41 protein-coding genes, 1 pseudogene and 1 riboswitch are annotated in these 42,421 nt (G+C 69.5%); of the genes and pseudogenes, 22 read left to right on the forward strand and 20 right to left on the reverse strand.

The genetic code is table 11. The features are described from left to right. Both QZX79_RS07435 and QZX79_RS07440 read right to left on the reverse strand, forming a co-directional pair. On the reverse strand, nt 1–301 hold a 301-nt coding region (locus tag QZX79_RS07435; protein ID WP_366484787.1), incomplete at its 3' end, for a spore photoproduct lyase family protein. A gap of 119 nt (nt 302–420) precedes the next feature. Beyond that, nucleotides 421–1,065 (reverse strand): uracil-DNA glycosylase, encoded by a 645-nt coding sequence (locus QZX79_RS07440; RefSeq protein ID WP_294566871.1) that lies wholly within the window; start codon nt 1,063–1,065, stop codon nt 421–423. A 285-nt stretch (nt 1,066–1,350) separates the two neighbouring features. Here QZX79_RS07440 and QZX79_RS07445 point away from each other — a divergent pair, with 285 nt between their 5' ends. After that, nucleotides 1,351–1,962: an ABATE domain-containing protein gene (locus QZX79_RS07445; protein WP_294566874.1), complete on the forward strand. Its 612-nt coding sequence runs from the start codon at nt 1,351–1,353 to the stop codon at nt 1,960–1,962. A gap of 70 nt (nt 1,963–2,032) precedes the next feature. On the opposite strand, the gene QZX79_RS07450 is transcribed toward QZX79_RS07445, so the two are convergent. Then, a complete protein-coding gene (locus QZX79_RS07450) occupies nt 2,033–3,454 on the reverse strand; it encodes an NAD(P)/FAD-dependent oxidoreductase (protein ID WP_294566877.1) in 1,422 nt (473 codons plus the stop codon). Nucleotides 3,455–3,750: 296 nt separating this feature from the next. On the opposite strand from QZX79_RS07450, the gene QZX79_RS07455 reads away from it, so the two are divergent. Further along, nucleotides 3,751–4,209 (forward strand): MarR family winged helix-turn-helix transcriptional regulator, encoded by a 459-nt coding sequence (locus QZX79_RS07455; RefSeq protein WP_294566880.1) that lies wholly within the window; start codon nt 3,751–3,753, stop codon nt 4,207–4,209. A gap of 34 nt (nt 4,210–4,243) precedes the next feature. Here the strand turns inward: QZX79_RS07455 and QZX79_RS07460 are convergent, their stop codons facing one another. From QZX79_RS07460 to QZX79_RS07485, 6 genes are read right to left on the reverse strand one after another with little or no spacing between them, the layout of a single operon-like run. Then, nucleotides 4,244–5,221: a sugar kinase gene (locus QZX79_RS07460; protein WP_294566884.1), complete on the reverse strand. Its 978-nt coding sequence runs from the start codon at nt 5,219–5,221 to the stop codon at nt 4,244–4,246. Next, nucleotides 5,218–5,904 carry a bifunctional 4-hydroxy-2-oxoglutarate aldolase/2-dehydro-3-deoxy-phosphogluconate aldolase gene (locus QZX79_RS07465; RefSeq protein WP_294566887.1) on the reverse strand — a complete coding sequence of 229 codons (687 nt, stop codon included), beginning with the start codon at nt 5,902–5,904 and terminating at the stop codon, nt 5,218–5,220. The genes QZX79_RS07460 and QZX79_RS07465 overlap by 4 nt, the downstream gene beginning before the upstream one ends. Further along, complete coding sequence (locus QZX79_RS07470) at nt 5,901–6,656, reverse strand: SDR family oxidoreductase (protein WP_294566890.1); 756 nt, start codon at nt 6,654–6,656, stop codon at nt 5,901–5,903. Before QZX79_RS07470 ends, QZX79_RS07465 begins: the two co-directional genes overlap by 4 nt. After that, on the reverse strand, nt 6,649–7,701 hold the full coding sequence (locus QZX79_RS07475) for a zinc-binding dehydrogenase (RefSeq protein ID WP_294566893.1): 1,053 nt from the start codon (nt 7,699–7,701) through the stop codon (nt 6,649–6,651). Before QZX79_RS07475 ends, QZX79_RS07470 begins: the two co-directional genes overlap by 8 nt. Next, the gene (locus QZX79_RS07480; RefSeq protein ID WP_294566896.1) at nt 7,698–8,672 is read right to left on the reverse strand and encodes a C-terminal binding protein; all 975 of its coding nucleotides are present in this window, start codon (nt 8,670–8,672) and stop codon (nt 7,698–7,700) included. Before QZX79_RS07480 ends, QZX79_RS07475 begins: the two co-directional genes overlap by 4 nt. A 60-nt stretch (nt 8,673–8,732) precedes the next feature. Then, the gene (locus tag QZX79_RS07485; protein WP_294566899.1) at nt 8,733–9,821 is read right to left on the reverse strand and encodes a mandelate racemase/muconate lactonizing enzyme family protein; all 1,089 of its coding nucleotides are present in this window, start codon (nt 9,819–9,821) and stop codon (nt 8,733–8,735) included. A gap of 177 nt (nt 9,822–9,998) precedes the next feature. On the opposite strand from QZX79_RS07485, the gene QZX79_RS07490 reads away from it, so the two are divergent. The 3 genes from QZX79_RS07490 to QZX79_RS07500 all read left to right on the forward strand — a co-directional run bounded on the left by QZX79_RS07490 (nt 9,999) and on the right by QZX79_RS07500 (nt 13,237). After that, entirely contained in the window at nt 9,999–11,069 is a 1,071-nt protein-coding gene (locus tag QZX79_RS07490) for a LacI family DNA-binding transcriptional regulator (protein WP_294566902.1), read from the forward strand. 81 nt (nt 11,070–11,150) lie between these two features. Beyond that, a complete protein-coding gene (locus QZX79_RS07495) occupies nt 11,151–11,723 on the forward strand; it encodes a dihydrofolate reductase family protein (protein WP_294566904.1) in 573 nt (190 codons plus the stop codon). 138 nt (nt 11,724–11,861) lie between these two features. Further along, a riboswitch (cyclic di-GMP riboswitch) is annotated at nt 11,862–11,935 on the forward strand. Between the two features lie 15 nt (nt 11,936–11,950). Continuing rightward, a complete protein-coding gene (locus QZX79_RS07500) occupies nt 11,951–13,237 on the forward strand; it encodes a glycoside hydrolase family 26 protein (RefSeq protein WP_294566907.1) in 1,287 nt (428 codons plus the stop codon). A 69-nt stretch (nt 13,238–13,306) separates the two neighbouring features. Here the strand turns inward: QZX79_RS07500 and QZX79_RS07505 are convergent, their stop codons facing one another. Beyond that, nucleotides 13,307–14,065 carry a response regulator transcription factor gene (locus QZX79_RS07505; RefSeq protein WP_294566910.1) on the reverse strand — a complete coding sequence of 253 codons (759 nt, stop codon included), beginning with the start codon at nt 14,063–14,065 and terminating at the stop codon, nt 13,307–13,309. Nucleotides 14,066–14,246: 181 nt separating this feature from the next. Here QZX79_RS07505 and QZX79_RS07510 point away from each other — a divergent pair, with 181 nt between their 5' ends. Both QZX79_RS07510 and QZX79_RS07515 read left to right on the forward strand, forming a co-directional pair. After that, entirely contained in the window at nt 14,247–15,977 is a 1,731-nt protein-coding gene (locus QZX79_RS07510; RefSeq protein WP_294566913.1) for a sensor histidine kinase, read from the forward strand. 139 nt (nt 15,978–16,116) lie between these two features. Beyond that, on the forward strand, nt 16,117–18,264 hold the full coding sequence (locus tag QZX79_RS07515) for an alpha-galactosidase (protein ID WP_294566916.1): 2,148 nt from the start codon (nt 16,117–16,119) through the stop codon (nt 18,262–18,264). A gap of 529 nt (nt 18,265–18,793) precedes the next feature. On the opposite strand, the gene QZX79_RS07520 is transcribed toward QZX79_RS07515, so the two are convergent. After that, a complete protein-coding gene (locus QZX79_RS07520; RefSeq protein ID WP_294566919.1) occupies nt 18,794–19,810 on the reverse strand; it encodes a LacI family DNA-binding transcriptional regulator in 1,017 nt (338 codons plus the stop codon). A 199-nt stretch (nt 19,811–20,009) separates the two neighbouring features. Here QZX79_RS07520 and QZX79_RS07525 point away from each other — a divergent pair, with 199 nt between their 5' ends. From QZX79_RS07525 to QZX79_RS07550, 6 genes are all read left to right on the forward strand, one after another. Continuing rightward, nucleotides 20,010–22,073, forward strand: coding sequence for a beta-galactosidase (locus QZX79_RS07525; protein WP_294566922.1), 2,064 nt, complete (start codon nt 20,010–20,012; stop codon nt 22,071–22,073). Beyond that, nucleotides 22,057–22,995 (forward strand): carbohydrate ABC transporter permease, encoded by a 939-nt coding sequence (locus QZX79_RS07530; protein ID WP_133403618.1) that lies wholly within the window; start codon nt 22,057–22,059, stop codon nt 22,993–22,995. The genes QZX79_RS07525 and QZX79_RS07530 overlap by 17 nt, the downstream gene beginning before the upstream one ends. Nucleotides 22,996–23,075: 80 nt before the next feature. Then, nucleotides 23,076–23,909: a carbohydrate ABC transporter permease gene (locus QZX79_RS07535; protein WP_120167494.1), complete on the forward strand. Its 834-nt coding sequence runs from the start codon at nt 23,076–23,078 to the stop codon at nt 23,907–23,909. A 75-nt stretch (nt 23,910–23,984) separates the two neighbouring features. Further along, a complete protein-coding gene (locus QZX79_RS07540) occupies nt 23,985–25,325 on the forward strand; it encodes an ABC transporter substrate-binding protein (protein ID WP_120167492.1) in 1,341 nt (446 codons plus the stop codon). Nucleotides 25,326–25,588: 263 nt separating this feature from the next. Then, nucleotides 25,589–26,281: an alpha/beta hydrolase gene (locus QZX79_RS07545; RefSeq protein WP_294566931.1), complete on the forward strand. Its 693-nt coding sequence runs from the start codon at nt 25,589–25,591 to the stop codon at nt 26,279–26,281. A 50-nt stretch (nt 26,282–26,331) separates the two neighbouring features. Then, nucleotides 26,332–26,610, forward strand: a complete 279-nt coding sequence (locus QZX79_RS07550; protein WP_120167488.1) for an acylphosphatase — start codon at nt 26,332–26,334, stop codon at nt 26,608–26,610. Nucleotides 26,611–26,628: 18 nt separating this feature from the next. Here the strand turns inward: QZX79_RS07550 and QZX79_RS07555 are convergent, their stop codons facing one another. Beyond that, nucleotides 26,629–27,543 (reverse strand): NAD(P)/FAD-dependent oxidoreductase, encoded by a 915-nt coding sequence (locus tag QZX79_RS07555; RefSeq protein WP_294566936.1) that lies wholly within the window; start codon nt 27,541–27,543, stop codon nt 26,629–26,631. A gap of 40 nt (nt 27,544–27,583) precedes the next feature. Continuing rightward, complete coding sequence (gene malQ, locus QZX79_RS07560; RefSeq protein WP_294566996.1) at nt 27,584–29,764, reverse strand: 4-alpha-glucanotransferase; 2,181 nt, start codon at nt 29,762–29,764, stop codon at nt 27,584–27,586. An 89-nt stretch (nt 29,765–29,853) separates the two neighbouring features. Here malQ and QZX79_RS07565 point away from each other — a divergent pair, with 89 nt between their 5' ends. Together QZX79_RS07565 and QZX79_RS07570 are read left to right on the forward strand one after the other, a co-directional pair. Then, a complete protein-coding gene (locus tag QZX79_RS07565; RefSeq protein WP_294566999.1) occupies nt 29,854–31,176 on the forward strand; it encodes an APC family permease in 1,323 nt (440 codons plus the stop codon). Between the two features lie 257 nt (nt 31,177–31,433). Then, nucleotides 31,434–33,071, forward strand: coding sequence for a hypothetical protein (locus tag QZX79_RS07570; RefSeq protein WP_294567002.1), 1,638 nt, complete (start codon nt 31,434–31,436; stop codon nt 33,069–33,071). 199 nt (nt 33,072–33,270) lie between these two features. On the opposite strand, the gene QZX79_RS07575 is transcribed toward QZX79_RS07570, so the two are convergent. Together QZX79_RS07575 and QZX79_RS07580 are read right to left on the reverse strand one after the other, a co-directional pair. Next, a complete protein-coding gene (locus tag QZX79_RS07575; RefSeq protein ID WP_294567005.1) occupies nt 33,271–33,819 on the reverse strand; it encodes an acyl-CoA thioesterase in 549 nt (182 codons plus the stop codon). Nucleotides 33,820–33,958: 139 nt separating this feature from the next. Then, nucleotides 33,959–34,621 carry a pyridoxal 5'-phosphate synthase gene (locus QZX79_RS07580; RefSeq protein ID WP_294567014.1) on the reverse strand — a complete coding sequence of 221 codons (663 nt, stop codon included), beginning with the start codon at nt 34,619–34,621 and terminating at the stop codon, nt 33,959–33,961. Between the two features lie 96 nt (nt 34,622–34,717). On the opposite strand from QZX79_RS07580, the gene QZX79_RS07585 reads away from it, so the two are divergent. Then, entirely contained in the window at nt 34,718–35,506 is a 789-nt protein-coding gene (locus tag QZX79_RS07585) for a phosphatase PAP2 family protein (protein ID WP_294567020.1), read from the forward strand. Then, nucleotides 35,503–36,171 (forward strand): alpha-ketoglutarate-dependent dioxygenase AlkB, encoded by a 669-nt coding sequence (locus tag QZX79_RS07590; protein ID WP_294567023.1) that lies wholly within the window; start codon nt 35,503–35,505, stop codon nt 36,169–36,171. The genes QZX79_RS07585 and QZX79_RS07590 overlap by 4 nt, the downstream gene beginning before the upstream one ends. Nucleotides 36,172–36,237: 66 nt before the next feature. Here the strand turns inward: QZX79_RS07590 and QZX79_RS07595 are convergent, their stop codons facing one another. Further along, the gene (locus QZX79_RS07595; RefSeq protein WP_294567029.1) at nt 36,238–36,885 is read right to left on the reverse strand and encodes a GNAT family N-acetyltransferase; all 648 of its coding nucleotides are present in this window, start codon (nt 36,883–36,885) and stop codon (nt 36,238–36,240) included. A 226-nt stretch (nt 36,886–37,111) separates the two neighbouring features. On the opposite strand from QZX79_RS07595, the gene QZX79_RS07600 reads away from it, so the two are divergent. Then, entirely contained in the window at nt 37,112–38,410 is a 1,299-nt protein-coding gene (locus QZX79_RS07600) for an alpha-hydroxy acid oxidase (protein ID WP_294567032.1), read from the forward strand. Nucleotides 38,411–38,466: 56 nt separating this feature from the next. After that, on the forward strand, nt 38,467–38,790 hold the full coding sequence (locus QZX79_RS07605; protein ID WP_294567037.1) for a hypothetical protein: 324 nt from the start codon (nt 38,467–38,469) through the stop codon (nt 38,788–38,790). A 27-nt stretch (nt 38,791–38,817) separates the two neighbouring features. Here QZX79_RS07605 and QZX79_RS07610 read toward each other — a convergent pair whose 3' ends face one another. Next, entirely contained in the window at nt 38,818–39,120 is a 303-nt protein-coding gene (locus QZX79_RS07610) for a DUF4193 domain-containing protein (RefSeq protein ID WP_133403603.1), read from the reverse strand. A gap of 407 nt (nt 39,121–39,527) precedes the next feature. Here QZX79_RS07610 and QZX79_RS07615 point away from each other — a divergent pair, with 407 nt between their 5' ends. Beyond that, entirely contained in the window at nt 39,528–39,938 is a 411-nt protein-coding gene (locus QZX79_RS07615) for a MarR family transcriptional regulator (RefSeq protein WP_366484793.1), read from the forward strand. A gap of 149 nt (nt 39,939–40,087) precedes the next feature. After that, nucleotides 40,088–40,354 carry a hypothetical protein gene (locus tag QZX79_RS07620; RefSeq protein WP_294567054.1) on the forward strand — a complete coding sequence of 89 codons (267 nt, stop codon included), beginning with the start codon at nt 40,088–40,090 and terminating at the stop codon, nt 40,352–40,354. Between the two features lie 54 nt (nt 40,355–40,408). Here QZX79_RS07620 and QZX79_RS07625 read toward each other — a convergent pair whose 3' ends face one another. The 3 genes from QZX79_RS07625 to QZX79_RS07635 form a co-directional block, all read right to left on the reverse strand. After that, nucleotides 40,409–40,636 carry a helix-turn-helix transcriptional regulator gene (locus tag QZX79_RS07625; protein ID WP_294567058.1) on the reverse strand — a complete coding sequence of 76 codons (228 nt, stop codon included), beginning with the start codon at nt 40,634–40,636 and terminating at the stop codon, nt 40,409–40,411. Then, a complete protein-coding gene (locus tag QZX79_RS07630; protein ID WP_294567060.1) occupies nt 40,636–41,283 on the reverse strand; it encodes a hypothetical protein in 648 nt (215 codons plus the stop codon). Before QZX79_RS07630 ends, QZX79_RS07625 begins: the two co-directional genes overlap by 1 nt. Nucleotides 41,284–41,385: 102 nt before the next feature. After that, on the reverse strand, nt 41,386–41,829 hold the full coding sequence (locus QZX79_RS07635; RefSeq protein ID WP_294567062.1) for an SRPBCC family protein: 444 nt from the start codon (nt 41,827–41,829) through the stop codon (nt 41,386–41,388). A gap of 219 nt (nt 41,830–42,048) precedes the next feature. Here QZX79_RS07635 and QZX79_RS07640 point away from each other — a divergent pair. Further along, nucleotides 42,049–42,421 (forward strand): annotated as a pseudogene (locus QZX79_RS07640) (Hsp70 family protein); the annotation flags it as partial.

A 42,421-nucleotide genomic window follows, 5' to 3' on the forward strand; every position in this document is an offset into this window, starting at 1 on the left:
AGTAGGCGCAGGCCACCGCGCAGCCGTTCGCCGTGGAGGGCGAGATGAAGTCGGCGGAGCGCCCGTTGGGCTTTGCCGCCAGCGACTTCTTGACGCCCAGGACGAGCGCCTCGGTCTTGATCCGCACCCAGCGCCGGACGTTCGCCTCGTCGCCGGCGAGCTCGGGGATGCGCCAGTGGCTCGCCACTTCGACCACTTCGGCCTCCGGCCAGCGTGCCAGCACCCGCTGGCCCCGGGGAAGCGCGGCCGCCTCCGGCTCGATGTAGATACGGCTGACCTGGAGGAGTTTGCTCGCCTCAATCATGAATGCCTGGCTCCGGTTCGTGGGGGGGGAATTCCACGCTACCGCAGCGCACCGACACTTCGGCGGTCGACCGGGTACGGCGGTCCGGGCGACGAACGGTCCCGGCCCGGCGCGGCCTAGATGGTCTGGCGCACCCGGATGCCGGCGCGGCCCATGGCGTCGGTGTAGGCCGCATGGATTTCCTTGAGCCAGATCTCCTGGTTCGCCGGCGTCCCCTTGAAGGCCCGCTCGCTGGTGGAGCGCACCTCATAAATCTTGAAGCCGCGCTTGTAGATGGCCCGGTTCTCGAGTTTCATGAGCCGGCGGGCCGCCTTATGGGCGTCGGCTCCGTGGGCGATCAGCGCCGACGCACGCGGAACCTGCTGGAGGAAGCTCAGGAGCGGTTTTACACCGTCGGCGATCTGGTCCATCGACAGCGCCCGCTCCTTGCCCTCCTCGAGGAACCACGGGTAGGCGTTCCACGGCATGACCTGCTCGGGGCGGAGGCCGGCGGACTCGTAGATCTCGGCGATCCGCACGGAGGCCGGATCGTCGTTCTCGAACGAAACGAAGCCCGAGGGCAGCGACGAGCCCGGACTCGAGAAAAGACTGACGATCTTGCAGCCATCGACGTCGTGCACCGGGTCGATGTACGGAACGGTTGACCCGGGCTTGAGCTCCCCGAGCGAATCGCACAGCCGGTTCACGTCTTCAATATTGGGGTCGTAGCGCCGCTCCCATTGCTGGGCCTGATAGGTGGGGTCCGCCATACGTTGTGCCAATTCAACCTCCTAGCGGACATCGCCTGGAGTGGCACAAACTTGTCCGCAGATCTCCAGTTTACGCCGCGGGGCGCCTCGGTCCGGCGCAGGGGCCATAATCCCCGCCCCTCCGCGCCACGGGAGCAGGACCGGGGCCGCCCTTCACCTGGAGGGCCGGCGGCGTGTCGCAGCGGACACGCCGTCGTCCCGGAACTCATTCGGAGAGACCCGGCCCGGGCGACATGCGATAGGGTGGAATGCGCTGTTCTCACGTTTATGGATTCCTGCTATCATGAGAAGATGCCCATGACATACGAGGGCGGAGCTCCGGTCATTCGGGACTCCCCGGCCCTGGATCTCGCGAACACCTACTTCGCGGTACGCGGGAAGCCCCGGGAGGGACTTTCGACGCCGGCCGATGTGGCAGCCTGGGTCCTCGAAGTGGCCCCGCAGCTCGACGGAATCGAGCTGCCCGCCGAGGAGCTCGCCGAGGCCCGGGAGGGCGACCTCGCGCTGTTCCTCGAACTGCGGAGCGCGGTGCGGACCCTCGCCTCGGACCTCACCAAGGGCCTCAGCCCGGCCGAGGGGCCCGTCGCGGTCCTGAACCGCGCCGCCGCGCTGGCGCCGGCAGCCCCGGTCCTGACCCTTACGCCGCAGGGTGCGTTGTCGAAGTCCGCCCGGGCCCGGAGCACCGCCCCCCGGGCGGCGTTGTCCGCCCTGGCCCGGGACGCCGCCGACCTGTTTTCCGGGGAGCGGCTGCAGCAGCTGCGCGACTGCCAGGCGCCGGGATGTTTCCTGTTCTTCCTCAAGGACCACCCCCGCAGGGAATGGTGCACCCCGGCCTGCGGAATGCGCGTCCGCGCCTCGCGCGCCTATTACAAGCGCACCCATGCCGACGAGGTGTCCCCGGGCTTCTAACCGCCCGGGAACACCGCACCCGGCATCAGGAGCCGTCGAGCTCCCGCACTGGGTCCGCGGCCGTACCGGCCTACAGCCCGTACTGCTCGAGGAGCCGCAGCCAGACCTCACTGACCGTCGGGAACGACGGGACTGCGTGCCAGAGCCGCTCCAGCGGCACCTCGCCGGCAATCGCGATCGTCGCCGCGTGGAGCATTTCAGCGACATCCGGCCCGGCCAGGGTCGCGCCGATGATGACCCTGCGGTCCTCGTCGACAATCATCTGCGCCCATCCGGTGTACCCCTCGGCGTGGAGGGCGGAACCGGCCACCGCGATCGGGAGTGAGACCTCCGACGCGTTGACGCCGTCCTTCGTCGCCTGCTCAAGCGTGCGTCCCACCATGGCGATCTCCGGATCCGTGAAGACCACCTGCGGCACCGCGTACGAGTTCGCCGTCGCGGCATACCTGCTCCACGGCTCGACGTCGTCACCGAGGGTACCGGCGGCCCGGGCGGCGATGGCATCGCCGGCGGCACGGGCCTCGTACTTGCCCTGATGGGTCAGCATCACCTTGTCGGCGGCATCACCCAGGACATAGAGCCAGTCACCCGCGCTGCGGACCCGCCCGGTGTCATCGGAGCGAAGGCCCGTGGAGCTCAGCCCGAGATCCTCGAGGCCGAGCCCGTCCAGCGCCGGCCGGCGGCCCGTGGCCACGAGCAGCCTCTCGGACTCGATGGTGTCGCCGCTGTCGAGGGTGACGGACACCGCGTTTTCACCGTTCTTGGCAACGGTCCGGATGCCGGTGTTGGTCAGGACCCGGATCCCTTCCTTCTCAAGGGCGTTCTTCACCAGATCGGCCGCCGGCGTCGGGAACCCCCGAAGGATTCCGCTGCGGGCAACAATCGTCACCTTCGCCCCAAGCCGGGAGAAGGCCTGGGCCAGCTCGGTGCCGGCCACGCCTGCGCCGATCACCGTGATCGACTCCGGAACGTCCTCGGCCGAGACAAGCTCGCGGGTGCCCCAGAACGGAGTCTCATCGAGCCCCTCGATGGCGGGGACCACCGGCACGGACCCGGTGGCGATCACGACAGCCTGGCGGGCCTGGATCGTGGTGACCGTCCCATCCTTGGCCGTGACCTGAACCTCGCGCTCCCCGGAGATGCGCCCCTGGCCGCGGACCAGGGTAATCCCCTGCTGCGCCACCCACTTCGCCTGCCCGGAGTCGTCCCAGTTAGCCGCCATCGCATCCCGGCGGGCGAACACCTGGGCGGCGTCGAGGCTGCCCGTGACCGCCTCGCGCGCTCCCGGCAGGGACAGTGCGGCGGAAAGGGCGGCGCCGGAACGGATGAGCGCCTTGGACGGCATGCAGGCCCAGTACGAGCACTCGCCGCCGACCAGTTCGGATTCGACCAGCACCGCCGTCAGCCCGCCCCGGACCGCCCGATCAGCCACATTCTCTCCAACCGGGCCGCCTCCGATGACGACGACGTCGGTTGTCTTTACTTCGGTCACAATTTTTACCTTCCACCACGTGGTGCCGCGAGCCGGCCCACCGGGCCCGGGAACCGGGTCCTGATCTTTGTGCTGCCGCCCGGGAGATCGACTCCCTGCCGCTTTGGTACAAGCGCGGATCCTCAGCGCCCCTGGAACGGCAGACCGCACAGAGCCTGCCCGTCAGGATGGAAAGGCCCGCCCCGAACAATCCCGGGTAGGGGTTCGTTCGACGGGAACTTCCGCATTCAGATCCTCTAACTGTTAGTACGCTAAGCTTTATTCCGCAGGACCATCTTCAACCCCAGGACGGAGCCATGGCTGCCCCCGACGACGACGATTTGCTGCTTGAGCGCCAGCTCTGCTTTGCGCTGTCCATCGCCTCCCGGACGGTGGTCAACGCCTACCGTCCGGTCCTTGAGAAACTGAAGCTCACCCACCCCCAGTACCTGGTGATGCTCATCCTGTGGGAGCAGGACAACCGGTCGCTGCGGGAGATCAGCGAGATCCTCATGATGGAGCCGGCCACCATTTCGCCGATGCTCAAACGGCTCGAATCCCTCGGCTACCTCACCCGGAACCGGGTGCCCGGGAATGAGAGGACGCTGTCGGTGCGCCTGACGGAGACGGGCACCGCCCTGAGGGCGGAGGCCGTCGGGGTGCCCGGGACCATGCTGGAGCGGCTCGGGCTGACCCGGGAGCAGGTGGAAACGCTCAACGATTCAATGCGCGGAATCATTGCGGCAGCCACCCGGGCCGGCTCCGCCGCCGGCTAGCAGCCGACACCGGACAGGGTCCCTCCAGCGGGTGTCAGCGCGACACCGGCTCCGTCGCCTCGAGCAGCCCGAGTTCGCTGCGCCGCGGCATCCCCTCCCAGTCTCCGGGCACCAGGCACGCGAAGGCTCCGGTGCGCACCGCCGTCAGCAGGCACTCGGCGGGCGCGAGCCCCCTCAGCCGTTCGGCGAGATACCCGGCGACGAAGGCATCACCGGCGCCCACGGTGTCCACGGGCTGGACGGGGACGGCGGCCTGTTCGAAGTACATCCCGTCCACCAGGGCCAGGCACCCCTGGGCGCCGCGCTTGACCACGACCTGCGAGGGCCCAAGCTCCGCGAGCGCGCCGGCGAGTTCCCTCGGACCCTCGGCCGGGCCCACCAGCAGGGCGGCTTCGTCGTCGCCGGCGAAGAGGATGTCGGCCCGGCCGGCGAGACGCCGGAGCACGGGCGAGGCGGCCTCGGGGCTCCACAGCGCCCCGCGGTAGTTGACGTCGAAGGAGACCGGGATGCCGGCTGTGCGCGCGGTCTGCACGGCGAGGTCGACGGCGTCGGCGGCCGACTCGGACAGCGCCGGGGTGATGCCCGTGACGTGCAGGAGCCCGGCGGCGGCGATCTCCTCCACCGGCACATCGGCGGGGCCGAGGCGGGAGCCGGCGCTGCCGGCCCGGTAGTACCAGACCTTCTGGTGGTGTTGCGTGCGCCGTTCCTTGATCATCAGCCCGGTGGGCGCGGCCGGGTCGCGGATCGCGCGCACCTCGAGGCCTTCGGCGCGCAGCTCGCGGACCACGAGGTCGCCAAGGCTGTCCGCACCCACCCGGCCGAACCACGACACCGGGGTGCCGAGCCGCGCCAGGGCGATGGCGACATTGGATTCGGCGCCGCCGATGCCCAGGCCGAGTTCGGAGGCATGGGCCAGCGGCCCCGGCGTCTGTGCCCTCATCAGGGCCATCGTTTCGCCGAAGGTGATGACCCCGGCGGACCCGGCGGGGCTGCCGCCGGACACCGCGGTCATTCCTCCGCTCCCCGCGGTGCGGGCACCGGACGTGACCGGGCCACCAGTTCGGAGACCTCGCGGGCCCGCTGGATCAGGCCCGCCGGGCTTCCACCGGCGAAGGCGTCCTGCAGGAGCGGCCCGCCGAGGCTGACGGCGAGCGCACCGGCCTCGATCCAGCCGGGCACGTCGGCGATGCCGATGCCGCCGCTGGGAATGACGGAAATGTCGGGGAAGGGCCCGCGCAGCTGGCCGATATACCCGGGCCCCACGGTGGAGGCGGGGAACAGCTTGACCGCCGTCGCCCCCGCGTTCCAGCCTGCCAGCAACTCGGTGGGGGTCAGGCCGCCGGGGTAGACCGGGATGCCCCGCTCGACGCACAGGCCCACGGTCGGAAGGTCCATCACGGGGGTGACGATGTAGGCGGCTCCGGCGTCGATGGCCTGGCGTGCCTGCTGGACCCCGGTGACCGTGCCCACGCCGATTTCGGCGTCGGGCCCGAACCGTTCGAGCAGCCGCGGCAGCTCCTCGAGTGCGCCGGGGGTGCTGAGGGTCAGTTCGATCGAGGTGACCCCTCCGGCGAGGAGCGCGTCGAGCACCGGGGCGTACTGCTCCGCGTGGCCCGCGCGGAGCACCGCGATCACCGGATTCCGGAGCAGGGCCTGGCCTGCGGCCGGACGCCGGAGGGAGGCGGGAGAAGTCATCGGCCCAGCCACCCTCCGTCGATCGGGAGGATGGTGCCGTGGATGTAGTCGGCGGCACGCGAGGAAAGGAACACGACTCCTCCTGTCAGGTCGTCCGGCTCCCCCCAGCGCCCCGCGGGGATGCGCTCGAGGATCTGCGCCGAGCGGTTCCCGTCGGCCAGGAGGGCCTCGTTCATGTCCGTGGCGAAGTAGCCGGGCGCGACGGCGTTGACGTTGACTCCCCGGCCCGCCCATTCGTTGCTCAGCGCCTTGGTCAGCTGCCCGACGGCGCCCTTGGACGCCGCGTACGCCGGCACCCGGAACCCGCCTTGGAAGGTGAGCATCGAGGCGAGGTTCACGATCTTCCCCTCGCCGCGCTCCAGCATGGGGGCACCGAAGCCCTGGCACAGCTGGAAGACGGCGCGGGTGTTGACCTGCATGACCGTGTCGAAGTCCGCCAGCGGGAACTCGACGGCGTCGTGCCGGATCTGCGTTCCGGCGTTATTGACGAGGATGTGCACCTCGGAGGCGGCCAGGGCGGCGGTGATCGCCCCCGCAATCGACTCCTCGCTGGTGAGGTCCACCGCGATGGTGTCGATCCGGCGGCCCAGCCGCGCGGCGGTCTCCTCGAGTTCAGCGGAGACCGAGCTGCGCTGCAGGGCGATCACGTCCGCTCCCGCCTTGAGCAGGGCCCGGGCGGTGGCCTGGCCGATGCCGCGGGATGCCCCGGTGATGGCGGCGGTGCGTCCGGTGAGGTCGAAGGGATTAGACATCGGCCGCCCCGCTCTCTTCGCCCGCGGACCCGACGAGGACCTTCAGGACCCCGCCGGCCGACATGGCCTTGGTGAAGGCCTCGGGCACCTCGCCCAGGCCGAAGACCTCGATGGGCAGCCGGCCCAGCTGCAGCACGTCGGCCTCGATCAGCCCGACGGCCCGTTCCATGTCCTGGCGCGTGTAGACCCGCACACCGAGGAGTGTCTGCTCGGAGAAGGTGATGCCCTGGAGGTCGAGCTTCGCAGGCTCCTTGTACACCCCGACAAGCACGATGGTTCCCTGCACGCGGGCCGCCCCCGACAGGGCGGCGGCGACGGAAGGGTGGGCCGCGGAGTCGAAGACGATATCGGCGCCTGCGCCTGCGGTCCTCGAGCGGACGGTGCCGGCGGGGTCCTCACCCGGCGCAAGGACGGAGAAACCGAACCGCCCGGCCGCCTCCCGGCGGTCCTCGCTCGGCTCGATAAGGAACACCTCCCCGGCGCCGGCCTCCCGGGCGACGAGGGCCGTGAGCAGCCCGATCGGGCCGGCCCCGAAGACGGCGACCCGCTCACCCCCCGACAGTCCGGACCGGGCGACGGCGTGCACCGCGACGGCCAGGGGCTCGGCGAGGGCGGCCTGCCGGGCGGGCACCTTCGGATCGACGGGCAGGAGCGCCCGCGCCGGAAGGGCGACGTACTCGGCCAGCGAACCCGGCGCGTCGATGCCGTAGAGGTTGAGGTTGGAGCACACGTGGGAATTTCCGCTGGTGCAGGGGCCGCAGGTACCGCAGGTGATCAGGGGCTCCACGACGACCCGCGTTCCCTCGGGGGGACCGTCGGGCGCGGCGACGGCGACCGTACCGGTGATTTCGTGGCCCAGGATCAGCGGCGGAGCGGCCCGCGGGTGGGTGCCGTGGTAGATGGAGAAGTCGGTGCCGCACAGGCCCGTGTACTCGACCCGGATCAGCGCCCAGCCGTCGGGCACCTCGGGCAGGGGAACCTGCTGCACCGCGACGGTCTCCGGCGCGGTGAGCACGGCGGCCTTCATTGAATCGGAGGGGGTCATGAGAGCACTTTCGGGTTGAGGATATTGCGCGGGACGGTTCCGGAGCAGACATCGAGCACGTTCTCGAGGGTCCGGCTCTTCAGTTCGCCGTAGGACTCCTCGCTGTACCAGGCGGCGTGGGGCGTCAGCACGGCGTTCCCGAGGCCCAGGAGGGGGTGGCCCTCCGGCAGCGGCTCCTGCTCGAAGACATCCAGGCCCGCCCCGGCGAGCTGCCCCGATTCCAGGGCGGCAACCACCGCCGCGGTGTCCACGACCCCACCGCGGCAGGTGTTCACCAGCACCGCGCCGGGTTTCATGGCCGCGAGGGTTCCGGCGTCGATGAGGTGGTGCGTGCCGGCGTTCAGCGGCACGTGGAGGGAGACGACGTCGGCGCGGGCAAGGAGTTCCTCGAAGGTGACGACCTCAACGCCGTCGGGAGTGACCGAGCCGGGGGTGAGGCGGGGTTCGTAGCCGATCACCGTGTACCCGATGCCGCGGGCCTTGCGGGCGGTGGCCGAGCCGATGAGCCCGAGCCCGACGATGCCGAAGACCCGGGTGGCGGTCCGGTGCAGCGGCCGCACCGGGGCCAGGCTGTGTTCGCCGGCGCGCATCCGCCGGTCGAGCTGGGTCACTCCGCGGGCCAGGGTCAGGGCCAGCGCGATTGCGTGGTCGCTGACGTCTTCGGTCCCGTAGTCGGGCACGTTGCACACCGCGACGCCGCGGGCCGTGGCGGCGTCGACGTCGACCGTGTCAACGCCCACCCCGTACCGCCCGATGGCCCGAAGCGCCGGAAGGGCGTCGAGCACCCGGGCCGTGATGGGCGCGTACTGCACCAGGATCCCGTCGGCTCCCGCGGCGGCGGCGATGACGTCGTCCTCGGTGCGGCAGGTGGCCAGGGTGAGGCCGGCGCCGCGGCTGCGGGCCAGGTCCTCCTCAATGGCGATGGAGTCGTGGTCGCAGTCGGTGATGACGATTTTCAGCTGATCGGACATCTCATCCCTCCACTGACTGGAATGCTAGTGCTTTTGCGCCGGACCGGACCTCCGCGGCCGTCATGCACGCACCGCTTCGAGGGACGCGAAGTCCAGCTCGACGCCGTGGCCGGGAAGTTCGGGGGCCACGGCGAAGCCGTCCTCGATGCGCAGCGGCGCCGCGAGGTAGGCGTCGAGCCCGAACCCATGGGCCTCCATGTAGGTGCGGTTGGGCGCCGCGGCCAGGGCGTGGACCGTGAGGTCGTGCACCCCGTGCGAGGTGACGGGGAGGTTGTGTGCCTCGGCCAAGGCGCTGACCTTCCGGAAGGTGGTGTAGCCGCCGCAGTTGCTGACGTCCGGTTCGGGGAAGGTGATGGCACCGGCGGTGATCGCCTGCTGGAATTCGTAGAGGGTGTGGAGGTTCTCACCCCCGGCGATCGGCTGGCGGCCCTCGCGGACAATGCGGGCGTAGCCGGCGAAATCGTCGGGGATGGTGGGCTCCTCGATCCAGACCAGGTTGAAGTCGGCGAGCGCATGGGCGGCGCGGATCGACTCGTCGACGCTCCACTTCATGTTCGCGTCAACCATCAGGGGGAAGTCCTCGCCGAGGTGCTCGCGCATCCGGGCCACCCGGGCCACGTCCTCGCGCAGCTGCGGCCGTCCGACCTTCATCTTGATGGCACGGAAGCCCTGCTCCTGGTAGCCGTCGGCCTGGGCGAGCAGGTCCTCGATCGGCAGCTGAAGGTCGATTCCACCGGCGTACACGGGCACCTTCGGGTCGAAGCCGCCGAAGAGGCGCCACAGTGGCTGCTGGGCCTTCTTGCCCTTGAGGTCCCACAGGGCGATGTCAATCGCGGAGATGGCCGAGGTGACATGTCCCCCGCGGCCCGCGTAGTGGAGGGCCCACCACATCTGCTGCCACAGCGATTCGATGCGGTCGGCGTCCTGGCCCTGCAGCAGGGGCGCGAGGTAGCGGTCGATCATCACAGCCACGGCCGCACCGCCGTGATTGACGGTGTAGGTGTAGCCCAGGCCTACGGCCCCGTCGCTGTCGGTCACCCGCACGGTGATGAGTTCAAAATCCAGCATCACCCCGTGCATGCTGTCGGTCAGCGTCTGCTGCAGCGGGATCCGGTAAAGGTCCGTCTGCATTGTTTCGACTTTGGCCATGGTCACTCCTTTGGACGTGGGTACCGAGGAGCCGGCTCTTCCCCGGAGGGCCGTCCGACGCCTAGAAAACCGGTTTTCCCCGGCGGCGTCCACCCTACGGCGATTCCCGGGTGAGGTCAACATCACACCTGCCGCTGTGGCAGAATCAGACTGCCGCATGCTTCGAAGGGAGGTTCAGTGCGCGACGCCGACGCTCCGCTCCACTCGAAACAGCGCTCCCGCCTCATTGACGTGGCCAACCATGCCGGTGTCACCAAATCGGTCGTTTCCCGGGTCCTGAACAACGACCGCACCCTCTCCATCCGGGAGGAGACCCGTACGCGCATCCTCGACGCGGTGCGGGACCTGGGCTACCAGCCGCACACCGGCGCCCGCGCCCTGGCCGGCGCCAGTACCCGCGCCCTTGCCCTGCTCATCCCGGACCTCACCAACCCGGTCTACTCCCGCATTACCCGCGGCGCCGTCCAGCAGGCGCGGGCCCGCGGCTTCGCCATGCTGCTGGCGGAGGACTCCGCCGATTTCGGCGTGGACCGGCAGTTCGCCGACCTCGTGGCGAGCCACCGCGTGGACGGGCTCCTGATCGCCTCGGCACGCCCCGACCACCCGCTGTTGGGCATGCTGCCCGACTCCCGGATTCCGCACGTGTTCGTGAACCGCGTCGTCGCGGGCTCCGGGCGGAACATCTCGCTGCAGATCGAGGCGGCCAGCCAGGCCGCCCTGGACCACCTGCTCGCGCTGGGGCACCGGCGGATCGGCCACGTCTCGGGCCCGGAGCAGCTCGCGCCGACCGTCAGCAGACGGGCCGGGCTGCTTGGCGCCGCGGCGGCGGCGGGCATTCCGGAACCCTCGATCGAGTCGGGGGAGTTCAACGAGCAGGGCGGCTATGCCGCGGCCACCCGGCTGCTGGCGGACCACCCCGACCTGACCGCGATCTACGCGAGCACCCTGAATCAGGCGATCGGCGTCCTCTCGGCCGTCCATGCCGCGGGGCTGCGCATTCCCGGGGACATCTCCGTCATCTCCTACGACGACCTCCCCCTCGCCGGGTTCCTCCACCCTCCCCTGACGGCCATCGCCATGCCGCTGATGGAGCTGGGGCAGGCGGCCGTCGACGCACTCTGCGCCCAGCTCGAAGGGGCACCCCCCAAGGATGTGCTGGTGCCGGGCGCCCCCGAGGTGGTGGTGCGCGGGTCAACCGGGCCGCCGCGTTCTGGACCGCCCGCCGGCACCGCAAAAGTGCCGTCTTAAAGCGGATCTCTCCTTCGGCGGCGGCCCTTCGGCGGCCCCCAGGCGCTAGTCTTAGCGCACCGGACCGAAGGGACCCGCACCATGACGAAAACGATCTACAGAGCCGCCTCCTCCCTCAACGGATTCCTCGCCGACGGGGAGGGTTCGATGGACTGGCTCTTCGCCGTGGACCAGCCCGAGCCCTACCACCAGGGGCACTTCCTGGACGGCATCACGGTGCTGGTCCAGGGGTCGAAGACCTATGAGTGGATGCTCGAGGCCGAGGGCGTCCTCGACCGCCCCGGACGGTGGCGGGAGTTCTACGGGAACCGCCCGGTGTTCGTCTTCACCAACCGGGACCTTCCCCGGCCGGACGGCGCCGATGTGCGGTTCGTCTGCGGCGAGCCCGGCGCCGTCTACCCGCAGCTCCTCGAGGCCGCGGGGGACAAGGACATCTGGCTGATGGGCGGTGGCGACCTCGCCGGCCAGTTCTTCGACGCCAACCTGCTCGATGAGGTGCAGGTGGCGATCGCCCCGGTCACCCTCGACGCCGGGGCGCCGCTGCTGCCGCGCTTCATCCAGTCGGACCGGCTCAGCCTGCGCAGCGCGGAGCAGCTCGCCCAGTTCGCCCACCTGACCTACGAAGTCACCCGCTGGCAGCCCCATCCTGCCTAACCACCCGCCCAGGGCCGGATGCCGCGCTTTTCCTGTGCCTTTCCTGCGGATAATCCTCTGGTGCCGCACCCCCGGTGGTTCGAGAATGGAGGGGAGGGCGGCAGCGAACCTGCCCTCCAGCGGCGGCTGCGGCCCCGCTTTCGACAAGGGCAAAACCGGTGCGAGCCGGTGACGCAAAGCCACGGGGCCTTACGGTCAGCCGGGCTGCCGAACAGCAAAGGTCTCCCATGCACGACACCTCCCCGGGTACCGCCCGGCCCATCCCCCGCCGGTTGGCGGCACACCTGCTGCGCACCGCGCTCACCCTCTGCCTTGCCGCCGTCGTTGCGGCGCTCGGACCAGGGGCACTCCAGCCGGTCCACGCCGCCACGGCGTCCATCTCCCTGAGCGCCTCCAGCGGATCCGCCGGGACCCTGGTCACCGTCTCCGGAACGGGGTTCCCCAAAAAGTCGAAGGGCACCCTCACCGCCGGTACGGCCTCCGTGCCCTTCACCGCCAACGCGTCCGGATCCTTTACCGCCGGCATTGTCATCCCCGACGCCGGCAGCCCGGTGCTCGTCGAGGCGCGGGCGGGCTCGAGCATCGCCTCGGCGCCCTTCACCCTGACCTACGCCCCGCCCGCCGGGCCCGCCCCCGTGCCGGGGATCCGCACGGCACCGCTGCGTTTCGGCGCCGGCACCCCCGGCGGACCGATGGCCGCCGGTGAGCTGGACGAGGTGGCCGTGCTCGCCGGCGAGGCACCGTCGGTCGTCCTGTCCTACAAGGACTTCGCCCAGGCCCCGCCGCTGGCCGAGCTCGACGCCGTCCGGTCCCGCGGCGCCGTGACCCTGCTGACCTGGGAGCCGTGGCTCTGGGGCGGCGGCACCGCCCAGCCCGCCTACTCGCTCGACCGCATCGCCGCCGGGGACTTCGACCCGTACCTGCGCCAGTGGGGCTCCGCCCTGACCCAGTGGGGCCATCCCGTGATGCTGCGCTTCGGCCACGAGATGAACGGCAACTGGTACCCGTGGGCGGAAGGGGTCAACGGCAACGAGGCCGGCGACTACGCCGCGGCATGGCGCCACGTGCACGACGTCGTGGCCTCCACCGGCGCCACCAATATCTCCTGGGTGTGGAATCCGAACGTCCCGTACTGGGGGTCGACGCCCCTGGACCAGCTCTACCCGGGAGCCCAGTACGTCGACGCCGTAGCGCTCGACGGCTACAACTGGGGCGCCTCCGCCTCGTGGAGTACCTGGGTGGAGCCCGATGCCCTGTTCGGGGAAGGACTTGCGGAGGTGCGCCGGCTCGCCCCGGGGAAGCAGATCCTGATCGCCGAGACCGCGTCGGCGGAGGCGGGCGGATCGAAGTCCGCCTGGAACACGTCCCTGGTGCGCTACCTCGCGGCCCAGCCCGACGTCACGGCCCTGGTCTGGTTCCACTTCGCCAAGGAAACCGACTGGCGGATCAACAGCAGCGCCGGCTCCGCGGCGGCGCTGGCACAGGCGCTCGCGGCCCGGCCGCCGGCGGGCTGAGCCGTCCCGGAGCGGACCCCTCGTCCGCTCCGGCGCCGGCGGCCCGGAGTTTCCGGAATCCGGGGACTTTCAGGTCTGGACCCGCTCCGGGGCCAGCCGGTATCCGACGCCCCGGACGGTCACCAGCCAAGCGGGCTGGCGGGGATCTTCCCGGAGCTTCTTTCGGAGATTCCCGATATGCACTTCGACGGCCCGTTCGTCCACATCGCTCACGTAAGCCGCGTCGCGGTACTGCTCGCCGCGCACCACCCGGACCAAATCGGCTTTAGTGCGGACCGAGCCGCCGCTGCGCATAAGGTCGTGAAGTAAATCGAACTCGCTCCGCGTTAAACTGATTTCGGCATCAAACAGTTTGGCAGTGCGGGTTTCCTGGTGGAGCACGAGGCCGTTGTGGCGCAGTACCGGCTGCTGCGGAACCGCCCCCGCCTCGGGGGATGCGCCGGCCGGCCCTCCGGCCTCCCGCGGCCGCCGGAGCATGGCAGCGACCCGGGCCCTCAGCTCGCGGGGCCGGAAGGGCTTGGTGAGGAAGTCGTCGGCGCCGGACTGGAGGGCCATGAGGGTGTCCAGTTCATCGGCGCGTGCGGTCAGCATAATGACGTAGCAGTCGCTGAACGCCCGGATGCGCCGGAGCACCTCGAAACCGTCGATATCGGGCAGTCCGACATCGAGGGTCACCACCGTGGGGCTGTTGCCGCGCACCGCGAGGACCCCCTCACGCCCGGTCGCCCCTGAGTGAACCTCGAACCCCGACTGCTGAAGGACAGCGCTCAAGAGATTGCGCACATCTTCGTCGTCTTCAATAACGACGGCAGTCCCCTGCTCACCCATATTTTTCCCTTACGCCGGAGGCCGGGAGACGTGAAACGTATTCACCCTCGCACACCTTGAGACCCGTGATTGTTTTACAGGCTACAAGGGAAGTTCGTGTTAAGTAAGTTACGCAAGATTGCCGCAGTTTCTTTACCGAATTTCTGCACCTCAATGCCCGTACGAGAGCAATAATAGAGAAATGTCCTCTCTTCATACGGAACCCGCGCCACCAGATTTTCTGTATGAGCCTCCGCCCGTCGAGTCGACCCCGACCACAAAGACGAACCTCTACTTCCGGCGGCTCGGTCCGCGGGTCCGGATCGGCCTGTGCCAGCTGCCCCTGACGGTCATCATCATCGGCATCGTGCTGGCCGCCCCCAGCGTCTGGCCTGGACTGCTCAGCCTCCACTGGTTCCAGCTCGGACTCGCCATCCACGCGGCGCTGTTCCTGGCCTGCTGGCTGATCCCCTGGGAGCGCCTGCCCCAGGCCGCCCCCCTGATCATCCCGGTCGGGGACATCCTGGCGATCGCCGTGACCCGCAACAGCGGGCTGGAAATCCTCCCCGGCCTCGGTGCGCTCGCCGTTTTCCCCGTCATCTGGCTGGCCGCCTCGGGCATCCTCGGCTGGCTGGCGGTGCTCATGAGCTTCGTCGGTCCCCTGCTGATCGTGGGGTTTCCGGTGCTGGCCAAGCTCCCGGACGTCACCGCGGCCGAGCTGAGCGGCACGGTCTTCCTCCCCCTGACACTGCTCTCGGTCGCCCTCGCGGTCCGCTTCGCGACCGCCAATGTGGCCCTGCAGCAGCGCCAGCTGATGAAGAAGGATGCCATCCTGCGCGAGCTGCTCAAATCGAGCAAGGAGCGCGAGCGGCTCCTGCACACCGTGCTGGACACGATCGACGTCGGCGTCGTGGCGGTCAATGCCGAGGGCGAGACGATCCTCACAAACCACCAGCAGAACCTCCTCCACCGCCTCGCCCTGCCCTCCGGAAGCTCCGGCGCCGACGAGTCGGCGCTTGCACTGTTCGGCCAGGACCAGCGGACGGTCCTGCCGGAGGCCAAGCGCCCGGTGCGCCGGGCGGTCGACGGCGAGTCCTTCGCGGACTACCTGATCTGGATCGGGCAGGGCAACGACCAGCGGGCCCTCTCCACGGCGGCGCGGGCCATGAAGAGCGACTCCGGCGCGTTCAGCGGCGCCGTCATCGCCTCGAGCGATGTCACCGGCCTGGTCGAGGCGATCGCAGCGAAGGACGACCTGATCGCCAATGTCTCCCACGAGCTGCGGACGCCACTGACCTCGATCCTCGGCAACCTGGAACTGGCGCAGGACGCCGGCGATGAGGTGCCCCCGCGCACCGCCTACTATCTGGACATCGCCCACAGCAATGCCGAGCGCCTGCTCGAGATCGTCTCGGACCTGCTGCTGTCGGCCTCCGCCGCGCTGAGCGTCCACCCCCGCCGCACCGACATTGCGGGCCTCGTGGATTCCAGCGTCGGCTCGCTGAGCGCCCTGGCCCGCGCCGGGGGAATCACCATCCGGGTTGATGTGCCCTCCCCGTTGTGGGCGCACGCCGACCCGCAGCGGACCTCCCAGGCGATCGACAACCTCCTGTCGAACGCGATTAAGTACTCCCCGGAGGGCGGCGCAGTCACCATCACGGCCCGGCCCGACGGCGACGAGGTGGTCCTGTCGGTCGAGGACACCGGCTCCGGAATGACCCCGGCGGACGCCGCGAGGGTCTTCGACAAGTTCTTCCGTGCCCGCTCGGCCCGGGAATCGGAGGTTCCCGGCACGGGCCTCGGGCTGTCCATCACCAAGGCCATTGTCGAGGGCCACGGCGGAACGATCTCATGCAGCAGTGAACCCGGCCGGGGCACCCGTTTCACCGTCACCCTTCCCGATCACCCGGCACCGGCCGACACCCCGGCCTAACGGCGCCTCCCGGGTGGCCCGCCACCTCCGCCCGGCCGCCCTCCGGACCCGCCGGCGTCGGTGGCTGGCGGCCCGCCGGAGCCCTCCGGCGCTCCCGGGTGATTGACGCCGGTTCCCGGTTTTGCAGTAGAAATGAGGGATGCAGTCCTCCCCCGTTCTCCACCTTTCGCGTTCGGGCACAAGCGTTGTGCTCGACACCACCACCAACGGCCTCCCGGCGGTTCTCTACTGGGGCGAGGCCCTGGGGGACATCGCCGACGACCAGCTGATTGCCCTCGCAGCGGCCCTCCGCCCGCAGCGGGTATCGGGCGGCATCGACATCCCGGCCCGTCTGACCCTCGTTCCGCAGGAGTCCTTCGGCTGGCAGGGAACCGCCGGCTTCACCGGGCACCGCGGCGGGTCCTTCATCTCCGCCGCGTTCACCACCACCGACCTGCAGTCCACGGCTCACGACGTACGGCTCACCGCCGTCGACGCCGTCGCGGGCCTGACCCTCGAAGCGGAACTGACTGTCACCGAAGCGGGCCTGTTCCGCCAGCGCCTCGGCGTCATCAACAGTGCCGACATCGCCTACGAGGTCCGCTCCCTGCTGGCCACCTTCCCCCTTCCGGCCAGCGCACAGGAGGTCCTGGACACCACGGGCCGGCACCTGCGCGAGCGCAGCCCCCAGCGCCACGCCCTCACGGCCGGCAGCTACCGCAGGGAGAGCAGGAAGGGCCGCCCCGGCGCCGACGCGACCCTGCTGCTGGGCGCGGGCGAACCGGCCTTCGGGTTCCAGCGCGGCCTGGTCCACGCCGTCCACACCGCCTGGAGCGGGAATCACCAGCTGCTCGTCGAAAAGACGCCGACCGGCGAGGCCTTCCTAGGAGCCGGGGAGCTGCTGCTCCCCGGCGAAATCGTGCTCGCTCCCGGGCAGCGGTACGACGCGCCCGAGGCCCTCGGGTCCTGGGGCCATGGGCTCAACGAGCTCGCCGCCCGCTTCCATCAGGAACTGCGGCTCCGCGCCAACCACCCGCGGCGCCCGCGCCCGGTCACGCTGAACACCTGGGAAGCGGTCTACTTCGATCACAACCTCGAGCGCCTGACCCACCTCGCCGACAAGGCCGCCGCCGTCGGCATCGAGCGTTTCGTGCTGGACGACGGCTGGTTCTCCGGCCGCCGGGACGACACCGCCGGGCTCGGTGACTGGTTCGTGGACCCCGCGGTGTGGCCCGAGGGGCTGACCCCGCTGATCGACCACGTCCGGTCGCGCGGGATGGAGTTCGGGCTGTGGTTCGAACCCGAGATGGTCAACCCCGACTCCGACCTGGCGCGGAGCCATCCTGACTGGATCATCCAGGCCGAGGGCCGCCTGCCCGTGCCCGGACGCCAGCAGCAGGTGCTCAACCTGGCGAACCCCGAGGCCTACGACTACATCCTGAAGTCGATCGACGCCGTGCTCACCGAAAACGACATCTCCTACGTCAAGTGGGACCACAACCGCGAGGTGCTCGACGGTGCCGACGCCCGCACCGGACACGCGGTCATCCACGAGAACGTCCTGGCGCTGTACCGCCTGCTCGACGAGCTGAAGCAACGCCACCCGGGCCTCGAGATTGAAAGCTGCGCCTCCGGCGGAGCCCGCGTGGACCTCGGCATCCTCGCTCGAACCGACCGCATCTGGACGAGCGACTGCATCGACCCCATCGAACGCCTGCCGAACCAGAAGTACACGGGGCTCCTGGTGCCGCCGGAGCTGATGGGCATGCACGTCGGCGGGCCTGTCTCGCACTCCACCGGACGCGCGCACGGCCTGTCCTTCCGCGCCGCCACGGCCGTCTTCGGCCACTTCGGTGTGGAGTGGGACATTTCGGACCTCAGCGCCGAGGACACCGCCGCCCTGGCGGAGTGGATCGAGGTCCATAAGTCGTGGCGGGACGTGCTCCACACCGGGCACACCGTCTACGCCGACCTTCCGGACCCGGCGATGGACGTGCGCGGCGTCGTCGCCCGGGACGGTTCGTCGGCCCTGTTCGGCTACTCGCTGACCGCCTCCAGCGCCAGCTACCCTCCGGGACGGATCGTCTTTCCCGGGCTCGACCCCGAGGGCTCCTACAGCATCTCGCTCGCTGCACCCCACCGCGAGCTTCCGGGGAACGGGCAGTCAGCCCTGGCCTGGGTGCAGGCGGCCGCCGAGGGATCCCCGCTGTCGCTCAGCGGACGCCTGCTGGGCTCGGTGGGCCTTGAAGCGCCGGTGCTGTTCCCGGAGCAGTCGGTCCTGATCGAGCTCAGGCGGACCGAGGGCTAGTCAGTGCGGGAGCTGCTCCCGTTCGCCGGGTCCTGCTCCGTCCAGCTTTGCCCGGAGTGACCATTCCGGACGAAAGCTGCCCACCGACCGGCGCTGGTCGGTGGGCATATCCGGACATACCCACGGAACAGACGCGGTCAATGAGCAGAACGGCCTAACCCCGCACAACTGCCCACTGACCAAGGCCAGTCAGTGGGCAAAACGGCCCAACCCGGCACAACTGCCCACCGACCAAGGCCAGTCAGTGGGCAAAACGGCCCAACCCGGCACAACTGCCCAGTGACCGAGACCGGTCAGTGGGCAGAGCGCCCAACCCGGCACAACTGCCCAGTGACCGAGACCGGCCAGTGGGCATATCCGGACATGCCCACGGAACAGGCGCGGTCGGTGGGCAGAACGGCCCGACCCGGCACAACTGCCCGCTGATCAAGGCCGTTCGGGCGTCAAATCGGCGCGCGGGCGCCAGTCCCATTTCTGAGACGTCAGGAAGCAGCCGAATGCCGGGGCGGCCAACCCGGGGCAGCGCCGCTCAGGCGGAACCGCGCCACATGACCACGGTCTCGAGCACGCGCGGCGAGCTGGGCAGGCCCATCAGCTGGGCGAGCACCAGTTCGGCAGCCGTGGTGCCGAGGAGCCCTGCCGGCTGGCGCACGGTGGAGAGCTGGGGCCGGCACCGCAGGGCCCAGCTGCTGTCGTCGAAGCCGACAATGCCGACGTCCTCGGGCACGCGCCGTCCGGCCTCCTGCAGGGCGGTCATGGCGCCGGCGGCCACCGCGTCGGAGGCCGCGAACACGCCGTCGATCGACGGGTCGCGGCGGAGCAGCTTCTGCATGCCCTCGAAGCCGGCGGCGTAGGTGTAGAGAGGGTACTCAACGACCAGGCGGGGGTCGTACCGCTCCCCCATCGCGGCCCGGAATCCGGCCAGGCGGTCCTGGCCCGAGTCGCGGTCCAGGGCGCTGGCGATCATGCCGACGCGCTGGCGCCCGGTGCCGAGCAGCCTGCTCGTGATTGCGCGTGCCGCCTCGACATTGTCGATCGCGGCGTACGGCAGGTCGGGAGTGCCGTCGGGATGTCCGACGAAGGCGGCCGGCAGCCCGATGTCGGCGACGGCTGCGGCGATGGGATCCGAGGCGCGGGCCGAGACGATGACGGCGCCGTCGATCAGGCCCCCACGCAGGTGGTCGGCGACCCGGCGGCTGTCGCGGTCGGAGTCGATAATGAGGGTGACCAGCTGGTAGTCGGCCTTGGAGAGCGCCTCGTTGGCACCCAGCAGGATCGAGCCGATGTTCGGGTCCTCGAACAGGAGCGAATGCGGCTCGTGAATGATCAGGCCGATCGCCCTGGATTCCTGGGTGACCAGGTTCCGGGCCGCCGTATTGCGCACGTAGCCCACCTGGGCGATCGCCGCCTCGACGGCCATCCGCGCCTCCGCAGAGACATATTTCTCCCCGTTGACCACCCGGGAGACGGTGCCCCGGGACAGCCCCGCGGCGTCGGCGACGTCGTTGATCGTGGCGCGCCGTGCTCGCATTCGGGTGAGGGACATATCTGTACTGTAGCCGAGCCTCCGACTACTCGGAGGTAGCTCAGCCGTTGACAGCCTTCGGGGCCGTTGCTACGCTGTGAACGCTCCCAGAGATTGCAGAGGACATCGGTTCCGTGGTTTCTGGGAGCGTTCACAGAGCGTTCAAGGCAACGAGGCCCCTCCTCGTCTTGCGCGTGCAGAGCAAGCCGAAGGAGCAGGGTTGAACCTGAACAAATATCCAGTCACGGAGCTGTCCGGAAACGGAAAGCTCGTCTATGGCTGCGACTACAACCCCGAGCAGTGGAGCCGTGAGGTCTGGCTGGAAGACGTCCAGCTGATGAAGCAGGCCGGCGTGAACCTCGTGGCCATCAATATCTTCGGCTGGGCCGAACTTGAAAGCTCGCCCGGGAACTACTCCTTCGAACGCCTCGATGAAATCCTCGACCTGCTCCACGAGCACGGAATCGGCGTCAACCTCGGCACCGGCACCTCCTCCACCCCGGCCTGGCTGACCACCCTTCACCCCGAGATCCTCCCCCAGTCCGCCGACGGAGTCCGGGCCTGGCCCGGCGGACGGCAGGCCTGGTGTTCAAGCTCCCCGGTGTACCGCGAGCACGCGCTGCGCCTGGTCGAGCAGGTCTCCCGCCGCTACGGCGCCCACCCCGCCGTCCGGCTCTGGCACGTCTCCAACGAACTCGGCTGCCACAACGCCCTGTGCTACTGCGACGTCTCGGCCTCCGCGTTCCGCGGCTGGCTCCGCAGCCGCTATGAGACCCTCGATGCGCTCAACGCCGCCTGGGGCACCACCTTCTGGTCGCAGCGCTACTCCGGGTGGGACCAGATCCTTCCTCCGCGCACCACCATCTCCGCGTACAACCCCACCCAGGTCCTGGACTTCCACCGCTTCAGTTCCGATGAACTGCTCGGCTACTACTCGGCCGAGGCGGAGATCCTGCGGCAGCACAGCACCGTGCCGGTCACCACCAACTTCATGGTCACGGCCCACATCCGCACCCAGGACTACTGGTCATGGGCGCCGCACATGGACGTCATCGCCAACGACCACTACCTCGACCACCGGCTCGAGGCACCGACCATGGAACTGGCCTTCGCCGCCGACGCCACGCGCGGACTCGCCCAGGGCTCGCCCTGGCTGCTGATGGAACACTCCACCTCCGCCGTGAACTGGCAGCCGCGCAACATCGCCAAGGCACCCGGCGAGATGATCCGGAACTCCCTGACCCACCTCGCCCGAGGGGCCGACGGCCTGTGCTTCTTCCAGTGGCGCGCCTCCGTCCAGGGCAGCGAGAAGTTCCACTCCGCGATGCTCCCCCACGCCGGAACCGATTCGCGGGTGTGGAAGGAAGTCGTTGAGCTGGGCGGCATCCTTGAACGCCTCACCGAGGTCGGCGGCAGCACCGTGACCGCCGAGGCCGCCCTGGTCTTCAGCTGGGAAGCCTGGTGGGCCTACGACCGGGAGTCCCACCCGTCGTCGGATATTGCCTACCTCGATCAGGTCCACGCCGCGTACAAGGCGCTGTGGGAGGCAGGCATCACCGTCGACATCGTCGCCCCGGGTGCCGACCTCTCCGCCTACAAGCTCGCCGTCGTGCCCGGCCTGTACCTGGTGCGCGACAGCGACGCCGCGGCGCTGGCCGACTACGTTGCCGACGGCGGCCACGCGCTCGTGACCTTCTTCAGCGGCATCGTCGACGAAAACGAGAAGGTCCGCACCGGCGGCTACCCCGGGGCGTACCGGGAACTGCTCGGTATCCGCACCGAGGAATTCCTTCCCCTGGCCCCCGGTGACATGCCGGCCCTGGACAACGGCACCGCGGCGTCGCTGTGGAGCGAGGCACTGCGCCTCGAAGGAGCCGAGGCAATGGTCTCCTTCACCGGCGGCCACCTCGCCGGCACCGCCGCCGTCACCCGCAACCGGCACGGCGCCGGCACCGCCTGGTACCTCGCCACCGCGCTGGAGCCGGCGGCGCTGCGCGAAACCCTCACCCGGGCCGCCGCCGACGCCGGGATCACCGCCGCGTCCTCCCCCGAGGGCCTGGAGACGGTTGTCCGCTCCAACGGGGACCGGAGTTACGTCTTCCTGATCAACCACTCGCCCGAAGAACACAAACACGCAATCCAGGGCCAGGAACTGATTGTCGGTGAGGAAGTTGCCGATGTCGTCGTGGTCCCCGCAGGCGCCGTCCGGGTTGTCCGCACCTCCACCTCCGCCCACCCAACCAATGGCCTCCCCACAGGCTCAAAGGATGTTGAAAGTGACTAGTTCAAGCATTTCTCCGGCACTGGCCAAGGGGGCGCAGAAACCCCGGAGAACCAAGACCTTCGCGGCCCAGCGCCGCGCAGTCCTCCTCTTCATCGCGCCGTTCGCCGTCCTGTTCCTGGCGTTCTACGCCATCCCGATCGTCTTCGCCGTGGTTCAGTCGCTCCTGACGGTGGAGCGGGAGGGCACCTTCGGGGCGCCGCAGGAGGTCTTCGGCGGTTTCGTCCAGTACCAGCAGGTGTTCCAGAACACCGAGTTCTGGCGGTCCGTGGGACGGGTGGTCCTCTTCGGCGTCGTCCAGGTTCCGATCATGCTCGGCCTGGCCCTGCTGTTCGCCCTGCTGCTGGACTCCCCGCTGCTGAAGGGCAAAAAGTTCTTCCGCCTCGCGTTCTTCGCCCCCTACGCCGTTCCCGGTGTCATCGCCGCGATCATGTGGGGCTTCCTCTACTCGCCGACGCTCTCTCCGTTCGGGCTGATCACCTCGGAGGTCAACGTCCTCTCCGCGGAGCTCGTGCTGTGGGCCATCGCCAACGTCGTGACGTGGGTGTACGTGGGCTACAACATGCTGATCATCTACTCCTCGCTGCTGGCCATCCCCACCGAAATCTATGAGGCGGCCAAGCTCGACGGCGCCAGCAACATCCAGATCGCCTGGCGCATCAAGATCCCCCTGGTCGTGCCGGCCATCATCCTCACCGGGGTGTTCTCGATCATCGGCACACTCCAGCTCCTCGCCGAACCCCAGACGCTTCGCAGCTTCAGTTCGGCCATCAGCAGCACCTTCACCCCGAACCTCGCGGTTTACACCACGGCGTCGGTTCCCAACTACCACCTTGCCGCAGCGTTCTCCGTAGTGCTGGCCCTGGCAACGTTTATCCTCTCCTTCGTCTTCCTCAAGGCAACCCAGCGGAAGGTCAGCCAGTGAGCGCAGCAGCAGCGGCCCCAGTTTCAACCCGAAAGTCGGTGCGCAGGGGAAACGCCCCCCGCGGGCCCCGGCACAGCATCATGTCCCGCACCGGGGCGATGCTCATCATGGGCGTCTTCACCCTTTACTTCCTCACCCCCATCTGGTGGCTGCTGGTCTCCTCGACCAAGACCGGCGGCCAGATCACCGGCACGGCGCCGCTGTGGTTCACCATGGAGTCGATCCCGACGTTCTTCAGCAACATCGGCCGGCTCTTCACCTACAGCGACGGCGTGTTCGGGCGCTGGCTGCTCAACAGCGCGATCTACGCGGGCCTGGGCGCACTCCTTGGGACCATCATCGCCGCCATGTGCGGCTACGCCCTGGCCAAGTACGAGTTCAAGGGCCGCGAGGCCATCTTCAACATCGTGCTCAGCGGCGTGCTGGTGCCGGCGACGGCCCTGGCCCTGCCGCTGTTCCTGATCTTCAGCGAGGTCAAGCTCACCAACACCCTGTGGGCCGTGTTCCTCCCGAGCCTGGTCAGCCCGTTCGGCGTGTACCTCGCCCGCATCTACGCGGCGGCCAGCGTCCCCGGCGAGCTGCTTGAGGCCGCCCGGCTGGACGGCTCCGGGGAGATCCGGACGTTCTTCACCGTGTCCACCCGCCTGATGGCGCCGGCCCTGGTGACGATCTTCCTGTTCCAGTTCGTCGCGATCTGGAACAACTTCTTCCTGCCCCTGATCATGCTCCGCGACCAGACCCTGTTCCCAGTGACCCTGGGCCTGTACGCGTGGAACAGCCAGATCAGCCAGATTCCCGAACTGAGGGTCCTCGTGATCGTCGGAGCCCTCGTCTCGATCCTCCCGCTCATTGCAGCATTCCTTGCGCTTCAGCGCTTCTGGAGCAGCGGGCTGGGTGCCGGAAGCGTCAAGTAGCTTCCAACACCAACACCTCCACCAACCTGCCCCGCGGCAACCGCCGCGGAGCACCCCCACCGATAGGAAAAGAAAATGCGCGCGCATTACGGAAAAGCCACCGCAGCCTTTGCCATGGTCTCAGCGCTCACCCTCGCCGGCTGCGCAGGCGGCGGCGGCGGCGACTCCACGGCCGGCGGCGAAGGCGGCAGCTCGTGCGAGCCGTCGTCCGGTCCCGTCGACCTGACCTTCACCACCTGGGTTCCGGGCATGGACAAGGTTGTCGACCTGTGGAACGAGGAAAACCCCGACATCCAGGTCAAGGTGCAGACCGGGCCGAACGGCAACTCGGGCACCTACCAGAACTTCTTCAACCAGCTGCAGGCCGGCAACGCCCCGGACCTCGGCCAGATCGAATACGACGCCCTGCCGAACTTCCGCGTCCAGGACGGCCTCGAGAACATCGCGTCCTGCGAGAACGTCTCCGACGCCGAGGACCAGTTCGTTGACTGGACCTGGGGCCAGGTGACCTTCGGTGAGGACGACGCCGTCTACGCGGTCCCCCAGGACAGCGGCCCGATGGCCATGTTCTACCGCAAGGACCTCTTCGAGCAGGCCGGCATCGAGGTTCCGACCACGTGGGAGGAATACGCCGCCGCAGCGGAGGAGATCAAGGCCCAGGGCTCCTACATCACCAACTTCCCCCGCGGTGATGTGAACTGGTTCGCCGGCAATGTATGGCAGGCCGGCGGTCAGTGGTTCTCCAACGACGACGAGGGCTGGGATGTGAACCTCACGGGTGAGGAATCCGAGCAGGTCGCCAACTACTGGCAGGGCCTGCTCGAGAAGGACCAGGTTTCGACCCTGCCCTCCTTCTCGGACGAGTGGAACGCTTCCTTCAACGAGGGCGACCAGTGGACCTGGATCTCCGCGGTGTGGGGTGCCTCGACGCTGGCCACCGGCGCCCCCGACACCTCGGGCAAGTGGGCCGTGGCGCCCATGCCGCAGTGGGAAGACGGCGGAACGGCCGCAGGCAACTGGGGCGGTTCCTCCACCGCGGTCCTGAAGGGCTCGGAGCACCCGTACGAGGCGGCGCAGTTCGCGCTGTGGCTCAACACCGACCCCGAAGCCCTGGCCCTGGCGAACGAACTCGGCGGGCTCTACCCCGCCGCGAAGTCGGCCACGGACCTCGAGGCCTTCAGCGGTGGCGTTGAGTACTTCGGCGGACAGAAGATCTACGACGTGTTCGCAGAAGCCTCCTCGAACGTTGACCCCAACTTCACCTGGGGCCCGACGATGACCCAGACCTACACCGACGTCTCGGACGGGTTCGGCAAGGCCATCGGCGGCGACGGCACCCTCATGGATGCCCTCACCTCCGGCGAGGAAGCGACCGTCGAGTCCCTGAAGTCGCAGTCGATCCCGGTCAAGGAGTAGCAACCGGCCGCCCCGCGGCCAGCTCGACAGGCGGCCCCGCCCCGGGCCTCCCGCCTACCCGATCACCACCTCCGCCGCACCGGCGGGGGTGGTGATCTGTTTTGCCGGCAGGTCCGTGCCGAAACCTTCTCCCGCGGCCCTGCCCTATCGGGAGCACCTCCCCTAAACTGACATCTGTGGTGACGCGCCGCGATTTTCTTCTGGGGGCCGGCCAGTGTGCGCTGCTGTCAGCGGTTTTTGGATGCGGACCTCCGGGAGGAAGCGTGCAGAATCAGGAAAACCCGGCGCTGCTTTCGGCGCGGCCCAACCCGGATGCGCAGCACGACCGGACCATGAAGGGGGTCCACCCCCTGGGGCTTGAGCCGCGGCGTGATCCCCTCGTGTACGTGCCCGAAGGCCTGCAGGCCGACCGGCCCGCTCCGCTGCTTGTCGCCCTGCACGGCGCGGGGGGCGACGCCGCCGGCGGGCTCGCGCTGCTGCGCCGCATCGCGGACCAGTACAACATCGTGGTCCTCTCCCCCGCCTCCCGGGGCTCCACCTGGGATGCCATCCGGGAGACCTACGGGCCCGACGTCGATGTGATCAACCGGTCCCTTCAAGAGGTCTTCGACCTGGTCGCGATCGACCCGTCGATGGTGGGGATCGGCGGCTTTTCCGACGGCGCCTCCTACGCCCTGGGACTGGGCCTGGCCAACGGCGACCTGTTCCGGCGCATCGTGGCCTTCTCCCCCGGTTTCATCCCGCCGGCCCCGCGCAGCGGCGAACCGGCGATGTTCATTTCGCACGGCACGGGCGATACGGTGCTGCCGATCTCCTCGACGAGCCGCCGGGTCGTCCCCGCGCTCGAGCGGGAGGGATACGAGGTGGTGTACCGCGAGTTCGACGGACCCCACACCGTCCCGGCCAACATCGCCGAGGAAGCCGCCTCCTGGCTGAACTGGCACCAGCGCGTCTAGTGGGATCAGGGACGTCATCATGTTCTACTGCGGCAGGGAGGGGGAAGGCGATGGGCGGGGATCAGCGGCTCGAAGCTGTCGTTTCCGGTGAGGTGCAGGCGGTGGGCTTCCGCTACTGGACACGGCTCCAGGCGGAGCAGCTCGGCCTCGTCGGCACTGCGGTGAACCGCGACGACGGCTCCGTTGACATTGTCGCCGAAGGACCGGAACCGGCGCTCCAGGAACTGCTGCGCCGGCTGCGCTCCGGGAGCACCCCGGGCCGGGTGGCCGGCGTCGACGCGGTGGTCACCGCCCCCTCCGGCGGACTGACCGGGTTCCGCGGCTCCTGAGCCGGCGCCGGAAGGCGCTCACGGCCGCGCGGTGTCCTCCTCCACGAGAACGGCATTGAGCGCGACGGCCGTGCGGTAGGCGTCCCCGGCGGCGGACATCAGCTGGGCAGCGGGATCGGTGACATTACCCACCGCCCACACCCCCGGCACACTGGTGCGGCCCACCTCGTCGACGGCCACGCAGCCGTCACCGCGCAGCGTCCAGCCGAAGGCGTCGGTCAGCGCGGAGTCCACCCGCGCCTCCGGTTCGCAGAAGAGTCCCTCGCACTCGACTGCGGCCCCGGAGTCCAACTCCACCGAGACCAGTCCCTGCGTCCCGCCGGCCAGTGCCTTCACCTTCCCTTCGACGACCGGGACCCCGCGCTCCTTGAGCTGCAGCCGGTCCTCCTCGGTGAGCCCCTCGAGGGTGTGCGTGAAAAACGCTACGTGCGGCGACCACTGGCGCAGCAGGAGTGCCTGGTGCACCGAGGATCCGGTGGTCCCAAGGACGCCCAGCCGGCGGTCGCGGACCTCCCAGCCGTGGCAGTAGGGGCACTGAAACAACCCCCTGCCCCAGGCCTTCTCGGCGCCCTCGAGGTCGGGCAGGACATCCTGCAGTCCGGTGGCCGCGATCACGTGGCGGGCCTCCAGCGTCCGCCCGCACTCAAGCTCGACCAGCCAGCCGGTGTCCGTGCTCACCGCGGCCACTCCCGCGCCGTCAACCAGCTCCACGCCGTAGACGGCTGCCTCACGGCGGGCCATCGCCACGAGTTCGAGCGGCGGGGCACCGTCCCGGGTGAGGAACCCATGGGCGGCTTCGGCCGCGGCGTTGCGGGGACCGCGGGCGTTCACGACGGCGACACCGCGCCGCGCCCGGCCCAGGACAAGCGCGGCGCTCAACCCGGAGAGCCCGCCGCCGAGAATGACGACATCGTGCGAGGAGGTTGTAGGCATCCTCCATCTCTACCGGAGGGCCGGACAAAAGGCAGCGGGCTTATGCTCCTCCCGGCCCCCCGGAAATTCCGCTTGACTCACCCAGGGCAGCGGGCCGGTGCAGCGCCCGCACCAGGGAGAGGAAACGCGGGTTCCCGGCCAGTTCATCGAGCAGCACGGCCCGCCCCCCGGCGTCGGCCAGCGGGATGCGCCAGTTCGGGTATTCGTTGTTGGTTCCCGGCTGGTTCTGCGTGCGGCGTTCCCCGACAGCATCGGCGAGCGCCACGCCGAGCAGTGCCGACGGTGACTGCGCGATGAACGCGTGGAGCGCTTCGACGGTCTCCTGGACCGATGCCTCCCCGCGGGGCAGCAGTCCCCGCTCGCGGAGCAGCGCCAGGAAGCTCTCCTGGATGGCCGAATCCGCTGCGCGCTCCTCCTCGACGGGGCGGCTGAGCAGCCCGAGCGACTCGCGCAGCACGACGTGCTCGCCGACCAGGTAACCGGCCGACGGCGGGAGGTCATGGGTGGTCACGGTGGTGAGGCAGGCCCGGCGGTACTCCTCGGGGGGCCGCGGCCCGCTGATGGTCTGCTCGAACCACATAATGGAGGTGCCGAAAATGCCGCGCTCGGCGAGGTACTCCTGGACGCCGGGCTCGAACACCCCGAGGTCCTCGCCGACAACGAGCGCCCCCGCCCGCTCCGCCTCCAGGGCGAGGATCCCGATCAGGGCCTCATGGTCGTAGTACACGTAGGCTCCGCCGCCGGGTGCGGCGCCGGCCGGGATCCACCACAGGCGGAACAGGCCGAGGATGTGGTCAACCCGGATCCCGCCGGCATGCCGGAGGATATTGCGCAGCATGTCGCGGAACGCGGCATACCCGGATTCGGCCAGCCGCTCGGGGTGCCACGGCGGCTGGCTCCAGTCCTGCCCGTGCTGGTTGAACATGTCCGGCGGGGCCCCGACGCTGATCCCCTGGGCCAGCACGTCCCGCAGCGCCCACGCATCGGCGCCGCTGGGGTGCACCCCGACGGCGAGGTCGTGAACAATGCCAATCCCCATCCCCGCATCGGTGGCCTCCAGCTGGGCCTCCTGCAGTTGCTCATCGCACAGCCACTGGAGCCATTCGTGGAACTCCACTCGTGCCGCCAGCCGCTCCCGGGCCCGGCGGGCCGCCGGGGAACCCGGCCGGCCCGCGTCGTCCCACTCGGGCGCCCCGGGTTCCAGGGTCTCGGCCAGGGCGGACCAGAGCGCGAAGTCCTCGAGCCCCTGGCCCTGCGCGGCGCAGTAGTCTTCGAAGTCGGACTGCCGCTGGGCGGGCCGTTCCACCGCGAAGATCAGCTCGAGCGCGGTGAGCTTCGCCTCGAAGGACGCATCGCGGTCAAGCAGGTCGGTGGTGGTGTTCGCGTCGCGGAATCCGGCCGCGAGCCCGTCCACGATCCCGCGCGATTCCGCATCCAGCCGTGCGTACTCGGGGATGGCCTCGATGCGCAGGTACATCGGATGGAAGAACCGCCGGGTGGTCGGCAGGTAGGGCGAGGGTTCGACCGGCGGTGCGGGCTCGGCGGCGTGCAGCGGATTCACCAACACGAAGCCGGCGCCCTGTTCGGCAGCCACCCCGGCGAGCTGGCCCAGGTCCGCCAGGTCGCCGATCCCCCAGGAGGTCGAGGACCGAACGGAATACAGCTGCGCCATCAGGCCCCAGGTCCGTGAGTCAAGGAGCGCGGCGGTTCTCGACAGCCGGTCGGGGGTGACCACCAGCGTGCAGGTTCCGGTGCGTTCGCCGGCCCGGGCGTGGAGGGTGTGCCAGCCGAGCGGCAGCGAGTGCGGGAGGGCGGCGTTGACCCGCTCCAGGGGAACGCCGTCGAGGGTGCGGAAGGCTGCCGGGCCCCCGTCCACACTGGCGCTGTAGCGGAGCCCGTCCTCGGCGTCGACCCACACCTCGACGTCGGCACCGGCCGGGACGGTGAGGGGAACAGGCTCGACCGAGCCGGCACGGACGACGACGACCGGCGGCAGGAGCCTGCGCCAGGGCGCATCCTCGGCCTCGGCGAGCGAGGCGTCGACGGCCTCGGGGGTGTCGGCGGCAACGCCGAGCGCGGCAAGGACCGCCACGAGGGTTTCGGGCCGGACCTGCTGAAGCGACCCGTCCCAGCCCTGGAACGTGGCTCCCACCCGGTGCGCTTCGGCCAGCCGCTGGAGTGGGGTGGGTGAAGGCAGGGGGACCGTTTCGGATGGACTCATTGTCCCAATGTAGGCGGGCGGACCCGGACTGCTCCAGCCGACACAGGAGTTTCATCAGCCGACTTACCATTTTCGAATACACTTCCCTAGTGACACTTTCTGAGCTACGCAGCGACACCCGACTCAAGCGCGCCGTGACCGGGCGGCTCCTCTTCTTCTTCATCCTGGGCGACATCCTCGGCGCCGGCGTGTACGCGCTCGTGGGAGTGATTTCCAAGGAGGTGGGTGGGGCCCTGTGGGTGCCGCTGATGGCCGCACTGGGCCTTGCGCTGCTCACGGCAGGCTCCTATGCGGAGCTTGTGACCAAGTACCCCCGTGCCGGCGGAGCGGCCGTGTTCGCCGAGCGGGCTTTCCGCCGGCCGCTCATCTCCTACCTGGTCGGATTCTGCATGCTTGCGGCGGGGGTGACCAGCGCGGCCGGTCTTGCCCTGGCGTTCACGGGGGACTACCTCGCCGCCTTCGTGGATGTCCCGGCGGCGCCGGCCGCCCTCGTGTTCCTCGCACTTCTGGGGTTGCTGAACGCCCGCGGGATCCGGGAGTCGGTGAGGAGCAACCTCGTCATGACCGTGATTGAGGTGTCCGGACTCCTCCTGGTGATCGGCCTGGTGGCGTTCTACGTCCTGGCCGGCGGCGGCGACGTCTCCCGCGTGAACGAGTTCACCCCGGGCGTGAATCCGGCAGCAGCGGTGCTCGGGGCCTCGCTCATTGCGTACTACTCGTTCGTCGGGTTCGAGGTGTCGGCCAACGTTGCCGAGGAGGTGCGCGGGATCAGCCGAGTGTATCCCCGGGCACTCTTTGGCGCCCTGCTCACCGCCGGCGTCGTTTACCTCCTGATCGGCCTTGCGGCCTCCGCCGCCCTGCCGGCGAAGGACCTCGCAGGGTCCTCCTCTCCCCTGCTCGACGTCGTCGCCGCCACCGGTGCCGGCATCCCGCCATGGCTCTTCGGCCTCGTCGCGCTCGTCGCGGTCACCAACGGCGCGCTGCTCGCGCTCGTCATGGCCAGCCGCCTCACCTATGGAATGGCCGGACAGGGCCTGCTTCCTTCCGCGCTGGGACGGGTCCTGCCGAACCGGCGGACCCCTTGGGTCGCGATCCTGGTCACCACGGGCGCGGCCATGGCGCTTACGCTCACGGGAGATCTCGCCTCGCTTGCCGAGACGGTGGTGCTGCTGCTCCTGTTCGTCTTTCTCTCCACCAATATCGCCGTCCTGGTGCTCAAACGCGACCGGGTGGAGCACGGCCATTTCAGCATCCCGGCCGTCGTCCCCTACCTCGCCATCGGCTCCTGCCTCCTGCTGCTGAGCCAGCAGGACGGCGCGATCTGGCTGCGCGCAGCCATTCTGCTGGCGGTCGGGCTGGCGCTCTACGCCGCCGGGCGCTTCGTCCGGAACCGCCGCAGCCTCCCCGCCTGACCGATCGGGCAGCTGCGGCTGGAACGGGCACGAACCATGTCCCTACCCGGCGGTAACTTATCGGCCAGGGTCCTTGCTAAGTTACTGCCCAGTAGTTTACAAATGTAACTTGAATCACATCGGTTCACCGTGTACGTCACCGACCCACCTGGTTCGGGACGTGCATGGACTGCTCAATGACGAGCGCACCCGGCACACGATCCATCCGTCCGCGCCTCGTCATCGGCCTCCCCGATTCGAGAACGGACTTGTCGCACATGCTCAGATCCATCGCGCCCACCTCCCACCACCGCCTGCACGCGGTGGTGACGGTCTTCCTTTCCCTGCTCCTCGTGGCACTCCTCGCCTTCTTCGCCCTCTTCACCGGCAAGGTGGCGAACGGAGCCGGCCAGCTTTCCGAGGGGGCGGGGCGGGCCAACGACGGCTCGGCCGCACTCAGTGCCGGGGCGGCATCGGCGCGTGACGGATCGAAGAAACTGGCGGAGGGAACGGCATCCCTCGACAAGGGAACCGGCGAGCTCTCCAGCGGGCTGAAGAAGGCCGGAACCGGTGCCGCGTCCCTGTCGACCGGCGCCGCCGACCTCAACGAGGGCGCGGGCTCACTGAGCTCAGGCGCTGGCGCTGCGGCAACCGGAGCGGCCGAGCTGCAGGCCGGCACGGCCCGGCTGGCCGTCGGCGCGCAGAAGCTTGCCGACGGCACCGCCCAGGCGCAGGCCGGAGCGCAGCGGGCAGCCGACGGCGCCTCGCGGCTCGCCGCGGGGGCCGACCAGCTGGCGGCGGGCACCCGGAGCGCCCTCGACGGCTCCGCGGCCCTCGGCGCGGGGGTCTCCGACATTATGGCCGAGACCGAGCTATCCATCCCCGACTCCGCCCTGCTGGCCGAGGGTGCGGCCAAGACGGCGGCCGGAGCCGCGGCCCTGCGTGACGGCGCCGTCGAGCTCGACGCGGGGGTGGACCGGCTCAACGCCGGCACGGTTCAGGCCCGGGACGGATCGGCCCAGCTGGCCGCGGGCACCCATGACCTGGTGGCCTTCGCCGAGGCCAACCCACTCGTCCCCGTCGGTGCCCTGCTTGAGAAGCTGAAGGCACTCGATGCCGGCGCAGGCGGCCTCAACGCGGGCCTGGTCGAGCTCAGCGCCGGAAGCGGCAGCCTCGCCCTGGCCACCGAGCACAAGGTGGTCCCGGGCACCCAGGCCCTGGCCAACGGCACGGTCCTGGTTCACGAGGGCACCCTGAAGTCGCAGGCGAAGCTGAACCGCCTCTACACCGAGGGACTGACGCCGCTCAAGGCCGGAACGGACAAGCTCACGGCCGGCATGCAGCTGCTCGACGCCGGTTTCCAGGGATCGCCGGGCCAGCCCGGACTGCTTGGTGGAGCGGGCCAGCTCGCTGCGGGCACCACCGCACTCAACGGCGGCCTGATGCAGCTGAACGCCGGCTACCAGGGAACCGCCGTCGAACCCGGACTCCTCGCCGGGGCCGGCCGGCTCAACGAGGGTGCGGCCGCACTGAGCGGCGGCAACGCCCGCCTCGCCGAAGGCGCGCTGCGGCTCTCCGAGGGCTCGACCCGGCTTGCCTCGGGCACCAACAACCTCAAGGACGGCATGGGGAAGCTCACCGAGGGAGCCGCGCGCCTCGACACCGGCGCCGGCGACCTCAATGCGGGTGCGGCCCAACTGGCCGACGGCAACGCCAAACTCGCCGACGGCGCCGCCCAGCTCGCCGAGGGCAACGGGAAGCTCGCCGAGGGGACCGAGAGGATGTCCGCCTCCACCTCGGCGATGACTCCGGCGTCCGTCGCCACCTCCCCCGGGATCGTTGCCGTCGCGCTGCCGCTGCTGATCCTGGGCGCGCTGGTGGCCATGATGCTGGCCTCCCGCCCGCGCCGCCACTAGGCCGGCGGGGACAGCTTCCAACGCCCGGCGGGGAGGGGACGGCAAGCGCCCCCTCCCTGCCGATCGGCGTCCGGTGCCAACAGCTCCGAATGTCCGAAGTTCAGGCAGTCCGCACGTCGGGCAATCCAAGCCCGTGCCGGTCCGGTGCCGCCGCCGACAGGGCGGCGGCACCCCCGGCTCCGGGGCGGAAATCCCTTCCTCAGGCCGCCCAGGAATGGGGCGCCGGGCGCCGGCTCCCCGGCAGGGCGTTGTTCACCCTCCACTGGTGGATCCAGTCCGGGAGCACCAGGTCGGCCGGCGGGCGCCCGAACTCCTTGAGGATCTCCTCGTTCTCGACCGGCCCTCCGGCGGATACCAGCCGGGTTGCGATGAAGGCCCGGGCATAGATTTCGCCGTCCGCCACCATGCGCTGCTCGAAGTAGACGGCCCGGTCGTCAAGGCCGATGATCCTCGTCTCGATCGAGTACCGCTGTCCCAGCCGGAGCGACTTGCGGAAGCTGATGGTCTCCCCTGCCGCCACCGGACTCCAGCCCCTGTGCCGCATCCTTGACCAGACCCCGCTGCGGACCATGAGGTCGAAACGGCCGAGGTCCATGAGGGAGAAGTACATGCCGTTGTTGACATGCATGGCGATGTCGATGTCCGTGGGCAGGACACGCAGCGGAAGGGAGGACTCTCCCCAGACATCCAGGGCGGGCCGGCGGCGCGAGGTCAGGAGCAGGAGGAGGGTGCGCAGGAGTAGGTGCATCGGCTCATATTACTAGCCGGTAACATCGGGTGCCACTGCATGCGAGGGAGGATGAATGACACCGTCCCACATGCCGCCCTTCCAGCTTGGAGCGGCGATGACCGGCGGCGCGGTGGGACGGGTGGGGACCTAGCCGACCTCAGGGCCACAGCCGGTCGGTCCGCCAGGAATCCCCCGTGCGGGTGTAGCGAAGCCGGATGTGACGCCTCTCCGGGTCCGCCTGCCAGAACTCCACGGCTGCCGGTTCCACGGTGAACACCGCCCAGGTTTCCGATCCCAGCCCGGGCCGGGCCTCGAGCTGCTCCAGGTGCCTCCCGACGGCGGCCTCGACCTCACCGGGGGTCCCGAGCACCTGGCTCTGGCGTCCGGCAAGCACCAGCGCCCGTGCCGAGGGGTGCCGGCGCTGGAAGTCCTTATCGTTTTCCTCAGGGCCGGCGATGCGGACAGCCCCGCGCACCCGGACCTGCCGCCCCAGTTCGGGCCAGAAGAAGGTCAGCGCCGCGGACGGATTGGCGGCAAGCTGGCGGCCCTTGGGGCTGTCGGTGCTTGAGGCGACCGACCACCCCGACGCGTCCACGTCCTTGAGGATCACGATCCGCGCGTCCGGGAGCCCGTCCTCGCCGACGGTCGCAAGGTTGACGGCGTGCGGGGCAAGAATGCCCGACCGCAGGGCGGCCTCGAGCCACTCAAGGAAGAGCGGCAAGGGCGACGCCGGTGCCGACGCGGGCTCGAAGGACGGCATGTCCTGAGGGAAGACAGGGGCGGTGCGCAGGAGGTCGACAGCGGGGCTCGAGTCGGTCATGCGGCCAGCCTAGCGGCTCAGGCGGCACCCGCGGCAGGAGTTCATCGTGCGGACACCAGCGTGCCAATCCTTCCGTACCGTCGCTAGAGTCGAACCATGGCCCCGGAGGAGAACCAGTACGTCGGCGCGAGGGACGTGACCCGCTGGGGCACTCCGGCGGGCCGGTGGCTCGTGCGGATGATCTCACCGCTGGCGCGCTGGGTCGGACCGCACTGGGCCCTGTTGCTGATTCTGCTCATCGGCGGGGGCCTGGCCGCCGCCCTGACGGCGGCCTCCTCCGAGGTGTACGAGTCTGTTGTGGACTCCGATGGTGTGGCGGCCCTCGATCAGCCGGCCCTTGACCTCGCGCTGTCGCTGCGCGAACCCTGGCTCGATGGGCTCATCACCGGCTATACGCACATCGGCGGCCCGGTCGGCATGCCGGTCCTCACGGTGGCGGTTATGACGCTGCTGGCGCTGCGCCGCCGGTCCTGGACCCCGGTCATCATCATCGCCGCAGCGGCCTTCGGGTCGCTGTTGATGACCATCGCCGGCAAGGAGGCCGTGGGCCGGCTCCGGCCACCCCTGGACGCGGCGGTCCCACCCTTCGAAAGCTCCCCGTCCTTCCCCAGCGGACACTCCCTCAATGCCATCGTCATTGCCGGGGTGGTGGCCTACCTCCTCGTCCTGCGCCGCTCGCGGCGACGGCGGGCCCCCGTTCTGACCGTCGCTGCGGCAATCCTCTTCGCCGTCACCATGGGTCTGAGCCGGGTCTACCTTGGCCATCACTGGCTCACCGACGTCGTCGTTGCCTGGACCCTCGGCCTGGCCTGGCTTGCAGTGGTGATCACCATGCACCGGCTGCTGCTGACGGTGCGCCGCCGGCGGGCGCCGGCCGCGCCGTGACCGGCTCGGCCGGCTCCCTCTTTCCACGGGAGCGCACGGAAATTGCGCCCGGGGCGGTGCACGTCCCGGACTGGCTCACGCTCACGCAGCAGCAGGAACTCGTGGCAGCCTGCCGCGGCTGGGCGGCGGGTCCGGTCCCCATGCGCGCGGCACGGATGCCCACCGGCGGCGCAATGTCGGTGCGGACCGTGTGCCTGGGCTGGCACTGGCAGCCCTACCGGTACAGCCGGACAGCCGACGACGCCGGGGGCGGCCGGGTCGCCCCGTTCCCCGATGCCCTCGGCGCGCTGGGGCGGGCGGCGGTGGACGCCGCCTACGGCCCGGGCAGCGGGGACGCCTACTCCCCTGACGCCGCACTCGTTAACTTCTACGACGCCGCGGCGAAGATGGGAATGCACCAGGACAGGGATGAGCGCTCCGACGCTCCCGTGGTGTCCCTCAGCCTGGGCGACGAATGCGTCTTCCGTTTCGGCAACAGCGAGAACCGGAACCGGCCCTGGCAGGACCTGGTGCTCGCGTCGGGCGACCTGTTCGTCTTCGGCGGACCGTCACGGTTCGCCTACCACGGGGTGATGGGGACACGGGCCGGCACCGCCGATCCGCGCCTCGGCCTCACCGGTCGGCTGAATATCACGCTGCGCGCCACGGGGCTCCAGCGCCGCTGACGGCTCGGAGAAGAATCCTGCGCGGTCGCTGAGTTCCTGCCCAGTCGCTGAGCGGGCGCCGAGGAGTTACCGCCGGCCTTCCTGCGCCGCTGACTTGGCGGCAGAGATGACCTTGAAACGGCGGCGCTGCCGCGGTGGAAGCAGTGCGAGGTAGTGGGGGTTCGCCCGAAGGAATTCCTGGGCCTCGGGGCAGTACGGTGTGATGGCCAGACGGCGCCGGTGGGCGTTGAGCAGGACCGACTGCATGAGGAAGGGCTCAAGGCCCAGCTTGCGGAAACGCGGGTCGACCACCGCGTGCAGCAGCAGGACGTCGCCGCCCCTCATCTCATACTGGACGTAGCCGGCCATCACCCCGTTGCGGTAGAGCTCGAACCGGGAAAACAGCACATTGTCCCGGAAGACCTCCCGCATGCCTGCGGGCTCGGCCTGCGCCTCAACGGCGGATTCCCTCCGCTGCAGTTCCTCGACGAGCTCCTCGTACCGGTCCCGCGTCTCCATCGTGGGGTAATCGCACTCCAGGAGCTGGTAGATCCGGTTGCACAGCGCACGAAGCTGCCGCGTGGGGACTTCGGCAAGGTTGGCGGGGTACTCCGCATCGTCCACCTGGCGCGTGGCGCCGAGCGCGAGCCTGGAAATCCGCGGAAGCGACCCGGGGTCCGTGACAGCCGGACGGGTGCTGCCGGGGTGATCCAGTACTTGGGCGTTTTCATCCATGGTCTGCTCCACTGTGGCGGTTCCATGGCCTCCTGCTTGACCAGTCCGTGCAGTCTAGTGGAGAACCGGAAAAAGGGAAACCTCAGGGCACTGACGGTCATTTCACCGTTTCAGCGACCTTTACCGGGGGCACCGCCCGCCCCTCGGACCGACGTTGCGCAGGCTCCGATCCCCCGCGTAGTCTCTGGTGCCCAGCAGACGGCCCGGCACCAGCGAAGGCACTCTCATGCAGCCGAACACTCCCCCCGCCCTTCGACGGCGCATCCCCCGCACGGCCGACCTCGCCCCGCTCCTGCGGTTCCGCCGGCCGCAGTTCGGCACGGCCTCCCGGCTCCGCCGCGCCAACACCATCGAGGACCTGCGCGCACTCGCCAAGCGCCGCACCCCGACCGCACCGTTCGACTACACGGACGGAGCGGCGGAGGCGGAAATCTCCCTGGCCCGGGCCCGCGACACATTCCTTAACCTTGAGTTCCGGCCCTCCATCCTGCGCAATGTCGGAACGGTCAGCACGGCCACCCGGATCCTGGGCGGCACAGCCGCCCTGCCCTTCGGCATCGCGCCGACCGGTTTCACGCGCATGATGCAGTCCGAAGGCGAGTACGCCGGCTCCCGGGCCGCCGAAGCCGCGGGCATCCCCTACACGCTTTCCACCATGGGCACCGCTTCGATCGAGGACGTCGCAGCGGCCGCCCCCGCGGGGCGCAACTGGTTCCAGCTCTACCTGTGGACCGACCGGGACCGCTCCCTGGAACTGATCGACCGGGCGGCGGCCGCCGGCAATGACACTCTGATGGTCACTGTCGATACCGCCGTCGCGGGAGCACGCCTGCGCGATGTCAGGAACGGACTGACCATCCCGCCGGCACTGACTCTTCGAACCGTCGCCGACGCCTCCTACCGGCCGGGCTGGTGGTTCAACTTCCTCACCCACGAGCCGTTGTCCTTTGCCTCGCTGTCCCACTACCCGGGAACCGTCGCTGAGCTGATCAATTCGATGTTCGACCCGACCCTGACCTACGAAGACCTCGATTGGCTGCGCGGGGTATGGAAGGGAAACCTCGTGGTGAAGGGCATCCAGACTCTTGAGGACGCCCGCCGGGTGGTCGACCACGGTGCCGATGGCATCGTCCTGTCCAACCACGGCGGACGCCAGCTCGACCGGGCACCGGTCCCCCTCCAGCTGCTCCCGCAGGTGGCGGGCGAGCTGAAGGGCAGGACGGCCATCATTATTGACACCGGCATCATGAGCGGCGGCGACATCGTTGCCGCGCTTGCCCTCGGCGCAGACTTCACCCTGATTGGCAGGGCCTACCTCTACGGCCTGATGGCCGGGGGCCGCGCGGGAGTAGACCGGGCCATCGAGATCCTTGCCGCCCAGACCGTGCGCACGCTGCAGCTGCTCGGCGTGAACCGGGTTGAGGATCTTGGCCCCGAGCACGTGGTACTGCCGGCCGGAACCTCGCCCGGATGGGAAGGTCTCAATTCAATCTCGAACCTCCGAAACCGGGGAGGAGGCCGCTAGTATTCGGAGGGTGGCCCGTGGGGGTGCGGGCCACACCAAAAGTCTGGGGAGACACAATGCAGCGTGAACGGGTGCGGTATCCGTTGAGCTATCGGCGTGCCCGCACCGCACTCTTTGCGCTCGGGCTGTTCTGGCTGTGGCTGGGACTGGGCAGCGCGGACTTCATCGCAGGCCTTTCCGAATCCCCGGTCCATGCGTTCATCGCCATCTACGCCCTGGCGGTGGCCGCCCTGGTCTCGCTTCCGGCGGCGCTGCTGGCCGGCACGCGGATGCTGCTCACCCGGCCCCGGCGGGACGGCGAGGTTCTCCACCTTCCGGCGCGCGGCGAGGCCCCCGACACGGCCCCTGCCCACTGGTGGTACGGCTCCAGGGCCTCCTGACAGCAGGCCCCGCCCAAGACGTGGCCGCTAGCCTTCGCATTCGTTGCAGTAGGCCAGGCCGTTCTTCTCCAAGGCAATCTGGCTGCGGTGCCGGACCAGGAAGCAGGAGGCGCAGGTGAACTCGTCATCCTGCGGCGGAATCACCTGGATGAGGAGTTCCTCGCCGGAAAGATCCGCCCCCGGCAGATCGATTCCCTCCGCCGTGTCACCGTCCTCAATGTCAACGGAGGAGGACTGCGCGCTGCTTCCACGGTTCGCCTGAAGCGCTTCGAGGGACTCCGCTTCCTTGTCCTCGTCGTTATTGCGGGGTGCGTCGTAATCCGTTGCCATGGTGAAGCCGTTCTGATGGGGTGTCGAAGCTGGGAAGCCTGTTGCAGCAACCGAGTCTAACGGGAAATCGGGGCGGCTTTGACATGATGGGCGCTTTATGCCGGGAGCCTTGTCATATTCACGGAGAACAGGCCGCGCCAGTTCCGCGGGGCGCGCTGCCGGAGGGGCGGACAACGCCCTCCCGGGGGGCGAGCCGGGGACGGGCGCCCGCGGAATGGACGCCTCGGCCCCCTCACTACCAGATGGTCTAGCATTGCGCTATGGCACAGCAGCGTTCCAGACCTTCATCCGGCTACTGGTACGCCCCGGAGCCGGACCGGGAGCGGGGCTTGAATGTCCTCAACGCTCTCAGGGACTACCGCAGCGCGGAGACAGCGATGCGGCGGCGGACCCGGGAGTCCATGGGGATGAATGAAACCGACATGCTCGCCGTCCGGTTCCTCCTTCAGGCCGAGCAGGCCGGTGAGCGGATCGGCCCGAAGGACCTCGGAACAAAGCTTGGCATTTCCTCCGCCTCGACAACCACCCTCATCGACCGGCTCGTCGCCAGCGGGCACGCCCGCCGTGAGGACCACCCCACCGACCGCAGGGCCCTGGTGATCCGGCCGACGACGGGCTCCGACGCCGAAGTCCGAGCCACCCTGGGCGGAATGCACGCCCGCATGATGGCGGTGGCCGCCTCACTGAGTGACGGTGATGCCCGCGCGGTCATCGATTTCCTCACCAGGATGCGCGAGGTCCTCGATCAGGACGAGCACCAAATCCCTCCGGCCGGGACCAGTTCGGGCGCCGCGGAGGGCACCGGCCCCTCGGTCTGACCCGCCGCTGCACCGGAATCGGGCCCTGTCGCCGTCCGGCGCTGTGCCCGAAGCTAACAGCCGGCCGGGCCGGCGGAGCGCGTAGGCTTAATGAGGAGCCCGGCCGCTCCTCCCGGGGCGGGCGGCCGAATTCATCAGCAAGGGGGCATATGGAATCCGAGACGACCTACGACGTCGAACCGGGCGAAGGTTTCTACACCTGGCCCCGGCCGCTGCCGCCGTCGACGCTGCGGGTCCTCAAGAAGGGGTTGCTGCTGGTCGCCGCCCTGCTCACCGTCCATCAGTTCATCCCGGCAGGCAGCGCCGGCTCCCTGGTCAGCGAGGTCTTCACGATCGCACTCGTGATGTCCTGGCTGGCTCCACTGGGCCGGATGTACACCCGGCTGGCAGGTCGCCGCGGCGACCGTTCCGGTTAATCGGGAGAGTGCACCGCGTGCACTTGCCGGCATGGCCCGCGTCCCGGGACCGGCTCAGCCGGGATCGGCCACCACCAGCAAATCCCCCACCTGGCAGTCAAGGGCCTCGCACACCGCGGCCAGGGTCGAAAAACGGATTGCTCGAGCCCTGTCGTTCTTGAGGATCGAGAGGTTGACCAGGCTTACTCCGACCCGGCGGCTGAGCTCGGTCAGGGTCATCCCCCTGGCCTCGAGCAGTTCATCGAGGCGGCAATGGATGCGTTCCTCGGACTCGGCGGGCATCAGACCAGCCCGACGACGTCGTCCTGGAGCCGCCGGCCGCGGTGCACGATGGCCGCGAAGAGCGCCATCACCAGCCCGATGACCACCGGGGTGGGGCTGAACTCAAGGAAGAAGACGGTCCGGCTGTCCGCCCCGGGGAACAACCCCGAATACCCCACAAGCCGGTCCCTCCCGGCGGAGCCGAGCGCCTGGGCCAGCGTGCCGGCGACCGCCACGAGGATGCCCACCACGCCGATGGCCCCTTCTGCACCCCGCGTGAAGGTCCGTTCCGCCGCGATCCGCCGGCACAGGACCCACACCAGCACGCACACGGCCACCACGATCAGGGCCTGGAGCCCGGCCGAGACGGCGAGCAGCAGCCCCTCGGTGGCGGGCACCGACTCGAAGGCCACCTCGACACTGCTGTAGCGTGCCCCCCGCACTTCCTCAACGACGCCGTCGACGCTGGGGGCGGCAACATTCCGGAGGGGAAGGTCAAGGGTCACCGGCCCACGGAGGAGGGCGCGGATCTCCGAAACGGCGAGGGCCGTGGCCACCACCGCGACAACGGCCGCCACGACCATCAGGAACACTGCCTCGGCGCGGGACATGACCGGCGCAGAAGCCCGCTTCAGCCTGGATGGAGATCTTCCGCTTTTGGGTCCCATAGCGTCGTCCTTTATCGAGAATCGTTGTTAATGTTTTTCGATAACGTATCTCCACCCGCCGGGGTGGTCAAGAGCGGCGCTCCCGAACCGGCCCCGCTTCGGTCAGGGCTTGGCCAGGTACTCGTTGCGGACATCGATGAGCTTTTGAAGGTAGGCGGCAAGGAAGATCCGCTCGACCGCGCGCCCGAGGAGGCCGAGCGGCGCCGAGAACTCGATGCGGTCGATCATCACGGATCCGCCGTTTTCCCCGCGGAATTCGTGCTCGTGGCGGAAGCTGCGGAACGGTCCCCGGACCTGTTCGTCAACGAACCGGTGGGGCGGCTCCATCTCGGTGATGCGGCTGGTCATGGAAATGGGGAGGCCGAAGTGCCACGCCCGCCAGGTCACCTGCTCGCCAAGGGAGATCGTCCCGGAGGTCACCCCTGCCACCGCCCGCTCCCGGGAGTGCGCCATCGATTCCCGGTGGGCGTCGATGCTGCGGGACCGTTCAAACAGCTCCGGCACGGGCAGCGGGGAGCGGGTGGTGCGCTCGAAGTAGACGCTCATTCCCCGAGTATTGCATTCCATCCCGGCGCACCCTGGCGCACCCCGCGCCGGGATCCCCGACGGGTGACGACCGGTAGCGGCACGAGCAGCATCCCGGGTGCCACCACCCAGACGAAATGGCAAGGGCCCTCCAACAGCGAATACTTGGTGCGTTCCCTTGATCCTCCGGATAAGGTAAGGTCCGCAGGGCGGAGGCCCCTGCAGTCTGGGGAATATTCGGTGCGTAAGGCTGAGAGCTGGCTTAAATCGGCGGCGGGAGCGGTGGCGCTGAGCACGGTGATCCTCCTGGGATCACCTGGTGTGAGCGCGTACGCCGTCCAGGTGACTGCGGAAAAGGACGGACACGTCCCGCCCGGGCAGCAGAAGGGCCAGCAGGAGCCCCCGCCGGGTGAGCCGGAGCGGCCCACCGACCCAGGGCCGTCGGAGCCCAAGCCCCAACCGACCACGGCCCCTCCGCCCACCGTCCCGGTGGAACCGACGACTCCACCGCCGCCGGAAGTCCCCACGCCGGAGCCGACGCCCGAACCGACCCCCGAGCCGACGCCCGAACCGACGACGGAAGCGCCGCCCGCGCCCGCCCCGGTGGCCCCCC

Origin of the sequence: uncultured Arthrobacter sp., from assembly GCF_902805515.1 — a bacterium.
Classification (GTDB): Bacteria; Actinomycetota; Actinomycetes; order Actinomycetales; family Micrococcaceae; genus Arthrobacter_D.

Bases quoted from the DNA above. Each gene is read 5' to 3' on its own strand.
- QZX79_RS07445 (WP_294566874.1), top strand. From the start codon at position 1,351: ATGACATACGAGGGCGGAGCTCCGGTCATTCGGGACTCCCCGGCCCTG.
- QZX79_RS07455 (WP_294566880.1), top strand. From the start codon at position 3,751: ATGGCTGCCCCCGACGACGACGATTTGCTGCTTGAGCGCCAGCTCTGC.
- QZX79_RS07460 (WP_294566884.1), bottom strand. From the start codon at position 5,221: ATGACCGCGGTGTCCGGCGGCAGCCCCGCCGGGTCCGCCGGGGTCATC.
- QZX79_RS07465 (WP_294566887.1), bottom strand. From the start codon at position 5,904: ATGACTTCTCCCGCCTCCCTCCGGCGTCCGGCCGCAGGCCAGGCCCTG.
- QZX79_RS07470 (WP_294566890.1), bottom strand. From the start codon at position 6,656: ATGTCTAATCCCTTCGACCTCACCGGACGCACCGCCGCCATCACCGGG.
- QZX79_RS07475 (WP_294566893.1), bottom strand. From the start codon at position 7,701: ATGACCCCCTCCGATTCAATGAAGGCCGCCGTGCTCACCGCGCCGGAG.
- QZX79_RS07480 (WP_294566896.1), bottom strand. From the start codon at position 8,672: ATGTCCGATCAGCTGAAAATCGTCATCACCGACTGCGACCACGACTCC.
- QZX79_RS07485 (WP_294566899.1), bottom strand. From the start codon at position 9,821: ATGGCCAAAGTCGAAACAATGCAGACGGACCTTTACCGGATCCCGCTG.
- QZX79_RS07495 (WP_294566904.1), top strand. From the start codon at position 11,151: ATGACGAAAACGATCTACAGAGCCGCCTCCTCCCTCAACGGATTCCTC.
- QZX79_RS07500 (WP_294566907.1), top strand. From the start codon at position 11,951: ATGCACGACACCTCCCCGGGTACCGCCCGGCCCATCCCCCGCCGGTTG.
- QZX79_RS07505 (WP_294566910.1), bottom strand. From the start codon at position 14,065: ATGGGTGAGCAGGGGACTGCCGTCGTTATTGAAGACGACGAAGATGTG.
- QZX79_RS07510 (WP_294566913.1), top strand. From the start codon at position 14,247: ATGTCCTCTCTTCATACGGAACCCGCGCCACCAGATTTTCTGTATGAG.
- QZX79_RS07515 (WP_294566916.1), top strand. From the start codon at position 16,117: ATGCAGTCCTCCCCCGTTCTCCACCTTTCGCGTTCGGGCACAAGCGTT.
- QZX79_RS07520 (WP_294566919.1), bottom strand. From the start codon at position 19,810: ATGTCCCTCACCCGAATGCGAGCACGGCGCGCCACGATCAACGACGTC.
- QZX79_RS07530 (WP_133403618.1), top strand. From the start codon at position 22,057: ATGTTGAAAGTGACTAGTTCAAGCATTTCTCCGGCACTGGCCAAGGGG.
- QZX79_RS07535 (WP_120167494.1), top strand. From the start codon at position 23,076: ATGTCCCGCACCGGGGCGATGCTCATCATGGGCGTCTTCACCCTTTAC.
- QZX79_RS07540 (WP_120167492.1), top strand. From the start codon at position 23,985: ATGCGCGCGCATTACGGAAAAGCCACCGCAGCCTTTGCCATGGTCTCA.
- QZX79_RS07550 (WP_120167488.1), top strand. From the start codon at position 26,332: ATGGGCGGGGATCAGCGGCTCGAAGCTGTCGTTTCCGGTGAGGTGCAG.
- QZX79_RS07555 (WP_294566936.1), bottom strand. From the start codon at position 27,543: ATGCCTACAACCTCCTCGCACGATGTCGTCATTCTCGGCGGCGGGCTC.
- malQ (WP_294566996.1), bottom strand. From the start codon at position 29,764: ATGAGTCCATCCGAAACGGTCCCCCTGCCTTCACCCACCCCACTCCAG.
- QZX79_RS07570 (WP_294567002.1), top strand. From the start codon at position 31,434: ATGCTCAGATCCATCGCGCCCACCTCCCACCACCGCCTGCACGCGGTG.
- QZX79_RS07575 (WP_294567005.1), bottom strand. From the start codon at position 33,819: ATGCACCTACTCCTGCGCACCCTCCTCCTGCTCCTGACCTCGCGCCGC.
- QZX79_RS07580 (WP_294567014.1), bottom strand. From the start codon at position 34,621: ATGACCGACTCGAGCCCCGCTGTCGACCTCCTGCGCACCGCCCCTGTC.
- QZX79_RS07585 (WP_294567020.1), top strand. From the start codon at position 34,718: ATGGCCCCGGAGGAGAACCAGTACGTCGGCGCGAGGGACGTGACCCGC.
- QZX79_RS07595 (WP_294567029.1), bottom strand. From the start codon at position 36,885: ATGGATGAAAACGCCCAAGTACTGGATCACCCCGGCAGCACCCGTCCG.
- QZX79_RS07600 (WP_294567032.1), top strand. From the start codon at position 37,112: ATGCAGCCGAACACTCCCCCCGCCCTTCGACGGCGCATCCCCCGCACG.
- QZX79_RS07605 (WP_294567037.1), top strand. From the start codon at position 38,467: ATGCAGCGTGAACGGGTGCGGTATCCGTTGAGCTATCGGCGTGCCCGC.
- QZX79_RS07610 (WP_133403603.1), bottom strand. From the start codon at position 39,120: ATGGCAACGGATTACGACGCACCCCGCAATAACGACGAGGACAAGGAA.
- QZX79_RS07615 (WP_366484793.1), top strand. From the start codon at position 39,528: ATGAATGAAACCGACATGCTCGCCGTCCGGTTCCTCCTTCAGGCCGAG.
- QZX79_RS07620 (WP_294567054.1), top strand. From the start codon at position 40,088: ATGGAATCCGAGACGACCTACGACGTCGAACCGGGCGAAGGTTTCTAC.
- QZX79_RS07625 (WP_294567058.1), bottom strand. From the start codon at position 40,636: ATGCCCGCCGAGTCCGAGGAACGCATCCATTGCCGCCTCGATGAACTG.
- QZX79_RS07630 (WP_294567060.1), bottom strand. From the start codon at position 41,283: ATGGGACCCAAAAGCGGAAGATCTCCATCCAGGCTGAAGCGGGCTTCT.
- QZX79_RS07635 (WP_294567062.1), bottom strand. From the start codon at position 41,829: ATGAGCGTCTACTTCGAGCGCACCACCCGCTCCCCGCTGCCCGTGCCG.